This is a genomic window from Chloroflexota bacterium (assembly GCA_016219275.1).
Lineage (GTDB): Bacteria > Chloroflexota > Anaerolineae > UBA4142 > UBA4142 > JACRBM01.
Map to the genome: position 1 here is coordinate 1 of JACRBM010000051.1, position 52,164 is coordinate 52,164.

The 52,164-nt window shown below is 57.1% G+C and carries 36 protein-coding genes and 1 pseudogene; 22 read left to right on the plus strand and 15 right to left on the minus strand.

Annotated elements, in window-relative coordinates:
• Window positions 1-247: 247 nt before the first annotated feature.
• The 3 genes from HY868_12890 to HY868_12900 all read left to right on the plus strand — a co-directional run bounded on the left by HY868_12890 (window position 248) and on the right by HY868_12900 (window position 6,270).
• Window positions 248-1,006, plus strand: a complete 759-nt coding sequence (locus HY868_12890) for a hypothetical protein (protein MBI5303026.1) — start codon at window positions 248-250, stop codon at window positions 1,004-1,006.
• Window positions 1,007-1,380: 374 nt separating this feature from the next.
• The gene (locus tag HY868_12895) at window positions 1,381-4,830 is read left to right on the plus strand and encodes a hypothetical protein (protein ID MBI5303027.1); all 3,450 of its coding nucleotides are present in this window, start codon (window positions 1,381-1,383) and stop codon (window positions 4,828-4,830) included.
• 18 nt (window positions 4,831-4,848) lie between these two features.
• Complete coding sequence (locus tag HY868_12900; protein MBI5303028.1) at window positions 4,849-6,270, plus strand: hypothetical protein; 1,422 nt, start codon at window positions 4,849-4,851, stop codon at window positions 6,268-6,270.
• Between the two features lie 67 nt (window positions 6,271-6,337).
• Here HY868_12900 and HY868_12905 read toward each other — a convergent pair whose 3' ends face one another.
• From HY868_12905 to HY868_12935, 7 genes are all read right to left on the minus strand, one after another.
• On the minus strand, window positions 6,338-8,317 hold the full coding sequence (locus HY868_12905; protein MBI5303029.1) for a hypothetical protein: 1,980 nt from the start codon (window positions 8,315-8,317) through the stop codon (window positions 6,338-6,340).
• Window positions 8,318-8,501: 184 nt separating this feature from the next.
• Window positions 8,502-10,742 carry a bifunctional alpha,alpha-trehalose-phosphate synthase (UDP-forming)/trehalose-phosphatase gene (locus tag HY868_12910; GenBank protein MBI5303030.1) on the minus strand — a complete coding sequence of 747 codons (2,241 nt, stop codon included), beginning with the start codon at window positions 10,740-10,742 and terminating at the stop codon, window positions 8,502-8,504.
• Between the two features lie 230 nt (window positions 10,743-10,972).
• The gene (locus tag HY868_12915; protein ID MBI5303031.1) at window positions 10,973-12,103 is read right to left on the minus strand and encodes a HEAT repeat domain-containing protein; all 1,131 of its coding nucleotides are present in this window, start codon (window positions 12,101-12,103) and stop codon (window positions 10,973-10,975) included.
• Between the two features lie 167 nt (window positions 12,104-12,270).
• The gene (locus HY868_12920) at window positions 12,271-12,498 is read right to left on the minus strand and encodes a CsbD family protein (GenBank protein ID MBI5303032.1); all 228 of its coding nucleotides are present in this window, start codon (window positions 12,496-12,498) and stop codon (window positions 12,271-12,273) included.
• A gap of 71 nt (window positions 12,499-12,569) precedes the next feature.
• Window positions 12,570-12,836 (minus strand): GlsB/YeaQ/YmgE family stress response membrane protein, encoded by a 267-nt coding sequence (locus tag HY868_12925; GenBank protein ID MBI5303033.1) that lies wholly within the window; start codon window positions 12,834-12,836, stop codon window positions 12,570-12,572.
• 36 nt (window positions 12,837-12,872) lie between these two features.
• A complete protein-coding gene (locus HY868_12930; GenBank protein MBI5303034.1) occupies window positions 12,873-13,313 on the minus strand; it encodes a response regulator transcription factor in 441 nt (146 codons plus the stop codon).
• Window positions 13,314-13,882: 569 nt separating this feature from the next.
• Window positions 13,883-15,457, minus strand: coding sequence for a hypothetical protein (locus HY868_12935; GenBank protein ID MBI5303035.1), 1,575 nt, complete (start codon window positions 15,455-15,457; stop codon window positions 13,883-13,885).
• 329 nt (window positions 15,458-15,786) lie between these two features.
• On the opposite strand from HY868_12935, the gene secG reads away from it, so the two are divergent.
• From secG to HY868_13020, 17 genes are all read left to right on the plus strand, one after another.
• Window positions 15,787-16,005, plus strand: a complete 219-nt coding sequence (secG, locus tag HY868_12940) for a preprotein translocase subunit SecG (GenBank protein MBI5303036.1) — start codon at window positions 15,787-15,789, stop codon at window positions 16,003-16,005.
• A 115-nt stretch (window positions 16,006-16,120) separates the two neighbouring features.
• On the plus strand, window positions 16,121-18,337 hold the full coding sequence (locus tag HY868_12945; GenBank protein MBI5303037.1) for a peptide ABC transporter substrate-binding protein: 2,217 nt from the start codon (window positions 16,121-16,123) through the stop codon (window positions 18,335-18,337).
• Window positions 18,338-18,551: 214 nt separating this feature from the next.
• On the plus strand, window positions 18,552-18,992 hold the full coding sequence (locus HY868_12950) for a transcriptional repressor (GenBank protein MBI5303038.1): 441 nt from the start codon (window positions 18,552-18,554) through the stop codon (window positions 18,990-18,992).
• A gap of 29 nt (window positions 18,993-19,021) precedes the next feature.
• Complete coding sequence (locus HY868_12955; GenBank protein MBI5303039.1) at window positions 19,022-19,459, plus strand: hypothetical protein; 438 nt, start codon at window positions 19,022-19,024, stop codon at window positions 19,457-19,459.
• 91 nt (window positions 19,460-19,550) lie between these two features.
• Entirely contained in the window at window positions 19,551-20,780 is a 1,230-nt protein-coding gene (locus tag HY868_12960) for an anaerobic glycerol-3-phosphate dehydrogenase subunit C (GenBank protein MBI5303040.1), read from the plus strand.
• A gap of 149 nt (window positions 20,781-20,929) precedes the next feature.
• Window positions 20,930-22,336: a dihydrolipoyl dehydrogenase gene (lpdA, locus tag HY868_12965; GenBank protein MBI5303041.1), complete on the plus strand. Its 1,407-nt coding sequence runs from the start codon at window positions 20,930-20,932 to the stop codon at window positions 22,334-22,336.
• Between the two features lie 30 nt (window positions 22,337-22,366).
• The gene (locus HY868_12970; protein MBI5303042.1) at window positions 22,367-22,951 is read left to right on the plus strand and encodes a histidine phosphatase family protein; all 585 of its coding nucleotides are present in this window, start codon (window positions 22,367-22,369) and stop codon (window positions 22,949-22,951) included.
• Window positions 22,952-23,181: 230 nt separating this feature from the next.
• Window positions 23,182-23,730, plus strand: a complete 549-nt coding sequence (locus HY868_12975; protein ID MBI5303043.1) for a hypothetical protein — start codon at window positions 23,182-23,184, stop codon at window positions 23,728-23,730.
• The gene (locus HY868_12980; protein MBI5303044.1) at window positions 23,727-25,106 is read left to right on the plus strand and encodes an NAD(P)/FAD-dependent oxidoreductase; all 1,380 of its coding nucleotides are present in this window, start codon (window positions 23,727-23,729) and stop codon (window positions 25,104-25,106) included. The genes HY868_12975 and HY868_12980 overlap by 4 nt, the downstream gene beginning before the upstream one ends.
• Window positions 25,107-25,187: 81 nt before the next feature.
• Window positions 25,188-25,970, plus strand: a complete 783-nt coding sequence (locus HY868_12985; protein ID MBI5303045.1) for an AAA family ATPase — start codon at window positions 25,188-25,190, stop codon at window positions 25,968-25,970.
• A gap of 162 nt (window positions 25,971-26,132) precedes the next feature.
• The gene (locus HY868_12990) at window positions 26,133-26,603 is read left to right on the plus strand and encodes a hypothetical protein (GenBank protein MBI5303046.1); all 471 of its coding nucleotides are present in this window, start codon (window positions 26,133-26,135) and stop codon (window positions 26,601-26,603) included.
• A gap of 191 nt (window positions 26,604-26,794) precedes the next feature.
• Window positions 26,795-27,388, plus strand: coding sequence for a TetR/AcrR family transcriptional regulator (locus tag HY868_12995; protein MBI5303047.1), 594 nt, complete (start codon window positions 26,795-26,797; stop codon window positions 27,386-27,388).
• Between the two features lie 68 nt (window positions 27,389-27,456).
• Window positions 27,457-27,888, plus strand: coding sequence for a TlpA family protein disulfide reductase (locus HY868_13000; protein ID MBI5303048.1), 432 nt, complete (start codon window positions 27,457-27,459; stop codon window positions 27,886-27,888).
• 14 nt (window positions 27,889-27,902) lie between these two features.
• Complete coding sequence (locus tag HY868_13005) at window positions 27,903-29,069, plus strand: CoA transferase (GenBank protein MBI5303049.1); 1,167 nt, start codon at window positions 27,903-27,905, stop codon at window positions 29,067-29,069.
• Between the two features lie 47 nt (window positions 29,070-29,116).
• A complete protein-coding gene (locus tag HY868_13010; protein ID MBI5303050.1) occupies window positions 29,117-30,280 on the plus strand; it encodes an acyl-CoA dehydrogenase family protein in 1,164 nt (387 codons plus the stop codon).
• Window positions 30,281-30,502: 222 nt separating this feature from the next.
• Window positions 30,503-33,406: a PAS domain S-box protein gene (locus HY868_13015; protein MBI5303051.1), complete on the plus strand. Its 2,904-nt coding sequence runs from the start codon at window positions 30,503-30,505 to the stop codon at window positions 33,404-33,406.
• The gene (locus HY868_13020; GenBank protein ID MBI5303052.1) at window positions 33,403-34,179 is read left to right on the plus strand and encodes a response regulator transcription factor; all 777 of its coding nucleotides are present in this window, start codon (window positions 33,403-33,405) and stop codon (window positions 34,177-34,179) included. The genes HY868_13015 and HY868_13020 overlap by 4 nt, the downstream gene beginning before the upstream one ends.
• A gap of 78 nt (window positions 34,180-34,257) precedes the next feature.
• Here HY868_13020 and HY868_13025 read toward each other — a convergent pair whose 3' ends face one another.
• The 4 genes from HY868_13025 to HY868_13040 all read right to left on the minus strand — a co-directional run bounded on the left by HY868_13025 (window position 34,258) and on the right by HY868_13040 (window position 39,691).
• The gene (locus HY868_13025; GenBank protein ID MBI5303053.1) at window positions 34,258-35,721 is read right to left on the minus strand and encodes a DASS family sodium-coupled anion symporter; all 1,464 of its coding nucleotides are present in this window, start codon (window positions 35,719-35,721) and stop codon (window positions 34,258-34,260) included.
• Between the two features lie 126 nt (window positions 35,722-35,847).
• Window positions 35,848-36,921 (minus strand): tartrate dehydrogenase, encoded by a 1,074-nt coding sequence (locus HY868_13030; GenBank protein ID MBI5303054.1) that lies wholly within the window; start codon window positions 36,919-36,921, stop codon window positions 35,848-35,850.
• 200 nt (window positions 36,922-37,121) lie between these two features.
• Window positions 37,122-37,883, minus strand: coding sequence for a sulfite exporter TauE/SafE family protein (locus HY868_13035; GenBank protein MBI5303055.1), 762 nt, complete (start codon window positions 37,881-37,883; stop codon window positions 37,122-37,124).
• A 164-nt stretch (window positions 37,884-38,047) separates the two neighbouring features.
• Window positions 38,048-39,691 carry an aldehyde dehydrogenase family protein gene (locus HY868_13040; protein MBI5303056.1) on the minus strand — a complete coding sequence of 548 codons (1,644 nt, stop codon included), beginning with the start codon at window positions 39,689-39,691 and terminating at the stop codon, window positions 38,048-38,050.
• Between the two features lie 365 nt (window positions 39,692-40,056).
• Between HY868_13040 and HY868_13045 the strand changes: the two genes are divergently transcribed.
• A complete protein-coding gene (locus HY868_13045) occupies window positions 40,057-42,750 on the plus strand; it encodes a PAS domain S-box protein (protein MBI5303057.1) in 2,694 nt (897 codons plus the stop codon).
• Window positions 42,751-42,958: 208 nt separating this feature from the next.
• On the plus strand, window positions 42,959-44,482 hold the full coding sequence (locus HY868_13050) for a YifB family Mg chelatase-like AAA ATPase (protein MBI5303058.1): 1,524 nt from the start codon (window positions 42,959-42,961) through the stop codon (window positions 44,480-44,482).
• 306 nt (window positions 44,483-44,788) lie between these two features.
• On the opposite strand, the gene HY868_13055 is transcribed toward HY868_13050, so the two are convergent.
• The 4 genes and pseudogenes from HY868_13055 to moaA form a co-directional block, all read right to left on the minus strand.
• Window positions 44,789-47,905 (minus strand): PAS domain S-box protein, encoded by a 3,117-nt coding sequence (locus HY868_13055; protein ID MBI5303059.1) that lies wholly within the window; start codon window positions 47,903-47,905, stop codon window positions 44,789-44,791.
• Window positions 47,902-48,351, minus strand: a complete 450-nt coding sequence (locus HY868_13060; GenBank protein ID MBI5303060.1) for a response regulator — start codon at window positions 48,349-48,351, stop codon at window positions 47,902-47,904. Before HY868_13060 ends, HY868_13055 begins: the two co-directional genes overlap by 4 nt.
• Window positions 48,352-48,354: 3 nt before the next feature.
• Window positions 48,355-50,706, minus strand: a complete 2,352-nt coding sequence (locus HY868_13065) for a PAS domain S-box protein (GenBank protein MBI5303061.1) — start codon at window positions 50,704-50,706, stop codon at window positions 48,355-48,357.
• Between the two features lie 232 nt (window positions 50,707-50,938).
• Window positions 50,939-51,916 (minus strand): annotated as a pseudogene (gene moaA / locus HY868_13070) (GTP 3',8-cyclase MoaA).
• Window positions 51,917-52,164 lie beyond the last annotated feature (248 nt).

Consider the following 52,164-nt stretch of genomic DNA (forward strand, 5'->3'; position numbering starts at 1 on the left):
CTGGACGCGGATGGAAACGTGACTGTGCGCAAGCCATGCTCGCTGGGTTGAGTGAACTTCACAGCGGTCGTTTTGATAAGGCTTGGCAGAAAACCGTGCCCATTGTCATCTGAAGTCGCCGACACTTTTGCGGTATACTCATTGGGTGACTAGGATTTGTCTACGGATTGCCTTTATGTTACAATATCCGCCGTTATACCGCGCACCAACACATAATGGTGTAATGTTCTGAGGAGGATTCAATTCGATGAATTTTGGAATGTTGCGTAGTGCAGTATTGATTCTGTTGACCCTCGTTCTGGGCGCGTGTGGACCCGAACCGACTCCAACGCCAGTACCAACCGCCACGTCTATCCCAACCGCGACGCTGGTGCCCGGCACACCAACTCCAACATCAACCCCAACCCTCACGCCGACTGTCACGACGACACGCGTGCCCCCCACGCCCACCGCGACACCTACACCGACGTTTACTCCAACACCCAATCCACGCGATTTGTTGGTGAACGCGTTTAGCAGCGCCGTCCAAAAAACCAAGACGTACATGGTGCGGGTCGTGGAAGAAGGACGGTTGATCGCCGTCGTTTTGCCGGATCGTTTTCTCCAACTCGAGAGCGACTATTTCCTCAGAATTGGCGCGACGACTTATTTTTACGACCCTGCCGGCAAATTGGTTGCGCGCAACGCACCAGCGCCTTTTTTTGATCGCGTCGATTTGCGCATCCTGCGCGATCATGTTCTCCAAATCAAACAAGCCACTGCGTTGCCACCCACCACGATTGATGGCGTCCCCTGCATCGGTTATCAAACGACGTTCGCGGTCTCGCGTCCCGAACTACCCAAAACGCCAGGTCCCACGCCACAAATGGTCACCGTCAATCAGCCAGTCAAAATTTGGATCTCGACCAAAGACGGCTTTCCCAAACAAATCAATTTGGGTGATCCTACGCCACTCACGCTGATCTTTTCCGATTTCAATGACCAGTTCGAAATAGTCGCGCCGTAATTTAGCGCCTGCATTTGACGATCAGACGTGTCGTTCACTCTTTCGCAAAACAGTGTAGCCGAAATCAGAATCCAGGTTTCTTCCGGAAACCTGGATTCTTTCTTGTTCACCAAGGAACATTTCCGACTTTACCAGCGTCTTGAAATTAACACGGCAAGCCCTACCACGTTTTTCCACGCTTCATGCCTTCAAATCTGGATGTAACACTTTTGATTCTTGAATTGTAACACGTCTTGTCCTAAAATCGAGGCAGATTTGTTGCATGTTAGTCGTTGGAAATTGGAAGTTGGATCAGTGCCTACCGCTAAACCATCTTTCCGAGTTCCAACCTCTAACTTCCAATCTCCAACCTCCAACCAAAAGGAGATGCCAAAATGAACAGTGTCCTTGCGCTGGTTCGCTGGTTCTGGCAAAAACGCGTGGCTGTCACGGTGGCAGCCATCCTCCTGTTCCTCGCCGCGATGATCGCGGCAACGTACTTGGCGTTCAACCCACTCACGGTCGAATTCGACAACCAAAAAACGATTGTCGTCGGTCCGACCCAGTTCGCGCCCGAAAACCCATCCGCCGTCCGCGTCGTCGTGCGCGATCTCAACGATCAGCCAATTGCGAACGCGAACGTCACGGTGATGCTCGCGCCCAAGGGCTTGGGGTTCCCGCAAACACTCTACACCGGCAAGACCGATGCGCGCGGCACCGCGCCCGTGTCGTTCACAATCCCGGAAAACACCGCGCGCGAAATGAATCTCGTCGTCGAAACGAATTCCAACGTCGGACGCGACCGCATTACGAAAGAGATCACCGTTCAGCGAAGTTACAAATTACTCATTACGACGGACAAACCCCTCTACCAACCCGGTCAACTCATTCACCTGCGCGCGCTCGCGCTCGGCGCGCTCGATCGCGTGCCGGCAAAAAATCAGAGCATTGAATTTTTGATCGAAGATCCGAAAGGCAACAAAGTCTATCGCAAGACCGTTCAATCATCCGCGTACGGCATCGTCAGCGCGGATTTTCAACTCGCGGACACGGTCAATGCCGGCAACTACAAAATCACCGCAACACTCGGCGACACGAAATCGGAAAAGACGGTGAACGTGAAACCGTACCTCCTGCCGAAATTCAAAATCGTCGCTGAAACCGAACGCACCTACTATTTGCCGGGCGAACGTGTGACCGGCAAACTGCGCGTGGATTATTTCTTCGGCAAGCCGGTCGCCAAAGGCGAGGTGACGATCAAGGGCATCGTCTACGATGTTGCACGCGCCGAGACGATCAACCTCGCCGGCAAGACGGACGACACGGGCGCGTACGCGTTCTCGTTCACGCTGCCAAATTATTTCGCGTCGTCCGGGCTCACTAAAGACCGCGCCGATTTCGGTCTCGAAATTTCGGTGACCGATCAAGCGAATCACACCGAGCAAACCTCGTTGACGCTCCCGATTGCGAACGGCGCGATCATGATTGACGCCGTGCCCGAAAGCGGCACGCTCGTCGCGAACGTCGAGAACATTGTCTACGTACTGACCTCGTTGCCGGACGGCTCGCCGCTGGAAACCGAATTGACGATTAGCGGCGCTGGCGCGCCATTGCAAGCGCACGCCGGCAAGTACGGACTCGCCGAGATTCGTTTCAAGCCGCAGTACTCGAACCTCACGCTCGCGATCGCCGCGCGCGACGCCAAGGGTCGCACCGTGATGCGCAACATTGCTCTACGCGCCGAACCGACCGCGCAAATCTTGCTGCGCGCCAACCGCGCGACATATCGCGTCGGCGAGACGATGAGACTCGATGCGTTCGTCACCGGCGGCGCTGGCTCGGTGTTCTTCGATCTCATCAAGGAAAAACAAACGTTCTCGACGCGCGCGGCAGATGCGAACAACGGTCGCGCGAGTGTAGACATTGACGTGACACCGGAACTTGCCGGCACCGTCCAGGTTCACGCCTACCAAGTCGAACGCGATGGCACGATCAAGCGCGACACGCGCGTCGTCGTCGTCGAGCACGCCGGCGAGTTGAACATCGCGATCAAACCCGACCGCGATGTGTATCGTCCCGGCGAAATGTCCCAAGTCACGTTCAACGTGACGAACCACGAAGGCAAGGGCGTGCAATCCGCGCTCGGCGTGACTGGTGTGGACGAAGCCGTATTCGCGCTCGCCGAGCAAGACCCAGGATTTGCGAAACTGTATTTCCTCCTGCAAAACGAACTACTCGAACCGAAATACCAGGTCAAGGGATTTGCGCTGCCAGAAGTCGTCAGTTACGAAACAGCCAAGCCCATCGAACTCCGCACCGCGCAAGACCTGTCCGCGCGCGCGGCGTGGGCGAACGCCACGCCATTCGACCTGACGATGCGCGTCAACTCCTTGCCGGAAAAACAGGCGGCGGCAACCAAAGCCGAGCGAGAACGTTTTAACAATCTCTTCGATGCGCTCGCGGTCGTTCTCTCGATTGTGCCGTTGCTGTTCGGCGGATTCGTGATGGCGTGCCTCAACGCGAAAAACATCCTGGGCAAAGCGATGGCGTGGTGGGCAGGCGCGTTCGCGATCTATTTCATCGTGTCGCCGATTCTTGTTAGCGGCGCGCTCGTTATCGGCGCGCTTATGTTTTACTTTAAACTCGGGTTGCTCGTCCTCGCGATGCTTGGATTCGCGTGGATTGTCGCGCTTGGTTTTCTGGTCGCCCATGCGATCGCGAAGCAGGATCGCCGGCTCCAAATCGCGATTGCGCTCCTCGTTGCGTACCTCATTCTGTTCGGCATCCTGGGAACCTTTGCCGGTCAAGTTGACCTGGGCGGCACGCGCATGTTGGTCATCCTGTTGACGTTTCTTGCCGGACTCGCCGCGCTCGTGTTGCTCGGCGGCGGCTTGATTCTGCAAGGAGAAAAAACGCCCGGCTATGCGGCGATCATCACCACCCTCCTCGTCATCTTTACCGCGATTCTCCTGTGGCAAATGCCAAACGTGAGTCCGCTCTTGCGCGTGATGGGAAATCCGGCAATCTATAACCCGGTCGGACAACTCACCGGTTGCGCGTCGCAAACCGCTGCACCAACCGCCGCACCGGCGATGCAACGCGCGGCGGCAACTGCCGCGCCCGCGCCCACCTCTGCGCCGGCGGCTGAAGCGCAGAAAGCGACTGCCGCCGGACAAGAACCACCACGCTTGCGCCAATATTTTCCGGAAACGCTCTACGTCAATCCGCAAGTCATCACCGACGAGCGTGGCAACGCGACGATTGAAATTCCGCTCGCCGATTCGATCACGACCTGGCGGCTCGCGGCGATGGCATCGTCGCAACGCGGCGAACTCGGGTCGGCGAGCGCGGGACTGCGCGTGTTCCAAGATTTCTTCGTTGACCTCGATCTGCCGGTCGCGCTGACGCAGAACGACGAGATTTCAATTCCCGTCGCGGTGTACAACTATTTGCCGCAAACGCAAAAAGTGCAACTCCAAGTCGAAAAACAATCCTGGTTCCAACTGCAGGACGACGCGGAGAAATCCATCACGATTGCGTCGAACGACATTGACGTGATCTACTTTCGCATCAAGGCGATGCAATTTGGAATGCAGAGATTGAAAGTGACCGCGCTCGGCGAAAAAATGTCGGACGCGATTCAACGTGAGATTCGCGTCTATCCCGACGGCAAGCCGTTCGAATTGACGCAGAGCAACTGGCTCAAGGGCAACACGACCCAGGTCGTCGAACTGCCGGCGCAAGCAATTCCCGGCGCGTCGCGCATCGAAGTAAAAATCTTTCCGGGCGTGATGAGCCAGGTCGTGAACGGACTCGACGGTCTTTTGCGAATGCCCTTTGGCTGATTTGAGCAAACGACGTCGGTGACGTTCCCAAATGTTCTCGTGCTCAATTACTTGAAAGCCACCAAGCAAGCATCGCCCGAAGTTCAACTGAAGGCGGAGAATTTCATCGCGATCGGTTATCAACGCCTGTTGACGTTCGAAGCGACGGGCGGCGGGTTCTCGCTGTGGAGCGGCGGGACGCCCAGCGTGATGCTCAGTGCGAAAGGTCTGCTCGAATTCGGCGACATGGCGCGCGTATATCCAATTGATCCATCGCTGCTCGAACGCACGCGCCGCTGGTTGTTGTCGAAACAACAATCGGATGGAACCTGGGTCGGCACCGCTGCCTGGGATCATCCACCCGAGTCGGCATCCCAGGATCGCTTGCCGCTCACGGCAGTCGTCGCGTGGGCAATTGCCGAATCCGGCGGCAAGAACGAGTCAGGGACAAGTCGCGCCATCGCGTACATCAAGGAAAACGCGTCACGCGCGAACGATCCGTACACGCTCGCGCTCGTTGCTAACGCACTCGTCGCGTACGACCCGAATGATTCCACCGCACGCGATGCGCTGGCGCGGCTCAATCAGATGCAAGTCGCGGAAGGCGAGGGCGCGTACTTTGCGACCAAGGTCGGCTCATTCACCGGCGCGTATGGCGTTTCCGGCAACATCGAAACGACCTCGCTTGCGGCGTACGCGTTCTTGAAAGGACACGCCCACACCGATACGGCGCAACGCGCGCTGACGTACCTCATGCAAAAGAAAGACGCGCGCGGTACCTGGGGCACGACACAGGCGACGATTCTCGCGCTGCGCGCGCTCGTGCAATCGGCGATAGACGCCGGCGAGCCGGCGCAGGACGCGACCGTGCGCGTGTCGTTCAACGGCGCGCAAGCCAAGCCCATCGTCGTCAACAAGGAAAACTCGGGCGTCGTCCAGGTCGTCACGTTCGACGACGTCAACCCTGGGACGAATCGCCTGGCGTTCCAAGTCGAGGGCAAGGGCTCGCTCGCGTATCAAGTTTCGACGAATTACTACTTGCCTTGGTCGGCGGTGCCGCCCACGCCGGAAAAAGACAAACTGGTGGACATTCAGGTGCGGTACGATCGCACGGCGCTCGCGGTAAATGATGAAGTCGGCGTGACCGCGACGATTCGCTTGGTGAAGGAGGGCAAGGCGCGCATGTCCATCATTGATCTCGGCGTGCCGCCTGGCTTTACCGTCGCGACCGAAGACCTGGACGCCGCGGTCAAATTGAAAAACATCGCGCGCTACGAATTGACCGGGCGACAGATCATCGTCTATCTCGACGAGTTCGATTCGAAAAAACCGGTGACGTTGGCGTATCACTTGAAAGCGAAATTCCCGTTGCGCGCGCAAGCGCCCAGCTCGACGACGTACGATTACTACAATCCGACCGTCGGCTCCACGCAAGCGCCGCAGTTGTTGACGGTTAAATAACCGGCATCGTCTAAAAAAGAATCCAGGTTTCTCGAAAGAAACCTGGATTCTGATTTTGCGCGCGACTCTAGCGCGAGGGTTTGCGCTTGCGCGCGGCGGCGCGGCGCGGACGCGCTTGCGTCGCGACCGGTTTCTTGGGCGCTTGACCGTGCGCGTTGAGCCACTCGACCGCGCCAGGCGTGCGTCGCCAATAGTTGAGATGATCCGCTGCATACGCAATCGCTTCGCGTTCGTCGCCCATGCCGATCAGGTCGGGCAGACGATTGGGCACGCGCTTGCGCCCCGTCAAGTACGCCGGCACATGCGGATTTTCTTCGAGCGCGTCGGCGAGCGCCTTGTTCGCGCGCGCCGTTGCGCCGTGCTTGCGAAATGCCAATAGCGCGCGCGTGTATTGCCACGTCGCCGACCAATCGTCGTGATATTGTTTGAGCAGCGGCGCAATCTCCTCGTCGCGTTCGAGTTGCAACAGCAAATCCACGAGCAAATAACGAATCCCCTGATTATCATTCGGATTCAAGCGCAACATCTCGCGATAATGCGCGAGCGCGTCCTCCTGGCGATTCAAACGCCACAGCGTTTCGGCAAGTCCATGGCGCGCGCGCATGTACGGACGCGTTTCCAGCAAGCCCCAAAAGTGACCGGCATTCTCCGCAAAGAATTCTTTGCCTAACGCGCGCGCGCCCGCCGCGACGCCTTGCGCGTAATACTCCATCGCGCGTTGCAGTGTGTCTGCCTCTTCCTGCGCGAGCAACACGTACGCATCCGCGCAGTCCGCGGAAATCGTCAGCGCGTCGTGCGCCAGCGCGATGCGCTTGGCGGGATTCGTTTCCTCGAACGCATCGTACATCAAATCCTGCGCGCGATCTAAAGCAGATTCGGATGTCTCGCCACGTCCCATTTGGCGCGCGAGTTCTTGCATCGGACGCTCCATCACGCGGCGGTCGAACGCGCGCGGCTCGTCGTCTTTTTCCACATCACCCTCAAAATCCGCCCACTCGACGCGTTGCGCGGGTTGTTCGGCAAGCGGCAAATCGCCCGCGGGATATTTCACCGCGACCTGAAGGGTGCCCGCATGTGTTGGCACATAGAGCGTCATTTCGATGGGTTCGAAATCGCCGCGCCCGTTCGGCTTCAAATGATCGCGCACGAGCATTGGAATCGCGCGGAGCGCGACCTCGTACCACAAGAGTTCGGCGCGTGTGGGTCGCCGCACGGTGCGCGCTTTTTCGACGACGACGACAATCGGGTACGCGTTCGGCGCGGCAATCGCCCAGCCGAATTTTTCGATCGCGTCGAGATCGTCGAACGGCATTTTGGTTGCGTCGTCGAAAAAGCACGAGTGCAAACCCTCGGCGGGAATCGCGTCAAGCGGATTATCGTCTTCGGTGAACGTGCGCCGCACATTGTCCCAGGTCGGATACATCGCCAAACCGTACTCGACGCCGCCTTGCCCCATCACAATCGCGTACCGAAATTCATTTTCGTACGGATGCCGCAACGCGAGCGCGTGATAATTGCTCAGTTGCACCCACGGCGCGGCGCGATAAAATTCGGCGGCGGCAGCGTAAAAACTCGCGATGAGTTCGGGAGAGACGTTGGGCACGGCGACGAGCGCGGGATTCTCCGGTGTGCCCTGGCGCATGTGCGTTTCGAGTTCGCGGATAATGTCGCGCACTTCGTCGGGCATCGGCGCTTCGATGAGGTCTATTTCGAGTTTAGCGTCGGCGAAGAACGCTAGCAGTTTCTCGGCGAGCGCAGAATCACTGACGACGAGACGTTGCGGCGCGCCCGGCTTGCCGCTGTTCGGTGTGGGATGGCGCGCCGCGTTCGATAACGCGTCCCAGACTTGGCGCGGCGTGGGCGACCCAGGAACAAGTTCCGTGCCGCGCATCGCGCCATCGTCCGCGTTGAAGGTGATGATGATGTACGGGCGGTAAGGTTTTTCGTCGGGCGGCGCAACCCAGGTTCGCAATTGCGCGGTCGCGATGAGCCAGGTTTCGTCAAGACGCGGCAGTCGCGCCAGCCCGCCGGCAGTTGATCGTCGCATGAATTCTCCTTTGGAAATGTAGGACAAGTTGCCAACTTGTCCCAGTTCGCTTGTACAGCAACCCCGTGCGGCAAGTTGGAAACCTGCGCTACGATTCATCGCGCGGTTAATTATATCGCAGTTAGCGTTCCGCGCCAAACGCGGATTCGCAAGTCGCGCGCGTTTATCATTTCGCCAAATCACGCTACGCGCCGCGCGACTTGTCGAAATGACACGGGTGATGGACGGCAGCGGTTAGTTCACTCAACAGACGAATCAACTCGGTGGGACTGAACAGATTGAATTTGGCATGTGACGGTGTCATGCCAACCTTGATCGAGTACGCGGTCGGCGGCAGAATCTTGAAGATGTCTTCATCCGAACCGTCGTTGCCAGCCGCCAAAATAAAATCAAAACTCGGATCCGCGAGCCAGTGCATAATGGACGTGCCCTTGCTCACCGAAGCGCTACGTACCTCAACGATTTTGTTGCCCGACAGCACTTGCACATCCGTATTCGCGATAAAGTGAACCAGATCGTCCACCAGTTCTTTTGCGCGCGCCGCGCCGAGACCAAGGTCTGCTTTGCGATAATGCCACGCGATCGAAAACTCCTTCTCCTCGACGAATGAACCGGGCACCCGATCCGCGTACAGGTCGAGGATCGGTAGAACCTGGGTCTTCCAATCGTTCTTCAAGGGTCTGAACAAACGCCACGCGCCATCCTTTTCGCTCAACCATGCGCCGTGCTCGGCGATTAAGTTAACGCCGAGCGCGCCAAACCAAGCGGAGAGCGTTTCCTTGTCGCGTCCGCTGATGAGCACTACCACATTGCTTTGGTCCGCGGCGAATGCCGCGAGAATACGGATCAGGTCTTTGCTGGGTTTTGCCGTCTGCGGTTGCTCGGTGAACGGCGCGAGCGTGCCGTCGTAATCCAGAAGAAACAATCGGCGTTGGGCTTGATGGAAATCCTCCGTCAGTTTTTGTACCGCAAAGTAGCCCAGGTATTTGGCGTCGAATTTTTCTTGCTCGCCGTGGATCGCAATCAGGGTTTGGACGAACTCACTCGCCCAGCTCACGACGTCGTACCGCTTCAAGCGCGTTTGCATGATCGTGTTGCGCCGGATCTGCTCGTCCCGGGGCATCTCCAGGGCTTCTTTGAGCGCGCGCGCAATGTCCTCCGCGTGATTGGGATTGATGATGATGGCTTCGCCCAATTCTTTTACCGCTCCCGCCATCTCGCTCAGAATCAAGACCCCCGTTTGATCCGTGCGCGTGGCGATGTACTCTTTTGCCACCAGGTTCATGCCATCGCGCAACGGCGTGACCAGCACCACGTCCGTCGCCGCGTACAAGGGCACGAGCGTAGTAATCGGCAGAAATTTGTATTGATACAGAATCGGAGTCCATGTGAGCGTCCCAAATTCACCGTTGATTTCTCCGACCAGTCCATCAATCTGGCTCTTGGTTTCTTGATAATGCTCGACCCCGATGCGGGAGGGGACAACAATCATGGACAGCATGACTTTTTCGCGCCATTCCGGATTCTTCTCGAGAAAGCGCGCATAGCCGTGCAGGCGATTGATCACCCCCTTGGAATAATCCAAGCGATCCACCGACAAAATGATCTTGGCGTCTGGGAAGGTTTTCCTCAGTTTGTTTTTGGACTCGCGCGCCTCGGGGCTATGGGCGATCTTCTGGAATCGTTCGAAATCAATCCCCATCGGAAACGTTTCGGCTTTTTTGATGTGCCCATCTACGATCATTTTGCCCATGGTGTGTTCGTGTCCCAGCAAACGCAGCACGCAGCGCAAAAAGTATTCGGTGTAATCGTGCGTGTGGAACCCAAGCAGGTCTGCGCCCAAAAGACCCAGCAGGATTTCTTTGCGCCAAGTTTCCGGCATCAGCCGAAAGATCTCAAACGATGGAAACGGTATATGGAGAAAAAACCCGATCGGCACATCGGGCGCGCGCGCGCGTAGCATCCTGGGCAGCAGCATCAGGTGGTAGTCGTGAACCCATACGACATCGCCCGGTTTTAGAATTTCCAACACCGTGTCGCAAAAAGTTCGATTGACTTGTTCATATTGGTTCCAATAATCCCAATCGTACACCGCGTAGGTTGGGAAATAGTGAAAGAGGGGCCAAATAGTCTTGTTGCAAAAACCGAGGTAGAACTTGTCCATCGCTTCTTCGGTGAGGAAGACTGGGTAGGCGTTGAATTCGCGCGCGCGCGTTTTCAACGCTTCTCTTTTTTCGCCCTCCGCGGAGGCGCCGGGCCAACCGATCCACACATAGTTGAACTGGGTGAACCCCGATCCTTTCAACGAATCCAGGTAGGCGCTCAATCCCGAGACGAGACCGCCCACACTGTCTTTGAATTTCAACTGCCCTTCCTCATCCACGGCAGTAATGGGCAATCGGTTCGATACGATTAACAGTCGCATTTTTTCCTTTCACAGGAACGGGAAACTGCCCAATTCGGGTCGCCCAATTTTCCTAATGGACAAGCCGAAACTGAACAAGGCATTTAGGACGCGGACACATCGCGCGCGAATGAACGCGGATATTTTTCGTATCCGCGAAAATCCGTACGCGAAGCGTCCGCGTCCTAAAATTCTTTGCTTTCTGTACAACGATTCGTGTATCCGATTTGGTGTCGGTGCGGGTGTACGCTCTATGGCGGCAGCGCATAACGCCAGGGCTTGCCATTGGCTAAACCGAACAGATAACCTGGCGAGTCTGCGTCTACGATGAGGTTCGTCGTGAGCGCATGGATCGGCGAACCGGGCAACCAGACCCAGGTGTTACCATTATCGCTGCTAGAGAAAACGCCGAGTGGATCGAGCATCCCAGGGTACATGCTCGACCCGACGAGCGCGGCATATAACTGATGTGCGTTTTGCGCGTCAACCGTGATCGCCGTCATCGTCAGTTGCGTCGGCGTATGCAGCCCGAATTGGAGATGTTGCCACATTATACCGCCATCAGAACTGTGATACAAACCGGAATTGGCGGTTGCCAAGTAGATGATCTTTCCATCCGGACCAGTGACCAGATCGAGCGGAGCGTCGGGTAGCCGGCTGATAAAATCCCAGGTTGTGCCGCGCCGCACGTACAGATCACTTCCGGTAACTGCGTAGAGCATTGGATGCGTGGATCTAGTTACCGAGATATCCCGCACACGATAATCTGGGACGCCAAGTTCTTTGGCAATCTCTGCCTTGATCATGCTCACGGCAGATTGCGCCGCTTCACGAACCTCCAAACTATCCTCGTTCACTTGAAGCACTTCGAGGCGCGACAGATTTTGCCATGCGTAAATTTCGCCCAGGGATAGCGCCGCCTCCGCCCGCACACGCGCATGCGGATCGTGCGTTGCCGCTGCCAGCGCGGCAATTGCACGATATTCCCGGCGCATTCCAAGCACTTGAGCCGCGCCCGCGCGCACCCCGGCGTCGGAATCGTTCAGCGCGTCCAACAGCACTGGTACAACTTTGGACGAAGCGCCCTTGAGTAAAGTAAGCGACAACTCGCGATGAGATGGCGTTTCGTTTTGCTTCAGCCCTGGTAAGAGACTGTGATATGCATCCAGCGTATCTACCGTCGCCAATTGACGCGCGTTTTGTTCGATGGTTGGAGCATTCTCCGCACGCCCAGTGTGATTCGTCGAATGGTCAGTCAAGCCGCGCGGCGCTGTTTGCGCCGCACTCGGATTTGCCTCGCGTGGCACGGTTAACGGAGTGGCAGATGGCGCGGATGAACGGATGCCGTATGCCACGAACAATGTAACGGCTATCGAAAACAATGCCAGCTCCAGCAATCGCGTCCTGGATGGAATCCTCAGAGATGTCTGGAATGGATGCGGTGCGTGATGCCAATGGATGCGGTGCATCATTCCCTCCTTTCTGGGAATTGGCGCAGATATCTCACCCGACGATGACGAGTCGCCAAGCGGATGCTCGCTCGGATAGGTTAGTGACCGACGAGCGCCCGGTGAGCCTTTTCGAATTCGCCCAGTCGTTGTTGGATCTGCTTTTCGGCGCGTTGCGCGCTATACGCGTATCGCGCCATGAGTACGCTCACGAGAATATCGTAGTGACCGTTGATCGCTTCCAGGTCGTCGTCAGTGAGTCGGTCCCACCACATTTTCATTTGTGGTTGCAATTGATTCCAGTTGCCCATCAGCACATCTTGCATCATTCTATTCTCCTGTCTCGGATTGTCAGTTCGAAAGCGTTTGAGGTTGCCCAAATGACCTGACAATTCCATGATTACAGACCACGCATCGGGCGCGCGATCAATCGCAAGACCGAGATCGTGACGAGCGCACCCAGGAACGCTACGATGATCGTGGGCAGGTTAATGCCGGTAACCGCATCGTGGATGTTGAACAACGCTGTAGCGAGAAATCCTCCGACGAGAGCGCCGACAAAACCGATGATGACGTCTCCCAGCAATCCGTACCCGCCGCCGCGCATGACTGCGCCTGCCAGCCAGCCGGCGATCAAACCAACGACAAGCCATGACAATATGCCCATGCGTGTACTCCTTTCATTTTGCTGCGAAAAGGTCGGTTACCGTTTACGCAATCGTGTCCGACTCGTCATCAATCGCCCATGCGGATGGTTGAAACCTGGATGCCGGCGTCGCCGTATTTTCTTGGCGCGCTTTTCGATTACCGGCACGATCTCGGCAAACTGTGTGGACTTGTCGAAAAAGAAATCCGCACCCGCGTCCAGACATTTTTTCTGATAGTACGGATAGTTCGTCAGGACGATCACAGTCGGCGCAGGATTGATTTGCTTGATGGCGCGGAGCACATCCAGTCCCGTACCTTCTCCCAGCAAGCGAAGATCCAAAAGCACCATGTCCGGTTTGAGACGCAAGATCATTTGCGTCGCCTCACTCGCGCCAGCCGCTTCGCCGACGATTTCAATATCGCTGACCTGGGCAAGTAGCCGGGTCAGTCGCTGGCGGATAAAGACCGAATCATCAACCAGAAATATCTTGAGCATGGTCGCACGTGATGAGCGGAAAAACTCTACCGCGCCGAATACACTAGTCCAAAGTTCGCCCGGCAGCAACCCTCAAAACAACCACATCCGCGTCGTCCTAATTTCTATTCGCGTGTCGAATTTCTTTTGACAAGAAAACAAAAACCTAACAAACATTTAATCTCTCTTCAAGGTCCTAACATTAGAAAAACCATAATCCTATTCGATCAACCGATTCTCGATCGCATCGCGCGCGAGTTCAGCATTGCCACGCATGTTCATTTTTTGGAGAATGCGTAAGTGATAGGTAGAACAGAGTGAGGGCACGATCATTGATGACGGAGGAACCGGACCGGAGAACTGCACGGTGTCTAGGCAATCCGTATGCTATCACACCCTTTGTTTGGTTACAAGAGGGCATGTAAAAATATCGAAAGCGCTGCGACGGCGGTTCAGCCCATCCTCGCAAAGGTTACTGATCACTTTGAGCCATCAAACCTTCACAAGGTTCATTTGTCATGGAAAACAAAACCTGGAAACGCGAGAATAAATTCGCGTTCCCAGGTTTCATTTTTCTATTCATCAACGTATCAGCGCGGCATCTTTTGCATCGCCAGCATCATCGCGCTCAACGCGCCGTCTTCCATACGTTGCTCGCTGACAAGCGCGGCGATGACGAAAAGTGTTTCGCCTCTTTGCGCGACGAGCGCGGCATAGCGACCGCCGCTGAATTCACGCCAGACCCAGATCGCGCTGTCGCCCAACCCATCCATGCGCTTGACGCGCACAGCGGTTGCGTCGCGCGCCGCGTCAGGAAAATCGCTCAGCATCTCGCGGAACCACGCGCCGGCAGTGTACATCGTCAACAGTTTGGCGGACAGAATGCTCGACGCGCGCGGGTTCGCCGCTTCGATTACGCTGGCGATGCCGAGTAATTGCTCCAAGCGTTTGTTGTCTGTGAGTTTCCCGGCGATGACCGCGCGATCGGATTGCGCCGACGCGGGCAACACGGCTGGCACATTTGCCGGCGCGAGTTTGTTCGGCGTATACGCGACGCTGCCAAAGCCGCACAGTCCGCGCACGGTCACGCGACTGCTTGGCACGAGGAACAAGGTCATTTCGGTTGGCGATTCCTTGACCGCTTCACCCAGGATTTCCGCCGCGTCGCCGCGCGTCAAGTCAGGACAACCGGAAAGTGATATTGGAGTCGTCATCCGCGGCGCGAACGACACGACGACTAGCGTCGCTTCGTACTCGTTCGCGGCGATCTCTTTGCTCGCAAATTCTTGTTGTGGATAGGGTGTCAGCGCGTTCAGGAAAACGGTGTACGATTCGAATACAGTACTGCGTTTGAAGGCGCTGTCAGGATTCGCGTCCAGGGTCAGGCGCTCGGTCTTGCCGTCGCGTTGCAGAGCCACGACGACATTCGCCGTACCGCTCGTCGCGCATAGCGCTCGCATTGGACAACGCGAATCTTGCTGCATGGCTTCAAAGGTCGCTTGCATTTTGTCGTCCAGCGTGACGGTCTGTCCAACCTTGAGCGTAAACGGTTCGGCAAGTCGCGGCGCGGACGAAACCAGTGATCCCGCGCGCACGCGTAGCGTAGCGCGATAATCGTCCATCGGCATCGGCGTTCCGACCGCTTGCAGACGCGGCGCGACATCCATCAACTCGACGACATAGCCGCCGAATGCGCCGCGTTGTCGGTAATCGGCTGGGCTGTTGCTCAGATCGAATCGCGCGGACTTGCCATTGCTCTCGACCGTAATCAGCACGCGAACTTTTCCCGCCTGGACACAGGCAACGTTGACCGGACAGCGTGAGTCTTCACGGACGGTCGTGAAGAAAACGCGCGTGTTGTTCGCGTCGGCGAGCGTTGCCCATTGACTCACCTTGAGCGTGAAGGGTTCGTTCAGGCGCGCGGTGATTCCATTCGTTGCGGCAAGTGTAGGTGTTGTCATTTGTGGCGTCGCCGTTGCTGTCGCACTGCTGAGTGGCATCGCGGTCGGCGTGACACGCGCGGGAATCGCGGTCAAGGTCAGCGGATAAGTAGTCGGCGCCGGTTCCCAGGGCGATTCGCGCGGCGGCAGGAGTGGCGTATTACACGCGACGAGTAACGCGGCGATAATATATACAACGCGCGCGAATGAAATCGAATGACGCATCATGGTTCTCCTTTGATGCCAGATCAATATTGTCGTACCGTTCATCCTTGCGAAGGTCTGAAAGCGCGCTTCCTCGACGAAATGATTCGCAACCTTCGCAAGGATGGGCTGTAGATCAAAATCGTCGGCAGTCATTAGACGTCACGATGCCGCATTCGGTTCCGCGCGAACAACGAGAGCAATTTTCCAAATTGCCCCACAATTTCGCACTCCATTTTTTGATTGGCAAACCAATTGTGGCAAATGCGTCGTCCCTACCGCCATCGCGAATTTGCCCCTTGCCGCGTCTTTTGCTATAATGCGCCCACTCTCGCTTGGAAGGAAAGACCGTGTATCTCAACCTCATTCAGATTATCATTTCGGTGACGTTGATCGTCGTCATCCTGCTCCAGATCAAAGGCGACACGACCGGGGGCGTGTTTGGCGGCGCGGGCGTCGCGCGCACGCGGCGCGGTTTAGAATTGCGCCTGTTCCAAATCACCATTGCGTTGTCCGTGATCTTTCTCCTCATCTCTTTCTTCAGCGCGTTCCTCGCGGTGCGCTCCTAACGCGCGCCTCGTTACCATACTGTTTAGCCAAATTGGACGCAACCCGTTTTCCATCAAACCGGAAAACGGGTTTGCCCTCTTGTGAACTAAACAGGATTGCTTTTTCTAATTCGGTATGAAGCACATTCGCTGGCAGTTGTTGATCGCGCTCGTGGGCGTCGTGTTCCTCAGCGTCGTTTTGGCGTTGCTGGCATTCGGCGCGAACACGATCGAACGTCCGGACGTCGGCGGCACGTATGTCGAAGGCATTGCCGGTCGTCCCAACGCGATCAATCCCATCTTCGCGCAGTACAACGAAGTAGACCGCGATCTCGCGTCGCTCATTTTCACCGGCTTGACGCGCGCGGACGAGAACGGCAACCTCAAGCCCGACCTCGCGACCAAATGGAGCGTTGCGCCGAACGGCTTGGTCTACACGTTCACATTGCGCTCCGACGCGTACTGGCACGACGGCGAACGCTTCACCGCAGACGACGTGCTCTACACGTTTCGCACACTCCAAGACCCAGGGTGCCGATGTCCGCCGGACCTGATGGCGTTTTGGCGCACGGTCGCCATCAGCGCGACCGACGCCGCGACGATTCGCTTTCAATTGACGCAACCGTACGCGCCCTTCCTCGATTACACGCGGATGGGCATTCTCCCCGCGCATCTCTTGAAAGACGTGTCACCGTCCGAGTTGGCGACGCAACCATTCAATCGCCGACCCATCGGCACGGGACCCTTCCAGGTTGCGGAACTCACCGCGAACCACATCCTGCTCGACGCGAACCCGCGCTACTATGATGACCCACGCCCGTACCTTGGACGCATTCAATTCAAATTCTATCCGGATTACGAAACGATTTTCACCGGCTATACGCGCGAGGACGTCGAAGGCATCGCGCGCGTGATGCCGTCGTATCTCGGCAAAGCGCGCAATCAACCAAATCTGACATTATACAACGCGCGCATCGGCGGCTATTCGTTCGTACTCTTCAATTTATCCAAAGCGCCCTTTCAAGACAAGAACGTGCGCCAAGCTTTGCTGTACGCCACCGACCGCCAGCACATCGTCAACGATGTGTTGCAAGGACAAGGCATCGTCGCGGCGTCGCCCATCGAACCTGGGTCATGGGCGAATAATTCGATCATCAATCCGTACCCCTTCGATCTCGAAAAAGCGAAAGCAATTCTCGACGCCGCCGGCTGGCGCGACCCCGGCGATGGCACGCGCGCGAAAGATCGCGTGCCACTGGCGTTTACGCTGACGACGAGCGACGATCCAACACGCGTCGCGATCGCGAACGACCTCGCCAAGACGTGGCAAACGATTGGCGTCAAAGTCGCGGTGCAATCCGTGCCCGCCGCGCTCCTCGCGCCGAACGTCCTGCGCCCGCGCGTGTTCGACGCGGTGTTGTACGAATGGCGCACCTTGGCGAACGATCCCGACCAGTACGAAAATTGGCACGAGACTCAAATTCCCGACGCGTCACACGGCGGACAAAATTATAGCGGATTGAAAGATCGCGACATTAGCGAAACACTCGAAGCCGCGCGACGCACGAGCGATCAAGCCAAGCGCGCTGAGTTGTATCGCAAATTCCAAGAATTGTTTGCCGACCGCGTGCCGGCATTGTTGCTCTACTATCCGGTCTACACTTACGGCGTGGATGCGCGCGTGCACGGTGTGCAACTCGCGCCGATGCTTACGCCGAGCGACCGCTTTCGCAGCGTAACGCAGTGGTATCTCAAAACAAAACGCGTGCTGGCGAACGCGCCCGATGAACCGACGCGCACGCGTCCCGCGCCGCCGCCCACCGCAACCGCGACGCCGACACTTCCACCCACGCCCGCGCCGCCGACACTTCCACCGCCGACGATTCCGCCAGCAACTATCGCGCCACCCACTGTCGCGCCGACGATTGCGGCAACGTTGACGCCAATCACGCCGGGAACGACGCTCACACCGACCACGCCGGTCACCGCGACCCAGGTCATCATCGTCGTCGTCGCGACGCCCGCGCCCAGCACAACGCCCGCTGGGCAATGCGGCGGATTGAACGGCGTGATCAAAGCGCCCATCGCCGGCGCAACCGTTGCCGGTTTGGTCGAGATTCGCGGCACGGCGAACGCGCCAAGTTTCGGTTATTGGAAACTGGAATACCGCGCGGACGCGAATCCAAATTACACGCAACTCTTTCGTTCGGACCGGCCGGCGAACGACCAAGTGTTGAGTCTCTGGTCTACGCGGACGGTCGCCAACGGCGCGTACTGGCTCCAGTTGAGTGTCGTTGATAGCACCGGCAACTTTAGTTCACCGTGCCAAATCCGCGTAAACGTCGCAAATTGATTTTTCAACCAACCCGCTTTCGTCACGAAGGCGGGTTGCTGTTTTGTAATCGTTCAGTCCGCTCTGTTATTGCGAGGAACGCAACGACGAAGCAATCACCCCTCCCAACCCTCCCCTTAACAAGGGGAGGGCTAGGCAGGGTGCACCGTTTTTTGACATTTCAGCGGGACCGCGCTATAATCAATAATGATTCCAAGTTAGGAATTGCTCCAAAATGACTAACGACCGCGCGAACGAATTTGCACAAGCCCTGCGCCAAGCCGGCTTGCGCCTGACGCATCCGCGTTTGGCGATTTGCCAACTATTAGCGGACGATACATCGCATCCGACCGCGACGCAACTCCACGCGCGCTTGCGCGGCGATTTTCCTTCGCTCAGTCTCGCCACCGTGTACAGCACGCTCAACACGCTCGTAGCACTGGGGTTGGCATACGAACTCGGCAACGCGGGCGACGGGCAAAAGCATTACGACCCAGACACCGCGCCGCACGCGAACCTCATTTGCACGCGTTGTCACCAGATCCGCGACCTCGACGATCACGCGCTCCAAGCCGTCAGTCAGCGTGTCGCGCACAAATCGGGCTATCAAATCCAGGGCGCGCGCATCGTGTACTATGGCGTGTGTCCGGCGTGCGCGAAACGCCGTAACCGATAGATCAAACCCACATTCCTAAGGAGGAAAAAATGGTCCCCGAATCAGTCAAGCAAGAACTCGCCGGCGGTTTCGCCGGTGAATCGCAAGCCAACCGCAAGTATCTTTTCTTTGCCAAGAAAGCGGAAGAAGAAATTAGCTTTGCGCCGTCCGCCGAAGTCGCCGACCTGTTGAAAGAGGTCGCGGAATTGTTCCGCGAAACTGCCGAGGAAGAAACCGCGCACGCATACGCGCACCTCGTCGCGATGGAAGGCATCCACGACACGCTGGACAACTTGAAGGTCGCGTTCGACGGCGAGACGTACGAGTACACCACAATGTATCCCGCCTCCGTCAAAGCCGCGCAAGCCGCCGGTCGCGCCGACATCGCGCGTCAGTTCGAATCCACGTCGTCGGCGGAGAAACGCCACGCTGCGCGCTACGAACGCATGATGCAACGCTTGAAAGAAGCGTACGACCGAGCCAAGTAATTTCGCCGATGAGTGGCGAGTACCGCGCGATGCAGTACTCGCCACATTCTTTTGGGGTAAGGCAATTTTCCAAATTGCCCGCAAGGTGAGTATGAGCACTCCAACTCCAGTCCTTCAATGGGACGCGATGCACAAGCGTCTGAAAACCGACACGAAAAAGTGTTACTATTGCGGCATCTGCGAACCGCTCTGTCCGGTTTTCACGCCCTTGTTCAAACTGCTCGCGCGTGAGTACGAAGAGAACGGCGCCCCGATCCGGCGCGAAGAGTTTGAACCGATGATGGATCTCTGCTACTATTGCAAACTGTGTTTGCCGGCGTGCGGCATCGGCGTGGATTTCCCGCGCCTCGCGCTGGATTACAAAATTATGCGCGTCAAGGAACGCGGGCAAACGTTGCAAAACACGATACTGATGAGCCAGGAAACCATCGGCAAGTTGAGCAGTCCAGTCGCGCCGATCTCGAACTGGGCGCTCTCGAACGGATTGAATCGCCGCTTGATGGAAGCAGTCGTCGGCATTGACCGTCGCCGCACGATGCCGAAAATCGCGAGCGAAACATTTCCACGCTGGATGAAGCATCACAAAAAGAAACCTGGGACGAGCGGGCGCAAGATTGCGCTCTTTTCCGGTTGCTTTACCGATTACTACGATCCCGCGGTCGGCATCGCGGCAATCCAGGTGCTCGAACGCAACGGCGTAGACATCGTTTATCCGCCACAAAGATGTTGCGGCATTCCGATGCTCACCGAAGGCAGTCTCGACAAAGCGCTGCAAAATTTCGAGTACAACACCAGCGTCCTCGCACCACTCGTCAAAGAAGGTTACACGATTGTCGTCCTCGATGGTCCGTGCGCGATGACGTTTCGCCAAGAAGTACCGCAATTCCTCAAGACGGTGGACGCGCGCAACGTCGGCTTTCGCGTACGCGATATCAATCAGTACTTGATGGAGCTGGTCAAGCGCAACGAACTCGATACGAACTTCAATCCGGTTGAAGGTGCCATCGCGTATCACGCGTCATGCGCGGCAAAGTTGCAACGCATCGAGACAGCCGGTTTCGAATTGCTCAAATTGATTCCTGGGTTGACCATTGAACGCGTGGACAAGGGCTGTTGCGGATTCGACGGCTCGTTCGGTTTCAAAAAACAATCGTATGAGATCGCGAACCAGGTGGGCGCGGAATTGTTCGCGTGGGTGAAATCTACCGGCGCGAGTGAAGCGATCACCGATTGCCCGCTGTGCGAAGTGCAAATCGCCGATGGCGCACGCGTGCGCACCGCGCACCCGATTGAAGTGCTTGCACGCGCGTATGGATTCTAGTTTCCCAACTTCATCCGAACGGCGAGGAAATTTCCTCGCCGTTCTTGTTTTTCAAAAATGATTTGACGATAGCGCGGCAAGGTGATAAACTGTGCCACGATTTCGGGCGAGGCAACCTCGCCCCTACATAACAACACGGTAGGTGATGAATGGCAGACTCGCAATTTGATTTGATCGTTCTCGGCGGCGGACCGGGCGGATACGTTGCCGCGATTCGCGCCGCGCAACTCGGCATGCAAGTCGCGCTCGTCGAACGCGACAATCTCGGCGGCGTTTGCTTGAACTGGGGCTGCATTCCAACAAAGGCGCTGCTCAAAAACGCGAACGTCGTCGAGACGTTCAGCCACGCGAACGATTTCGGCATCCAGGTCGAAAAATTCTCCGCCGATTTTGGCAAAGCGATTGATCGCAGTCGCGTCGTTTCGAACCGGCTCGTCAAGGGCGTCGAGTTCTTGATGAAGAAAAATAAAATCCAGGTTTTCAAAGGCGAAGGGGTCCTCACCGCCGCGAATCGCATCGAACTTAACCGTGCGATTAATCGCACGGAGGACGGGCGCGGATTAACCGCCAAGAACATTCTCATCGCGACCGGCGCGCGCGCGATCACGATTCCCGGTCTGCCGCTCGACGGCAAAGACGTCATCACCTCACGCGAGGCGCTCGAACTGCGCGAACTACCGTCGCCCATCGTCGTCGTCGGCGCGGGACCAATCGGAATGGAATTCGCGTACATTTATCGCGCGTACGGCGCGGAGGTGACGGTCGTCGAAATGTTGCCGCACCTCTTGCCGCGTGAAGACGCCGAAGTGAGCGCGGTCGTCGAAAAAGAAATGGGCAAACTTGGCATCAACTTCCGGCTCAATACCAAGGTCGAGAGCGCGGAAAAAGTGAACGGCAAGGTGCAGCTCAAGGTGTCAAGCGCGGGCAAGACGGAAACCATCGAAGCGCAAAAAGTGCTCGTCGCGATTTCGGTCAAGCCGAACAGCGAAAACCTGGGTCTCGAAGCGCTCGGCGTCGAGATGACGCGCGGCGCGATTGGCGTGAACGACCAGATGCAAACGAACGTGCCGGGCATTTACGCAATCGGCGATGTGACGATGAAGTTACCGCTCGCGCACGTCGCGTCGCATCAAGGTGTAATCGTGGCGGAAGCGATTGCCGGCAAAAATCCGCGCCCGCTCGATTTGAACAACGTGCCGCGGTGCACGTACTGCACGCCCCAGGTCGCCTCGCTTGGTTTGACCGAACAACAAGCGAAAGAAGCCGGGCACGATGTGCGCGTCGGCAAATTCAATTTCCGCGCGAACGGCAAGGCGCTCGGCATCAACGAGTACGAAGGTTTCGTCAAACTCGTCGTGGATAAAAAGTACGGCGAGATTCTTGGCGCGCATTTGGTCGGTCCCGAAGTGACCGATCTAACCGGCGAACTAAGTCTCGCGAAATCCATGGAACTGACACCCGCTGAACTCGCGCACGCGGTTCACGCGCACCCGACGCTGACCGAAGTCATCGCCGAAGCCGCGCTCGATTCGATGGGTGAGTCAATTCATCAGTGAAATTGAGTCGACACGATCCGAATTACGTTTATGCGGCACGGTCGTTCACGTGCCGACGACGAAGGTGTGCACGAGGGGCGGTACGATTCGCCGTTGACCGATGTCGGACGCGAGCAAGTGCGAATGCGCGCGATGACCTGGTTGTCCGAGCGCGTTCATTTCGATTGCATCATCGCGAGCACCTTGCAACGCGCACTCGAGTCGGCGAACATTATCGGCAACACACTGGGTGCGCCGGTCGAAACCGATCCCGATTGGATGGAACTGGATAACGGTCCGCTCGCCGGCATGTCGCGTTCGGACGCACAGGAGCGTTATCCGCGCCCCGCGTTTCGGAATCCGTACGAACCGTTTTGCGGATCAGGCGAAAGTGATTGGGCAATCCACAGTCGCGCCGCGCGCGCAGTCGAAAAAGTGATTCGGCGTGGCGCGGGCAAATACTTGGTCGTCGCGCACGGCGGCATTCTCAACGCGGCGATGCGAACCCTTGTCGGCGCGCCGCCAAGCGTGAATGGGCAAGGCATCTGGTTCAGTTTCGGCGACACCGGTTTTGTGCGAACGCATTACGTACCCACAAAACATCAGTGGGTGATCGAGGAATTTAAACCGGGTTAGCGCGTGGTGATAAGTTATGATCATTGCTGGACAAGATTACGCAAACCGCTTGGCATATCAAAAACAAGTCGAGGTGTTTCGCCGAATGACTGGCGAAGAACGTCTTGCGCTTGCCTTTGCCATGTGGCAGACCGCTTGCGACATTGCGCGTGCCGGAATCCGCGCGCAACATTCAGAATTTTCTCCAGCTCAGGTAGACCGCGAACTTGCGCGAAGGATAATGATCGCGAATGGAGCAACAAGAATTATTTCTGCGCGTCATTGAGATTCTTGACACACTAAATATCCCCTACATGGTCACCGGCTCATTCGCTGTGAATTTCTACGGAATTCCGCGTACGACGCATGACATTGATCTGGTCGTTCAGATCCAATTGACGGACGCGGATCGTCTGGCGCGCGAGTTCCCTCCCGATTTCTACGCTGATCCCGAATCCATGCGCCAAGCGATTCAACAGCAGTTCATGTTCAATGTAATTGATCCGGGGTCGGGCGTGAAAATAGATTTCTGGATGCTCAGACACGACGCGTATGATATAGAACGCTTCCAACGTCGTCGCGCGCAATCTGTGTTTGGGAAAATAATCTGGATGCCCAGCCCTGAGGATGTCATTCTGTCGAAACTGCTTTGGTACAAAGAGGCGCAAACAGACAAGCATCTGAACGACGCGCGTGGAGTATGGGACGTGCAAAAAGAATCTTTGGATCTGGGCTATCTGCGCGAATGGGCATCTAAATTGACCGTCCGGAATTCGTTTGAGGAATTAGAACATTCATGACACAACGCATCGCGATTATCGGCGGCGGCTTTGCCGGCATGACCGCCGCGTACGAATTGCAAAAACTCGGCTATCAAACTTTTTTGTTCGAGCGCATGTCGGAACTGGGCGGACTCGCCAGCACGTTTCCAATTGAAGGCACGCGGCTCGAACGCGGCTATCACCACTGGTTCACGAGCGACACGCACATCATCGCGCAGATGAATGAACTGGGTCTCGGCGACCGCGTACAGTGGATTCCCTCGAAAACCGGTTGGTTCGAGAACGGCAAAATCTGGAATATGGTCACGCCGGTGGATGTGCTGCGCCTCGGCACGATTCCGTTCGTAGACCGATTGCGGCTCGGCATGGCAGTCGCGTATCTTACGTACCTGCAAGCGAACAAGAACAATCTCGCCAAGTACGAACAAATCACCGCGATGGAATGGTGGAAAAAGTACGGCGGACGCGCGGTCTGGGACAAGGTGTGGAGTCCAATGTTTCGCGGCAAGTTTGGCGCGGAAGCCGAACACATTTCGATGGTGTATATCTGGTACAAGATCGTTCTCCGCATCGGCTCGCGGCGCGGCGTGAGCAAAGAAGAGTTGGGGTACCCGCGCGGCTCATTCCAGGTGTTGATTAACGCGCTCGAAAACGCGATCAAGAAGCTCGGCGGAAAAATTTATCTCGGCACGACGGTGAAACGCGTCGTCGTCGAGAACGGTGTGGCGTGCGGACTGCAATTCGCGGAAGATGAAACGTCACAGAAGGCGCAGAGGGAACTTGGTGTAGAGGGAACTGAGGGAACTGCGCGGTTTGATCGTGTGATTTGCACCGCACCATCGTTTGCCGCGCTGAAAATCGTCAACGAGTTTCCGCGCGAGTACGTCGCCAAGATGAACGCGGCAAAATATATGGCGGCGGTATTGCTCGTTCTGAAACTCAAGCAACCGATGACGCGAATTTATTGGATGAATATCGCCGACCGTTCGATTCCGTTCGTCGCGACCATCGAGCAAACCAATTTTCTTTCGCCGGAAGTGTACAACAATAAACGCATTGTCTACGTGTCCAACTATCTCGACGCGTCCAGCCCGTACTTTCAAATGTCGCGCGACGAATTGTTCAACGCGTATCTGCCGCATTTGAAAAAACTCAATCCGCAGTTTTCGCCGGACTGGGTTGAAGAGGTGTGGCATTTCAAAGAAGCCGCCGCGCAACCGATTGTGCCGTTGAACTATTCCAAGCAAATCCCGGAACATCGCACGCCGATCCGTAATTTGTACCTCGCGAACACGACCCAGATTTATCCGGAAGATCGCGGCACGAATTATTCGGTGCGGCTGGGAGAAGAAATTGCCAAGATGGTAGATGCGGATGTGAAACAAGTGCAATAGTTCGGTAGTTGGATAGTGTGATAGTTTCCCGTCACTCTCGAGTCCCGAAACCTGAAACCTGGAACCTGAAACGGAGAAGATATGAAACTCGCCATCACCGGCAAAGGCGGCGTCGGCAAGACGACGCTAACCGGTTTGCTCGCTTACGCGTACGCCGCGCAAGGGCGCAAGGTGCTTGCGATTGATGCCGACCCGTCACCGTGCCTGGGCGACGCGCTCGGTTTTTCCAAAGAGACGCTCAAAGGTATCCAGCCCATCGCCGAAATGGAAGACTTGATTCTCGAACGCACGGGCGCGCAGAAAGGACAGTACGGCGGCTATTTCAAAATCAATCCGCGCGTGGACGATATTCCCGATCGCTTCTCCGCGATGAATCGCGACATCAAGTTACTGCAACTCGGCTCGGTGGATACCGGCGGTTCCGGGTGCATTTGCCCCGAAAGCGTTTTGCTTAAATCGCTCGTCACGAACATCTTGCTCTCGCGCAACGAAGTCGTGCTGATGGATATGTACGCCGGCGTCGAACACTTGGGTCGCGCGACGGCAGATTCGGTGGACGCGCTGCTCATCGTCGCCGAACCGACCGCGCGTTCGCTCGGCACCGCCGCGCAAATTCGCGATCTCGCCAGCGACATCAAAATCACACGCCTCTTTCTCGTCGGCAGTAAAGTACGCAATGACGAAGATCGCGAGTTCATCCGCAAGAATTCGCCGGGACTAGAAGTTCTCGGTTTCATTTCCGCCGATCCGGCCGTGCTCGAAGCGGATCGCAACGGCTTGGTGTTGTACGATCTCGCGCCGGCGCTCGCCGCTGAAGCGCGCGCGCTTGCCGCGTCGCTCGATCAGATCATTCCGCCGGCATAAGAGGTTGCTTGGGAATTCAGCCAACCTTGCGAAGGTTTAGCCAACAAAACAAGGTGAGTTCACAAGCAAGAAACGCATCATTGAGAAATGCGTTTCCAATCAACCCTCGCAAGGTTTCTTGATGGCTTGGCGTCAAACAAATTTGCTTTGGAGATTACTTCGATGACACGCACGCGCCTGCTCGTCTGCATTTCATTTTTCGTCGCGACGTTGCTGGGTTGTACTGCGCCCGCCGTCAACACGCCGACCCCGCTGCCAGTTCCAACACGTCCCACCGTCACGGTCGAGCCGATGCCTGGCGCGCTCGTCGAATACAAACGCGTCGGCGGCATAGTTGGCTTTAACGATCACCTCGTCATTCAACCGGACGGCAAGGCGACCTTAACGCGGCGCGCCGGCAAATTCGATTTCACACTTGGCGGCGAGCAGATCAAGCAAATCCAAGCCGCGTTTCAGATTGCGGGATTTGCGAATTTGCGCGAAGGTCCGTCCAAGCTCCTTGTGCCGGATGAATTATCGTACGTCATCGTCTATCAAGGCAAAGCGTTTCGTACCTCCGACACGCAAATGCCCGCCGAGTTACAACCGGTGATGGCGATTTTGAACGGAATCGTTGACGCCAAAGGCAAGTGACTTGTCCGCAAAACATTCAGCGCGACTGGAAAACCCAGTCGCGCTTTTTTGTTGCTCTGACGTGGCGAGCCGCCGAAGGTGCGGATGGCTCGCCCGCCCGCAAACTTTTGTTTGACAAGTCGGCGACGCGCGTGGTATAATGAATCTACCAAACGGTCGGTAGATTTATCCTCACAGACGAGGAGGACGTTGTGCGGAAGAAAAGCGCGCCAGACCCAGCCAGCCAAAACGAACACATCTTTGCCGAAGCCGTCCGCATCTTTCGCGAAAAAGGCTACCACGCCACCTCGATGCAAAACATCGCCGACGCGGTGGGCTTGCAAAAAGGCAGTCTCTACCACTACATCTCCAGCAAAGAAGATTTGCTCTATCGGATTTTTGAGCACAGTTCCGGCGCGATGACGCGCGACCTCGAAACAATCGTCACGTCCAAAGACTCCCCGACCGACAAACTGCGGCAAGCGATTCAAGTCCACTTGACCTCGTTGTGCGAGCAACTCGACATCTATGCGGTTTATCTTTCCGAGCGCCGCGCGTTGACGAATCGTCGTTATGCCCAGGTGCGCGCCGAAGCGGAAGAGCACGCGCGCCTGCTCGAAAAAATCATTCAGCAAGGCGTGACGACCGGCGACTTTCGCGCGACCGACGTCAAAATGACCACGCTCGCAATCCTGGGTATGTGCAACTGGTTGTATCAATGGTACTCGCCCGATGGTCGCCTCTCGCCCGAACAAATCGCCGCGACGTTTTCCGATACGATCATCAATGGTCTCAAACGCAAATAGATTTTCGGTGCGCTCGCGCGCAAAGCGAAAACCCAAAATCCCAAATCGAAATTTCAACAGGAGGATGTATGGCACTGCTAACCGTAGGCGCACCTGCCCCGGCGTTCAAGGGCATGAACCTGACCGGACCTGAGATCAACTCGGAAAATTACAAAGGCAAGAAACCAGTCGTCCTGATTTTCTCGAGCACGCGGGTTGATCCCGCGCAAATCAGCGCGGTCAAAGCAATGTGGATAAAGTACCGGGAAAAAGCCGAGATCATCACCATCTCGTACAAACTGCCCAGCGTCTCAATGGCGAAATCGTTCATGCAACAGATGGGCGCGAAATTCCCGGCGATGTACGATCCAGCGCAGGCGGTTTACAAATTGTTCGGCGTCGAAAACCCGGTCGGCATCGTCATCATTGATGCGAACGGCAACATCGTTCACGCCGCCGAAGCGCTCGAAACCAAAGACACCAAAGCGCTCGAAGACGCGATCGTATCCCAGGTCGCCTAGAAATTGTTCGTGTGATGAAACCACTCGACGGTATTCGCATTCTCGATCTCTCGCGTCTGTTGCCCGGTCCGTACTGCACGATGCTCCTTGCCGACCTGGGTGCGGAGGTCATCAAAATCGAAACGCCGGGACTGGGCGATTACATGCGCCTGATTCCGCCGTTCATCTCCGACCCGCGCACCGGCGAAGCGATCAGCGCGGCGTACTGGATGGTCAATCGCAACAAGCAAAGTCTCGCGCTCAACTTTCGCAACGCGCGCGGCAAGGACGTGTTCTTTCGCCTCGCGCAAGACGCGGACGTGGTGATCGAATCGTTTCGCCCGGGCGCGGCGGCGCGCTGGGGCATCGGCTACGACGCGGTACGCGCGGTCAACCCGCGCATCGTTTATTGCTCGTTGAGTGGCTATGGACAGACGGGACCGTACCGCGATCGCGCGGGACACGATTTGAATTATCTCGCGCTTGCCGGGTTGCTGGCGGCGAATGGCGCGGCGGAGGGCGCGCCGATTCCGCCGCCGATTCAAATCGCGGATTTGAGCGGCGCGATGCTCGCGACGATTTCGATTCTCGCGGCAATCGTCGGACGCGGCAAGACCAGCGAAGGACAGTACCTCGACGTGGGTTTGTTCGACGGCGCGTTGTCGTGGGCGGGCACGATGATCGGCGGAACGTTCGCGGCGGGCGAACCGATCACGCGCGGCAAGATGCAGTTGAACGGCGGGATGGCGTGCTACAACGTTTACACGACGCGCGATGACAAACACCTCGCGCTCGGCATCATCGAACCGCACTTTTGGCAAACGTTCTGCAATGCGATCGCGCGCCCCGATCTCAAGGATCGCGCGTACGCGGCGGACGCGATTCCTGAAGTCGCCGCGATCATGCGCGCGCGTTCGTTCGACGAGTGGATGCAACTCCTCGGCGCGCTCGACGTGTGCATCGAACCGGTGCGCGATTTTCGCGAGGTCCTGAACGACCCGCATGTTCGGCAGCGCGGGTTAGTGGCGCAACTCGGCAACGTGCCGGCAATCGGCTCGGTGTTCGTGTTTGCAAAAACAGACGCGACACTGCCGCCGCGTTTGGGCGAACACACCCGCGCCGTGTTGCAGCGCGCGAACATGCGCGATGAAGAGATCGCGCAATTGGCGGACGCGCAAGTTATCAAAATCGGTGAACCGTAAACAGTCCACTTGGCACCATCCACTATTCTCACCAAAGGAGGGAGAGTATGCTTGGGTTTGATCTGACGGAAGAACAACTGCGGATGAAAGAAATGGCGCACGAGTTTGCGGAAAAGGAAATCCGCCCGGTCGCGCCAGAGTACGACGAGAAAGAGGAATTCCCCTGGTCTGTGATGTGTAAAGCCGCCGACGTGGGTTTGCTGGGGTATCAAATTCCGGATGAGTACGGCGGCGCGGGCGTGACGAGCCACCTCACCGATTGCATCGTGTCCGAAGAATTGTTCTGGGGCTGCGCCGGCACCGCCACTTCGATGGGCGCGATCATGCTCGGCGCGTTGCCGATCCTCATCGCGGGCAACGAAGCGCAAAAGAAAAAATATCTCACAATGCTGACCGGTCGGCGCAAGAATGGCAACCCGATGCTCGGCGCGTACGCGCTCACCGAGCCGGAAGCCGGCAGCGATGCCGCATCCATCAAGACGAGTTCGCGGAAGGTGGATGGCGGATACATCATCAACGGAACCAAACATTTCATTACCAACGGCGGCATCGCGGATGTGTACGTCGTGTTTGCGACCCAGGATCCGGGCAAGGGCGCGGACGGCATTGACGCGTACATCGTCGAAGGCGGATACGACGGCGTCAAGCCCGGCAAGAAAGAAAAAAAGATGGGCATTCGCGCGTCGCACACCGCGCAGGTGCATTTCGAGGACGTGTTCGTGCCGGCGGAAAATCGGTTGGGCGAGGAAGGCGAAGGATTTTTCATCGCGATGCAAACGTTCGACCATTCGCGCCCGGTGATCGCGACCGGCGCGGTCGGCGTGGCGCGCGCGGCTTTCGATTTCGCGCTCGCGTACGCGCAAGAGCGCAAACAATTCGGTCGCCCCATCGCGAAACAACAAGTGATTCAGTTCATGCTCGCGGACATGGCGACCGAGATTGACGCGGCGCGTCTGTTGTGTTGGCGCGCGGCGTGGTTGCTCGACCAGGGCGAGCCGAACAACAAAGAAGCTTCGATGGCGAAGCAGTACGCCGCGGACATGTGCATGAAGGTGACGACGGACGCCGTGCAGATCGTCGGCGGGATGGGGTACATGCGCGACTATCCGGTCGAAAAATTTATGCGCGACGCCAAGATCATGCAGATTTACGAAGGCACGAGCCAGATTCAGAAACTGATCGTCTCGCGTTTCCTGATCGGATTTGGATAGACCGCGTGCTCACGCACGGCTGCCGGCAGATCAGCAACGGCGCTGGTCTGCCGGTTTCTTTTTGCAAAGCAATCTCCGATTCGCACGCGGACATTGCTTCGTCGCCAACTGCGCTTCTCGCAATGACATCTGAACGATTACCTTTTTGCTTTGCGCGTCGAAACACGCTATAATCGTGAGCACAAGATTCGTATTCGATCCGCATCTTTGGAGACCACCGCGATGTCTGCAGTACCGTTTGTCGGCAACATTGACGATGCGTCCTTCACCCCAGCCGAAGCGTGCGCGCTTGTGCGTCTACTCGACGCGCTCCAACTCCACGCGTCCGACCGCGATGCGTTGTTGCGCGCCGCGTTCGAGCGCGTCTGCCAAGCGTTCAACGGCGCCGGCGGTTGCGCGCTGATCCACCCATCCCCCTTGCGTCTGGCATATCATTCGAATCTCCCCCCCGCGCTTGTCGCACATCTGCAAAATGCGCTCCCCGCCGAAGAAGTAGACTCGGTCGCGTTCGCGCAGAACGCGTTCGCCGCGCACAACGTCGCGTGCGACATCCTGCCGTTGACCGCGCGCGACCGAATCGTCGGCGTTCTCTGCATCACCACTGCCTCACATTCGCCGGCGTGCGGCGACGTGTGGCGCGCGCGTGCCGGCGCGTGGATTGGCGACGCGCTCGCACGCGCGCACGAGCAGACGCTCCCCCGCCAATCCATCGAGTGGTATCGCGAGTTTGTCGAACACAGCCCGGACGCCATTTGGGAAAGCGACGCGCAAGGACAACTCGTCTTTGTGAATGATGCGACGTGCGAGTTGCTCGGATATACGCGCGCCGAGATGCTCGCCAAATGCGTCAAAGAATTCGAACAGGACCCGCTGACCTATCGTGACGCCGTGCGGCGGGAATTGCGCGACAAGGGCATGTTGGTCAACAAACTGGCGCACCTGCGAACGAAGAATGGGCTGATCAAAACGTTTCGTTTCACCACGCGCCAGGTAAGCGACCAACAAGGCAACCCCATTCGATTTCAAACCATCATGCGCGATGTGTCGGATCAGGAAGAGTTGGCGCACTCGTTGCAACTCAGCAATCAGGCGCTCGCCGCGTTGAATGGCATCGCCAATATTTTCAGCCGACCGTCCGAATTGTCGCACGCATTGACCTTGGTCTGCGAACAGATCGCTTCGATCACTGGCATGGAAACCGTTGCTATCCACCTGATAGACCCAACCCGGTCGTTTCTCGACATGGCGGCGCAGCATGGTCTCAGCGACACATTACTGCCCCAAGTTCAACGGCTAGGTCTGGACGATCCGATCACGCGCAGCATCGCCCTTGAAGGGCGCGTGATCGCCGAGCGCGATGTAATGACATTCGTGGGGACCGGCTTCGCCGGTCCCCGCAGCGAAGGGTATCACGCGGGAATCTGCGCGCCGATTCGCCGGCGCGGCGAATCCGCCGGCGTGTTGTTCGTCGGCAGCCGGCTCGTCACCGGGTATCGGCAATCGGACGTGGACCTATTGACGAACGTGGCGAATCAAATCGGCGTGGCGCTAGAAAACGCCGACCTGTATCTGCAAATGCAAAACCGCGTCCGCGAGTTGGAGGGCTTGGCGCAACTCAGCACGGCTTGCGTCTCGACGCTCGACCCCGACTCGTTGTATCGCCTCGTCGTAGATTCGACGCTCGAATTGCTCGCGGCGGATGTCGCGGAAATTCGCCTGGTGGAAAACACGCACCTTGCGCGCGTAGCGATTCGCTTGCGCGACGGCGAACCGCGTTCCCACGCGCCGATCAGTCTCGCTGGGCTGGAGGCGCTGGTCAACTCGCACAAGCCGCTCATCATCAACGACCGGGACAACGACCCACATACGACGCCGGAAATCCGTGATGCGTTGGCGCTGAGCGACTGGCGCGCGATGCTGGCGGTGCCGCTGTACACACACGATCGCTTGATCGGCACGTTGGCGGTTTTACGCGCGCTGCCGCATCCCTGGTCGCGCAAAGAGACTGATCTGTTGCGCACCGTCGCGAATCAAGTCGTCAACGCCATTTACAACGCGCAGTTGTTTCAAAAGGTGCTGGCAGAACAACGGCAAACCAAAGCGATTTTCGACAGCGGACTGAACGGGCTGTACGTGACCAATGCGCGCGGATACCTCACGATGTTCAACGACGCGGCGGAACACTTAACCGGGTGGCGGCGCGACGAAGCGATCGGGCAACCCTGGGAGAAAATTTTTGCCAACGCCGACGACTCGCCGGACAAATCGCTGGTGCATCAAGTCATCGCTGCGCGCAAAAATGTTTATCCGCGCGCCGGGCGCACGATTCAGCGGCGCGACGGCACACGCATGCCGGTGCTCGAAGCCGCCGCGCCGTTGTTCGACGACAAAGGCAGCGTCCTCGGGATCGTCGGCGCGTTGTGGGATCTTTCGCGCGAGAAACAAGCGGAATTGGAACGCGCCAACTTGATGGAAGTTTTCGCGCATCAATTGAGCACGCCGCTCACCACGCTCGTCAACGCCGCGGAAATGCTCGAACGACCCAGTTTGAAACCAGCGCAACGTGCGGTATTGCTCGGCATTCTCAAGAACGAAGGCGCGCGGTTACAGACTTTTGCGCGCCAATTCCTCGGCAAAAAAGGCGCGTTCGCTTCATCCGCGCCGGTCAACCTGCAAGCCCTGTCGCTTCTACCATTGGTCGAATCCGCCGTGCAACGATACCGCACCGACAATCGGCAGCATCGTCTTCGCATCAAGACGACCCGCCCCTTGCCGCTTGTGCTAGCAGACCCGGAACGCGTCGAGCATGTGCTCGCGAATCTGCTCGACAACGCAGTCAACTATTCGCCGGAAGGCACGCCCATTACCATCGCGCTCCGCGCAAGCGACGCGCACGTCGAAGTTGCGGTTACGGATCAAGGCATCGGGATTCCGCTCGACGAGCAGGAGTTGATCTTTCAACGTTTTTATCGCGTGAGACAACCCACCGGCGAACGCGTTCACGGACACGGGTTGGGATTGGCAATCGTGCGCGAAATGGTCACCGAAATGCAAGGGACGGTGTGGGTGGAAAGCCGCGTCGGCAACGGCGCGACATTTCGTTTTACATTGCGGAGGCAGAAATGAAAAACCCAGCGCCCGTCGGACTAGAATACAAAACGGGCAAAGCGCGCCGCGACGCGGCGCTGCACGCCACCGAGACGAACGCCAAACACAAAGACCTGATTTTGCTGGTAGACGACGATCCCGTGGTTTGCCAAGTGCTCCAGGTCTTGTTGGAGGACGAAGGGTATCGCGTGATGCACGCGACGAACGGCGCGGACTGTTTGCAAATGGCGCGCAACCATCGTCCCGATCTGATCTTGCTCGATATCCTGATGCCGGGCAAGGATGGGCGCGTCGTGTGTCGCGAATTGCGCCCCATCTCCAACGCGCCGATCATTATGATGTCCGCCATCTCGGGCGATCAGGAAAAGGTCGGGCGGTTGAACGACGGCGCGGATGATTACATCACCAAACCGTTTAGCAATGCGGAACTGCTCGCGCGCGTGCGCGCGGTGTTGCGCCGGATGCATCCCGCGCAACGCACACGCATGTATCGCGATGACTCGTTGGCGATAGATTTCGACGCGCACGTCTTGATGGTGAACGGTGAAACGATCGCGCTCTCGCCGCGTGAATGGCGCTTGCTCGAGTACCTGCATCGTCATCAAGGGCGCACCGTCCCCCGCGAAGCGCTTTTGCGACACGCGTGGGGCAAAGGATACGAGCGCGCGTACAGCTATCTCAAGGTGTTCATCTCCACGCTGCGGCATAAATTGCAAGACCCCGCGCGTCACCCGCGCTATATTTTTACCGCCTACGAAATGGGCTACCGTTTCGACCCGCCCAAAGGATGAGGGCGCATCGCCGCGCGAAAAAAAGAACGCGCCACCGGATACGCGGTGGCGCGTTTTATTTCGAATCGGCGAAACAGTTTATTTGGGTGGCATTGCCATCAAGTACGGTGTGCCGATGCCGATCAAGACGACCACAAAAATGACGCCAAAGATCAGACCCAGTTTCCAGAAATCGCCGCGCGAGATGTAGCCACTACCGTAGTAGATCGGCGAAGGACCGGTCGCGTACGGCGAAATGATGCCCATCAAGCCAAGCGCGTACACGCACATCAAGGCAAACGGGAGCATCGGGATGCCTTTGATCTGCATACCAACCGCGAGAATCACCGGCAACACCGCGGCGGTGTGCGCGCTGAGCGACGCAAAGAAATAGTGGATGAAGAAGAAGAGCGCAACCAGCAGACCCATCGCCATAATCGGATCTATGCCCGCCAATGGCGCTGCCGCCAACTTGGCGAACCAAGCAACGAACCCGACCATGTTCAGACCGTTCGCGAGCGTGACCAGGGTGGCAAACCACACGAGCACATTCCACGCGCCCTTGTTGGTGATGATTTCTTCCCAAGTTACTACGCTCGTGGCGAGCATCAACGCGATGCCGACCAGCACGACGGTCGTCGCGTTGATAAAGTTCTTGCCCAGGATTGGCAGATCGAACAAGTCATTCGAACCGGTGATCCAGAGGAAAATCGCGAGCACGACCAAGCCGATCATGACGAGTTCCTTGCTCGTGATGGGTCCCATCTTGTCCAGTTCTTTGCCCGCCCATACCGGAATTTCCTTGCTCGACTTGATTTCCGGCGGATAGATGAAATAGACCAGGACGGGTACGAGCGCGAGCAAAATCACGCCTATCGGCAAGAACCCTTGAAACCACTGCACCCAATTGATGTCGAGTTTCGTCGTGGTCTTGACGATGGCTAACGCGGCGGCATTCGGTGCGAGCGCGGTGATAAACATCGAACTCGTCACACACGTTGCCGCGAGCGCCGTCCACATAATGTACGAACCGATCTTGCGCGCGGTCGAATTCGGCTCGGAACCGTACAGCGCCGGAATGTTGCGAATGACCGGAAAGACCGTGCCCCCACTACGCGCCGTGTTCGACGGTGTGCCCGGCGCGAGCACCAGATCCGCCAGCGAGATGGCATAACCCAAACCCAGCGTGCTTCCGCCGAGCCACTTGACGAGCATCAACGCGACGCGGCGACCCAAGCCGGTCTTGTTATACCCCATCGAAAAAACGAACGCGCCGAAAATCAACCACACGGTTGTGTCGGCAAAACCGCTCAGCCCCCAATTGATGGATTGACCGATATTCGCGTTGACGTACCGCATCGCGGTGGCAAACGTGACACCGATCAAACCGATCGCGGCGGCGGGAATCGGCTCCAAAATCAAGCCGATAATCACGGCGGCAAAGAGCGCAAAGTACAACCACGCGCTCAACGTTAGTCCGGTGGGTGCGCCGACCAGGTAGCCATAGAGCGCAAGGATTGCCCATACCGCTAACGGCACGAGCACTTTGACGTTGACTTTCATTATTCCTCCTTGGGAAAAAATAAAACGCCTCCCAACCGATTTGAGAGGCGCTCAACACCTAAATGCAGAGGTGCGCGTCTCTGCACACCACACAAAACTGATTATACTACATTCATTTAAAAATCGCTATTTTACCATCGCGCGCATTTTGGCGATGATCGCGTCTGTCACCTCTTTGGTTTTCGCCGCGCCACCCAAATCCGGCGTTAGCACGCGCCCGTCCGCCGTCACCGCTTTGATCGCGGCATCAATCATTTTCGCCGCGCGCTTTTCGCCGATGAAATCGAGCATCATCGCGCCGCACCAAATCATCGCGATCGGATTGGCGATGCCCTTGCCGACAATGTCCGGCGCGGAACCATGCACTGGCTCGAACATCGAAGGATAGTCGCGTTCGGGGTTGATGTTGCCGCTCGCGGCGACGCCCATGCTCCCGCAAATCGCCGCGCCGAGATCAGTAAGAATATCGCCGAACAAGTTCGACGCGACGACCACGTCGAGCGATTCGGGTCGCAAGACAAAGCGCGCGGAGAGCGCGTCAATCAACACGCGCTCGACCGTGACCTCCGGAAATTCCTTGCCGACCTCGTCCACGATTTCATCCCAGAATGTCAGCGAGTGTTGTTGTGCGTTCGATTTCGTCGCGCTCACCAATTTCTTGCGCCGGCTCTGCGCGAGTTGGTACGAGTACCGCACCACGCGCTCCACGCCGACGCGGGAGAACACGGACGTTTCGATGGCAACTTCAATCGGCAAGCCGCGATGCGCACGACCGCCCGCACCGGTGTACTCGCCTTCGGTGTTTTCGCGGATGACGATGAAATCAATGTCGCCCACTTTTTTCCCGGCGAGCGGCGTCTTGACGCCGGGCAACAGTTCGCTCGGACGATAGCAGACGTACTGCTCGAATCCTTGGCAGATCGGCAACCGCAAACCGCGCAGTGAAATGTGATCGGGCACCGTCGGAAAACCGACCGCGCCGAAATAAATCGCGTCGAATGGTTTCAAAATTTTGAGACCATCGTCCGCCATCATCTTGCCGGTTTTCAAATAGTAATTGCATCCGTACGGAAAATACTCGTAACGAAATTGGTACCCGCCAGTCAGTTCGCCGGCAACATCCAACACGCGCACCCCTTCTGGAGCGACCTCTTCGCCAATCCCATCCCCGGGAATGACCGCAATGTTATAGTCTCTCATCGTACCTCCTAACTTTGCAAATTGCGAATGGCAAATTGCGAACTGTAATTCTACCGACCTGGGCGGATGCAGCAATTCGTAAACCACAGATTGCACGGATTGCACTGATTTATATTTTTATCAGTGCAATCCGTGCAATCTATGGTTGCTTTCCCGTTCAACTCGGAAGAGCCCAAATTGTGAATAGAGACCTTTTGCTTTTAACGCAGTAGCAGCCAACCGGATACGAGCACGCCGACGACGACGATAAAATTACGCAAGTCGCGTTGATTGATCCGTTTCGCCAGGCGCGCGCCGAGATAACCGCCCAAGATCGCGCCAATCGCCATCCACACGGCGAGCTGCCAGACCACCAAACCGCGCCACGCAAAAAAACAGAACGCGAGAAAGTTGATCATCGCGGCGAGAATCGTCTTCATCGCGTTCATCTTGTGCACATCGCGCAAACCCATGATGCTAAACGAACCCAGCATCAACACGCCGATGCCCGCGCCGAAATAACCGCCATACGCCGCGATGAAAAACTGAAAGAGAAAACCCCACACGCGACCCAGCCATGAGACGTGTTCGATATCCACGTCGCGCCGCGTGAGTTTGGCGTACACATCTTTGAACGCGAACAACAACGTCGCAAACAAAACCAGGAATGGCACAACGCGTCGAAACGTTTCTTCCGGCGTAACGACGAGCGCGAACGCGCCGGCGAGACTGCCGAGCGCGCTCGGAATGAGCAACGTCCACACGAGCGCGCCGTCGCGTTCCGTGTCGCGCGCGTACGCGAACGCGCCGCTCACCGAGCCGGGCCACAACGCCGACGTGTTCGTCGCGTTCGCGTTGATCGTTGGAATGCCAAACGCGACGAGCGCCGGAAACGACACGAGCGTACCGCCGCCGGCAACCGAGTTGATGCCGCCCGCCAGCACCGCGGCAATGAACAAGCCAATAAAACCGATGAGTTCCAAAGTAATGCTCCAGCGAATAGAATTTTGTCGTGATAAAGATACGCAAATTCCATTATACGACGCGCGCGCTGATTCTCCAAAAAACAAAACGCGGACGCGCGAAGCAAAACACTCCGTGCGTCCGCATTCCAACTAACGCACTATCAAACTACCGAACCATCGCACTACCCAACGATCCACCGCGACTGTTCGCGCATGAATTGTTGAATATAGTACGGACCCAGCCCGCTCTTGCCGGTACTGCCGCTCCCTTTCCATCCGCCGAACGAGTTGACGCCGGGCCACGCGCCGGTCGTCGCGCCGGCGCGACGATTCGAGTACGTCACACCGGCTTGGATGTGGTCGAAGAAGTAATCAATCTCGCTCTGTTCGTGACTGTAAATCCCGGCGCACAATCCGTAATCCGAGTCGTTCGCACAGCGCATCGCGATCTCGAACGAGTCCACGCCCGCGACGACGAGGATCGGCAGGAACAATTCTTCCTGGAACAATTTGTGCGTCGCCGGCAATGCGACAATCGCCGGTTCGACGAAATAACCGTTTGCAAATTCGCCGCCGAGCGCGTTGCCGCCGAGCAGGAACGTGCCACCTGCCGCGCGCGCCTCGTTCGCCGCGCGCAAGTACACATCCACCGCGGCTTTGTTGATGACAGGTCCCATAAATGTCGGCTTGAGCGTTGGATCGCCGACCTTGACGCGGTCGCGCGTGTATTGGACGAGGAGTTCGAGGAATTTTTCCTTGACGCGATTGTCCACGTAGACACGCGAGCACGCGCTGCACTTTTGCCCGTCGAACCCGAACGCGGCTTTCATCACGCCTTCCGCCGCTTCGTCGAGATCCGCGCTCGCGGTCACAATCGCCGGATTCTTGCCGCCCATTTCCGCGATGACCGGCTTGGGATGATTTTTCGCGAACGTGTGATACAACTGCATACCGATTTCAAGCGAGCCGGTAAACACCATCGCGTCCACGCCGGGGTTCTCTTGCAATTCGACGCCGACCGCCGACCCAGGTCCGACCATCAAGTTGAACGCGCCGTTCGGCACGCCCGCGTCCGCGAACGCGCGATAAATTTCGTACCCGGCGACCGGCGATTCGGACGAGGGCTTGAACACGACTGCGTTGCCGGCGACGAGCGCGCCCGCACTCATCCCGGTCGCGAGCGCCATCGGAAAATTCCACGGCGCGATGACGCCCCACACGCCGTACGGTCGCAGAACGCTCATCGTCTTTTGCCCCGCTCCCGGCGATTCGAGCGGCAGCACGAAACCTTTGTGAAATTCCATCCGCTCGCAATAATAGCGAATCAACTCAGCCGATTCGTTCACTTCGGCGAGCGCCTCAGCGCGATTCTTGCCAACCTCGAACGCCATCCACGCGGAAATTTCGAAACGCCGTTCGACGATCAAATCGGCAGCGCGGCGCAAAATCTTGAGACGCGCGCGATAATCCAGCGCGCTCCATGCGGGAAACGCCGCGCGCGCGGCGCGAATCGCGGCGCGCGTATCCTCGCGCGTGCCTTTCGGAAAATAACTGACGACCCAGTTCGTGTTCACCGGACTCGCGTGCGCCATCTCGCCGGCGGACGACGCGCGCGCTTCGCCGTTCACGAAATTCGTAAAGTGCTTGCCGAGTTCGGCGCGTACCTTGGCGACGGCGGCGTCGTATGCTTCATCGTCTTTGGGTGTGACGGCGAGCGTCGCGTACGTAATCTTGGGCAGTTTGCCTTTTGGCGCGGCGGCTTTTTTCGCCGGACGCTTGACGATTGATTTCTTCACGGGTTTGGTCGGTTTCTTTTTGACTGGCATTTCGATTCCTCCTTCAAGATGATAGTAAACAAGTAGATTGGTAAACAAGGATACAAGTCTCACCGGTCTACTTGTCTACCTGTTTCCTCCTTACCATATTTCCCGAAAATTGTAACCGCAATCGCAACGCGTGTCAAAAGTGTCTGGTTTGCTTCAATTCATCGGCGGTAGAATGCAGGTCACGTTTAGTCTCAAGTCTCGGAGTACGGCAAGTCTCGGCGGATTGCTGGTTTTCCGATCAATTTCCAATTTTCTTTACCCAGTTTTTTGACAGCGCAATTCATTCGCGATACAGTAGATTGTATACCATTGACGCGTCGCAAACGCTACTCGCGTGCGCCGCGTAAAGGAGAATTCATTTGCAATTGGTCCGCCACCAAATCCAACACCTTCTTGTCGTCGCTATCCTTTTACTCGGGCTGGCGTTGACCAGTTTGTATAGTTACTTGTTGTTCCACACCCTGGCAGAAGTGTTTAGCGTCGGCGTCGGCATCGGTGTGTTCATCGTCGCATGGAACGCGCGACAGTGGATCGCCAATACCTATCTTTTGTTTATCGGAATCGGCTTTGTATTTATCAGCATCATAGACGTGGTGCATACGCTCGCGTTCAAGGGCATCGGTATCTTTCGCGAGTACGACGCTAACTTGCCCACCCAGTTGTGGGTCGCCGCGCGCTATCTCCAAAGTGTTTCGCTCCTCATTGCGCCGCTCTTCCTGCGCCGGCGGTTGCCTGGATCGTTCATCCTCGCCGGCTATAGCATAGTCACAATTGTTTTGCTCGGAGTGATTTTTGGAAACCTCTTTCCGGTCTGTTACATCGAAGGGGCGGGTCTCACGCCGTTCAAAATCGTCAGCGAATATATCATTTGCGCGATCTTCACCGCATCCATCTTTGTGTTGATTCGCCAGCGCCGCCACTTTGACCACGGCATTTTGAATCTCCTGATCTTCGCGACGATCGCCTCGATTGGTTCGGAAATCGCCTTTACGTCGTACTTGGGCGTGTACGATCTTGCCAATCTGGTCGGTCACCTTTTCAAGGTCATTGCATTTTACTTGATCTATCTTTCGCTGATCGAAAGTGGTCTGCAAAGACCCTATGACTCGTTGTTTCGGAGTCTCAAACAAAGCGAGGAAAGCTTTGCGCGCAGTAACGCTTACTTTCGCGCGCTCACCGAAAATGCGCACGATTTAATTACCGTGGTGAACGCGGATGGCACCGTGCGATATTGCAGTCCATCCATGCAACGGCTCCTCGGCGATACCGTTGCCGAGATCACCAATCAGAATATGCTGGATTGGATGCATCCCGACGATAGAGTCACTTTGACGCGCACATTTACCGCGAGTCTCGAAAACCCCAACCAGGTCACCCACTTTCAAGTGCGGATCTGCCGGAAAGACAGCGATTGGGCGGTGATTGAAGGAACGATCTGCAACTTGCTCGCTAACCCGGCGGTGGAAGGGCTGGTTATCAACTCACGCGACATTACTGCGCGCAAAAAAGCGGACCAAGTAATCTCCAATCTCGCCAAGTTTCCCACGGAAAACCCCAATCCGGTATTACGCTTGAACTTGGAGGGCGTCATTCTGTATGCCAACCTAGCAAGCCAGGGTTTGCTCGCAGAATGGCAAAGCGTAGTGGGAAAATACGCGCCCCCGCTTGTATGCGACTTGGTCAGCCAAGCATTCAAGAACTCGTCGCGGACCACCACGGAGATTGTTTGCGGCGAGCGAATCTTTTTATTCTACATTACGCCGGTCGTCGAGGGGGGCTATGCCAATTTCTATGGGCACGATATTACCGAACGCAAACGCGCGGCAGAAGCATTGCGCGAGAGCGAGGAACGATTCCGGCTTGCGTTCGAAAACTCGAACATTGGCATGGCGATGATAGACCTGAGCTGGCGTTTTCTGCGCGTCAACCATCGCTTGGGCGAGATTCTGGGCTACTCGGAAAACGAATTGATGGCTCTAAAAGTGAATGACGTGACGCACCCCGACGACATGGACACGAGTCCCCTGTTCGGTCGGCGCGCCCTCGCCGGAGAGATCGAGCATGACGAATTTGAGAAACGGTACATTCACCGGCAAGGGCAGATTGTATGGGTGCGCGTGGCAAGTTCACTCGTGCGCGACGCGCGTGGCGCGCCGCTCTATTTTTTCTCACACGTCCAAGACATTACTGCGTACAAACAAGTGGGATTGCGTCTGCGCCAACTCTCGCGCGCCGTCGAGCAAAGCCCGGCGTCTATCGTCATCACCGATACGGACGGCACGATTGAGTACGTCAATCCAAAATTCACTCAAATAACCGGCTATACGTTTGAAGAGGCATTGGGCAAGAATCCGCGCATTTTGAAATCGGGCGAGATGGCGCAGGAAACCTACACCGAGTTGTGGAACACGATCCTAGCGGGAAAAGAATGGCACGGCGAGTTTCACAACAAAAAGAAGAACGGCGAACGTTATTGGGAATCCGCCTCCATCTCGCCCATCGCCGATGTGTCCGGCAAAATTACGCATTTCGTCGCGGTCAGAGAAGACATCACTGCGCGCAAGCAGGCGGAGAGGCAATTGTACTATTTGAGCACGCACGATGCGTTGACAGGGTTGTATAACCGAATGCACTTTGAGGCGGAGCTCGCGCGCCTGGAATATAGCCGCGCCTTTCCAGTGAGTGTGATCGTCGCCGACGCCGATAATATGAAAGGAATCAATGATTCGCGGGGGCACGCGGCGGGCGATGAACTATTGCGGCGCGCGACCGCCGTGTTCCACCAGGTCTTTCGTGCGTCCGACATCATCGCGCGCGTCGGCGGGGATGAGTTCGCCATTCTCTTGCCGGCGACGGACGCGTTCACCGCGGAGCAAATTTTGATGCGAATCCACGAAAAACTCGTCGAATACCGGGCGACGACTACCGACTTGCCACTCGATCTTTCGCTCGGTGTGGCGACGACCGTAGACGACCACCTCGAAGAAACATTGAAACTCGCCGATCAACGAATGTATGCTGACAAGCGCGCCCATAAGCAAAGTGTCAACACCCGCTAGATGATCCGATCCAAAATGTGCGCGCCAAATAAAGACGCGGTTCTTATTTCTGGCAGGCGCGTGCGCTTTTGTGAAAACAAAAACCTGGGGAACCTGAATACTCCAAACCCGTACGGTTGGTTCTGGTTTTGACATCCCGCGCGCACGCGAGTACAATCTTTCGGCAATTGCACGCGGGTACTCATTCTCGCACGATGGAGACACGCCAATGCTCGCCAAAGTCACCAGTTGCGCGGTCGTCGGTCTCGACGGCGCGCTCGTGGATGTCGAAGTCTACATCTCCAACGGTCAACCTGGGTTGACCATCGTCGGTCTCCCCGATGCCGCGGTGCAGGAATCACGCGAACGCGTGCGCGCCGCGATCAAGAACTCTAGTTTCGCCTATCCCTTCGACAAGCGCATCACGGTCAACCTCGCGCCCGCCGATCTTCGCAAAGAAGGACCAGCGTACGATTTGCCCATCGCGGTTGGTCTGCTGATCGCGTCCGAACAAATCCACGCGGATCTGACACGCACGCTCATCATCGGCGAGTTATCGCTCGACGGAATCGTGCGTCACACGAACGGCGTCCTGCCGATGGCGGCGGTTGCGCGCGAACGCGGTTTCGATGCGCTCTTCGTTCCTGCCAGCGATGCGCCCGAAGCCGCCCTCGTCCCCGATGTAAAGGCGTATCCCATCGAAACATTGTTCGCGCTCGCCGCGCATTTGAACGCGCTGCAACCACTCGCGCCGTACTGCGCGTCGCGCGATTTTTCGCCGGACACGGCGCCCAGTTACGCAACCGATTGTGCCGAAGTGCGCGGACAGGAACATGTCAAGCGCGCGCTTGAAGTGGCGGCGGCGGGGCAACATAACTTGTTGATGATGGGTCCCCCAGGCGCGGGCAAGACCTTGCTCGCGCGTTCGTTCCCTTCGATTCTGCCCAACCTCACGCTCGAAGAATCCCTCGAGATCACGCGCATCTATTCGGTGAACGATATGTTGCCGAGCGATTCACCACTCGTGCGGCATCGCCCGTTCCGCGCGCCGCATCACACGATTTCGCACGCGGGTCTCGTCGGCGGCGGACGGTGGCCCCGCCCCGGCGAAATTTCGCTGGCGCATCGCGGCGTGTTGTTCCTCGACGAATTGCCGGAATTTGATTCGCGCAGTCTTGAGGTGATGCGCCAACCACTCGAAGACAAGGTCGTAACGATTTCGCGCGCGCAAGGCTCGCTCACGTTCCCAGCGAATTTTATGCTGATCGCTGCGATGAATCCCTGTCCCTGCGGCTACTATGGCGACCCTGTCAAAGAGTGTACCTGCTCGCTTTCGAATGTGTTACGCTATCAAAAACGCATCAGCGGTCCGTTGCTCGATCGGATTGATATTCACATCGAAGTGCCGCGTGTGGATTACGAGAAACTCTCCGGCGACCGGCTCGGCGAAACATCGGAGACGATTCGTGCGCGCGTGGAGAACGCGCGGACGCGCCAACGCGCGCGGTTTGCCGGCACAAATCTGCAATGCAACGGCGACATGGGACCGGCGGAAGTGCGGCGGTTTTGCGAGATAGACAGCGCGGGGAAAAATCTTTTGCGCGCGGCGATGCAACAAATGCAGATGAGTGCGCGCGCGTATCATCGCATCTTGAAACTGGCGCGCACGATTGCCGATCTGGCGGACTGCGATAAAATCGAAACGCCGCATTTGGCGGAGGCGATCCAATACAGACCCAGGAAGCAGGCGTAGAAAATGGTTGCGCTATTCAGATTTCTAAAGTTTTTGGACACTTTGGAGATCTGAACGTCCTCAATCCGAAAGGAATCTGCTCTAAGCAACGCTCGCATCCCCGATGGTGACCCGACACTGAATCGTGGAGTCAAAATGGGGCGATTGAAATCGCCTTTAGTGGGCGTTCCGCCGGGCGTCCATCCCTCATTGCATTCGGGACAATTGCCTACGTGGACGCCGCATTTCGCCTGCGTAGGCGGGCGACCAGCCAACGGCTCATGCGGGGCAATTTCAATTGCCCATGTTCAGATCACGCTCCACGATTTAATGGAGTGCTACCTCCCCGATCAGTTGCAAGAAAATCTCAACGACTTGAAGATCAAAGTGCCGGCCGGCTTGAGCGCGGATATGTTCGCGCACCTCTTGTTTCGAAAGCGCCGTGCGGTACGGTCGGTCCGACGACATCGCGTCCCACACATCTACCACCGCGAAGATTCTTGCGGACAGCGGAATTTGTTCACCGCTCAACCCGCGCGGATAACCGGTCCCATCCCACTTTTCGTGATGACAGTGCGGAATGTCCAGCGCGTGGCGCAAGTATTCAATCGGCGCGAGCATATTATACGCGTACTCCGGATGCTTGCGCATGACCTTCCACTCTTCGTCGCTCAACGCGCCCGGTTTGAGGAGGATGCTGTCCGGGATGCCCATTTTGCCGATGTCGTGGAGCAGCGCGCCCCGGCGAACTTGAACCAATTCCGCCTCGTTCAGACCCATCGCGCGCGCGAGACGCAGCGTCATCTCGGTGACGCGCTGAGTGTGCCCTTCCGTCTCTTTGTCGCGCAGATCGAGCGCGCGCGACCAACCCTCGATGGTCGCATCATACGAAAGCACCAGTTCGCTGTTCGCACTCTGCAAACCGTTGAACAGTTCGGCGTTGTCTATCGCGATGGCGGCTTGCCCGGCGAGCGTTTCAAAAAAATCCATCCACTCGGGGTCGGGACTGAGCAGGGCGCGATGGAAAACTTCTAAAACGCCTTTGACCTTTCCTTTGGCAATGAGGGGAACACTCAAGTAGGCGATGAAATCCTCGCCCGCTGTGAGATGGGCTTTAGTGAATGGACGCGCTGCCTCTTTCAGATTGGGGATGCTGATCAGCCGGCGTTCCAGCGCGGCTTGACCAGCATGGTCCTCCCCCAGGCGCAGAGTCAAGCGCGTGATGCCGCTTCCCCGAAAACCGCGTTCCGCGATGAACTCTAGCGTATTCAAATGTGGGTTGAGCAACAACACAGTGGCGGCATCCACGCGCAGTTGTGTCGTCACATGAGCAAGGAGAAGATCAAGTGTGATATGAAGGTCAATGTTGCTACCGATCGCTCTATCAATCGCGTGTAGGGCGGCGAGTCGCTCCACCTGCCGCTCAGTCTGTTCGTGCAAAGTCGCGCGGTGAATCGCATTCGCGGCGATATCGGCGATGGCGGTGAATAGACGCATCTCCCCGTCGCCCATCGCGGTCTTGCGCGCAATCCACAACAAGCCAATGATTTGTTCCTGGGCGATCAGCGGCACACCCGCGATGGCAGTACACCCGCCAATCAGATCCGGTCGGAACAGTTTCCGGTCGTTTGGCGCATCGTTGTTCAGGTAGGACTGGCGCGTGGCGAGAACTTGCGCCGTCAATCCTTTGCCCGGTGGAATGCGCTCGCCGGTGACAGGCGCCCAAATCCCCCGACCCAATTCGGTTATCGTTTCACCACTGACTGGGTCAAGCATCTCAAATGCCGCGCCATCGGCGTTCAACAAAATCAACAATTGATCGAGAAGGATCGGCAACATTGCCGCGCGAGTTTGCGCGACCCGCAAGGCAGTGCTTACATTCGCGATCGCTTCCAGTTCGCGCTCACGGTGCTTGCGCTCGGTGATGTCGCTCACCATCCCGCGCACAATCGGCGCGGCGACGCCTTCGGTGCGCAGCGTATTGGTGTATTCCCAGATTCGCTTTTCCCCGGTGCTGGTCTGTACCAGCATCAAGCCGCTGGCTGTTCCATCTCTCTGGATGGCGACCAGATATTCGGCAAACTGGTCGCGCACCTCGGGCGCGAGAATGTCGCGCAGGTTCATTTTCAAGAGAGTGTCTGCGTCAATCCCCAGTTGTTTTGCCGCCGCCGGGTTCACGGAGAGAATCCGTCCCTGCAAATCGTGGGTGCAGATCAGATCATGGCTGTGCTCCACCAGGTCGCGATAGCGATCCTCGCTCTCCCTTAGCGCCGCCTCCGCGCGTTTACGTTCGGTGATCAAGGTCAATGTCACGATGATCTGGGTTGGCGCATCGCCCGCGCTGGAACTCAGAATCGTCTCTCTGCTTTGCACCCATTCCCAATCGCCATCTTTCCGCTTGAGCCGGTACTCGATGGCGCTCGCGCCACCCGCCGATCCTCTTTGCATGACTTGATGCCAGTGCGCTCTCACCGCAGATAGGTCATCCGGATGAATGGCAAAGAAAATAGAACCTGGCGCAAGCAATTCACTTCGGGAATACCCGCAAAATTCTTCACGATTAAAAAAGACCGTCTGGTTCTTGGTTAGATCCAACACATAGATAACGTCCGGCGAGTTAGTGGCAAGGCGATGAAAGCGCTCTTCACTTTCCTGCCGCGACTTTTCTGCTCGCTTGCGCTCGGTGACGTCGTGCGCGACGACGAGCGCGGCTGGGCGTCCGGCGAATTCTAATTTGTGAGAGACGATCTCGACATCAATGAGTGAACCGTTTTTGAGCCGGTGTCGCCACTCACCGGAAAATTGAATGTCGGGTCGCGTTTGTCGAACATTCTCAAGCAGACGCGCGACGTCTTCTGCCGGACGAATGTCCGTGATACGCATCTGCAAAAATTCGTCGCGCGAGAAACCATATTTGAGTACCGCGGTATCGTTGACCTCCAAGAAAGCCAGCGTTTCCAAATCGTAAACCCACATCGGATGCGGATTGTTGGTAAACAAATAGCGGAAAGATGTTTCACTTTCCTGGAGCGCCTCTGCCGCGCGCGTGTGTTCAACCCCCAGACGCCTTTTTTCGAGCGCAGCACGAATCACCAGTGGCAATCGCCGAATGTGTTTCGGCGTCTTGATCACGTAATCCGCCGCGCCGCGCTTGAGCGCCTCGACGGCAATTTCTTCTGAGCCGGTCCCAGTGACAATCACTACCGGCACTTGCGGATTTCTTGCATGAACGGCGTCGAGAACTTGGAGCCCTTCAAAGCCCAGGATATTGAAATCACTCAGCACGAGGTCATAATCGCCTTCGGCGAGCCGCGCTTCGAAATCCGCGCGCGATCTTGCTTCCGTGACTTGAAAACCACCCTGCTCTTTTTCCAACGCATCGCGCACCAACTCACGGTCGAGTGGGTAATCGTCAACGTAGAGAATGCGAATGAGTTCGCTCATGGCTCACCCTCCGGCGGCGCGACGTTAAGCGAGAACCAGTATCCTTCGATTTGCCGAACGACGCTCAAGAATCCTTCGAACGAAACCGGCTTGACGATGTAACTGTTTGCACCGCCGTCGTATGAGAGCGCGCGGTCGCCCTCTTCCTTCGACGAGGTGAGAATGACGACCGGCAGGCGCTTGAGGAGTGGCGTGTTCTTGACTTGGCGTAGCACTTCAAAGCCGTCAATGCCCGGGAGTTTCAGGTCGAGCAAAATGAGGTTCGGCAAGAGATACGCGTGGCGGTCGGCGTACTTGCCGCGCCCGAACAAATAATCGAGCGCGTCTTCTCCATTCGGCGCGACGTGAATCGTATTGAGCAAGCGCGCTTCACGAAACGCGTCGAGCGTCAACTCGACATCCATGCGATTGTCCTCGACGAGTAAAATGTGCGCCGATCTGTTCATAGATCACTCCTTCAACAACCTAACACAAAACGTACTCCCCTCGCCTACGCGTGACTCTACCCACACCCTTCCGCCCAACAACGCGACCGATTTTTTCACCGTCGCGAGTCCGATGCCGGTGCCGGGATAGTCCTCTTCACTATGCAAACGCTGAAAGACGTTAAAGATTTTTTCGTGGTGCTCCGGTGCAATGCCGATGCCATTGTCGCGCACGCGGATGATAACATCTTTCCCCGCGGTTTGCCAATTGACCGCGATCTGCGCGGGCGCGTCCGGCTTGCGATACGTGAGAGCGTTTTCGAGCAGGTTCGTGAAAACCTGGGTTAACAACGTCTTGTCGCCGATCACGGTCGGCAGATCGTCCGCGACCTCCAACGTTCCGCCCATTTCCGTTAGCCGCGCGGACAGGTCGCTTGCGAGCGGCGCGAAAATCGCGCGCAGCGGCACCGGCTCGCGGCGCACACTCTGGCGTCCAAGACGCGAGTACTGCAAGAGATCGTCAATCAAATGTCCCATTCGCTCGCTTGCCTGGACGATGTTGTCAACGTAATGCCTGCCTTCGTCGTTCAAGTTCGCGCGATGCCGGCGCGCAACGATTTCCGCAAAGCCGCTGACGGCGCGCAGCGGCGCGCGCAGATCGTGCGACACCGAGTACGAAAACGATTCGAGTTCCTTGTTCGCGGTTTGCAGTTGCGCGGTGCGCTCGACGACGCGCTGTTCCAGTTCGGCATTCAGTTTGCGGATTTCTTCTTCCGCGCGCTTGCGCTCGGTGATGACTTCGGAGAAGAGGATGATTCCGCCGATCTCGCCTGTGTGCACGTACCAGGGACGGATTTCCCAACGCACCCAATCCAGTTCCCCATTGGCACGCGGGAATGGGTCTTCCCCTGCCTGTTCTATCGCTCCAGCCAAACATCGTCGGTGAATCTCTTTCCATCGTTCAGGAATTTCTGGAAAGACCTCGTAGTGCGAGCGACCAATCAAATTCTGCTCCCCCAAGTCATAATCTATGAGATAGCGCCGGCTTGCCACAATGTACTTCATTTCCTGATCGAGCATCGCGATGGCGGCGGGAGAATGTTCGACGAACAGGCGCAAGATTCGTTCCTCTTGTTGGATTTTCTCTTCCGCGCGTTTGCGCTCGGTGATGTCGAGCGTCGTCCCGATGAAATATTTTTCGCCAGCCAATTCGATCACATCGCGCGAGAGCAACGCCGTGCCCATCTCGCCTGATTTCGTGCGGAACCTGGCTTCAAAGTTGCACAGCGATCCTTGCTCGCGCATGATCCGCATCATTTCCACGCGCTCGGCGGGATCCACCCACAACCCCGCTTCCAGCGCGGTCCGCCCGATCAATTCTTCGCGTGCGTAACCTAGCCGCTTTAGGAAACTGGCGTTCACGTCCACGTAGTGTCCGTCTGATCTACGGGTGATGCTGATTGCCACCGGACTGGCGTAAAAGATTTTGGAGAATTTCTCTTCGCTCTCGCGCAGCGCCTCTGCCGCGCGTTTGCGCTCGGTGATGTCGCCCATCGCCGCGACCATCCCGATCAATTCGCCACGCGCGTCACGCAACGGCGCGGCGTTGATGGACAAGATGACGCGCGCGCCGTCGGCGCGTTCAATAGCGTGCTCCACATCATACACCGGCTTGCCGCTCTGCATCACACGGACAAAAGGAAGATTCTCTTCTGGGAAATGCCCTCCGTCCACCGCGGTGATCTTCCAACCCGGATCGTTGTAAACTCGTTCCGTAATACCGCTGCGCGTCAATCCGAGGGTTTTTTCGGCGGCGGAATTGGCAAACGTAATGTGTCCTTGACGATCTAGAATTACAATGCTCTCCGGAACGGTTTCGACGATGCGTGCCAGACGGTCTTCGCTTTCGCGCCGCGCCAGCTCCGCGCGCTTTTTGTCCGTGACGTCGTGAAAGAAAATCGCGAGTCCCTCTTTGGACGGATAGATGCGATTCTCAAACCAGCGGTCGTACGGCGGATAATATTCTTCGAGAAAAATCGGCTGTTGCGTCTCGACCGCCTTGTAGTACGCGTGATAAAACGGCTGCCCGATGCCTTCCGGAAATTCGGTCCAGATATGCTTGCCGATCAACTGCTCGCGCGTGCGCCCAAACGTCTGCGCGGCTTTGGCGTTGACGTAGGTGTAGCGCCAATCATTGTCCAGCGCGACGAAGGAATCCGAAACGCTTTCCAGGATTTTTTCGATTTGCGCCTCCGCGCCAGGGCGCGCGCGTTCTTGCTCTGCGCGTTTGCGCGTTGTAGCGTCGCGAGCAACGCTCTTGCTGGCAGTCCGTCTGCTTGCATGGCGCGGCGCATTGATTTTGCGATTCGCTTTCATTCTTTCACCTTCTCCACCGTCTACGCGATGAAGGCAAAACGTTAACGCCTCTGCTCCAAAACGATTTCATGCGTGCGGCTGTGTTTGCGGTCGAGGGTGCTCGACCTGGCATCATCCCATTCGTCGCGAAAACAAAAAGGCACCTACTGCGAATGCCCATGTATATGACAATCGCTTTGGTGCCCTCCCTCGCTAGTTGGCGATTCATGATCCCGTATTCCTGGGTCGTCGTCTACCCACCGATCTGAGACATGGCGCCGGCTTCGATCTTGAAATCATCGCCGAAGGGATGATGCTCGGGTTTGGAATCTATCGCGCGCGCGAGCAACTCTTGCAAACCGGCTTCGCTGACGCCTTCGCACAAGGCGTGGCGCATATCCACGCCGCGGTCTCCGAACAGACACGCACACAACGAACCGGACGCGGTTACCCGAATTCGATTGCACGCGTTGCAAAAATGTTCGCTCGCCGGCGTGATAAAACCGACCGTGCCGCGCGCATTCGGGAGACGGTATGTCCGCGCCGGACCGTTGCCGCGTGGCGCGTCGCCTGCCATCAACGCGGGCAACCGCGCGATCAATTCATTCGCCGCGATGAAATGCTGGGCGAAAAATTCGCGCGCCGCATCGCCCGCGCCGACCGGCATCAGTTCGATGAACCGCACGTGCCAATCGCGTTCGACAGTGAGCCGCGCCAAATCCTCGAATTCGTCGTCGTTGATGCCGCGCATCGCGACGACATTGATTTTGAGCGGCGCGAGTCCCGCCGCTTCCGCGGCGACGATCCCAGACCAGACCGCGTCGAACGCATCCACGCCGACGATCTGTGCGAACCGCTCGCGGCGCACACTATCGAGACTGATGTTGACGCGGCGCAACCCAGCATCGGCAAGCGGCTGGGCTAGTCGGTCGAGCAAAAATCCGTTCGTCGTCAGCGCGAGATCGCGCACGCCGTCAATCGCGGCAATCGCGCGCGTAATGTCCACGATGTCGCGGCGCAAGAGCGGCTCGCCGCCGGTCAATCGAATTTTGGTGACGCCGAGCGCGACCGCGCTGCGAACCACGCTTTCGATTTCGTTGAGCGTGAGCGGCGACGTGGATGGGGTGACGTATCCATCCGGCGCGCAATAGGCGCAACGAAAGTTGCACGCCTCCGTCACCGAGAGACGCATGTATTCAATGTTCCGACCAAACGTGTCTTGCATGTTGGAATCCTGTAGTCAAAAATCAGCGGTCCGAAGCCAGGATTCAGAAGCCAGAAGAATAATTCTGAATTCTGAATTCTGATTCCTGGATTCGCGTTTGTGAATAGTACGCGCCCTAGCAGTTTGTCGGAGAGGAATCGCGAAATGCCTCCTCCCCGACCCAAGATCGCCAAATTTCTTTCGCAACCTGGGTCTCAGCGGGCTTTCTGTCGTCGTGCAGGCGCGCGAAAACTGCGCCGACAATTAGTCGGCCA

Bases quoted from the DNA above. Each gene is read 5' to 3' on its own strand.
- HY868_12890 (MBI5303026.1), top strand. From the start codon at position 248: ATGAATTTTGGAATGTTGCGTAGTGCAGTATTGATTCTGTTGACCCTC.
- HY868_12895 (MBI5303027.1), top strand. From the start codon at position 1,381: ATGAACAGTGTCCTTGCGCTGGTTCGCTGGTTCTGGCAAAAACGCGTG.
- HY868_12905 (MBI5303029.1), bottom strand. From the start codon at position 8,317: ATGCGACGATCAACTGCCGGCGGGCTGGCGCGACTGCCGCGTCTTGAC.
- HY868_12910 (MBI5303030.1), bottom strand. From the start codon at position 10,742: ATGCGACTGTTAATCGTATCGAACCGATTGCCCATTACTGCCGTGGAT.
- HY868_12920 (MBI5303032.1), bottom strand. From the start codon at position 12,498: ATGATGCAAGATGTGCTGATGGGCAACTGGAATCAATTGCAACCACAA.
- HY868_12925 (MBI5303033.1), bottom strand. From the start codon at position 12,836: ATGGGCATATTGTCATGGCTTGTCGTTGGTTTGATCGCCGGCTGGCTG.
- HY868_12930 (MBI5303034.1), bottom strand. From the start codon at position 13,313: ATGCTCAAGATATTTCTGGTTGATGATTCGGTCTTTATCCGCCAGCGA.
- HY868_12935 (MBI5303035.1), bottom strand. From the start codon at position 15,457: ATGCGTCATTCGATTTCATTCGCGCGCGTTGTATATATTATCGCCGCG.
- HY868_12945 (MBI5303037.1), top strand. From the start codon at position 16,121: ATGAAGCACATTCGCTGGCAGTTGTTGATCGCGCTCGTGGGCGTCGTG.
- HY868_12950 (MBI5303038.1), top strand. From the start codon at position 18,552: ATGACTAACGACCGCGCGAACGAATTTGCACAAGCCCTGCGCCAAGCC.
- HY868_12955 (MBI5303039.1), top strand. From the start codon at position 19,022: ATGGTCCCCGAATCAGTCAAGCAAGAACTCGCCGGCGGTTTCGCCGGT.
- HY868_12960 (MBI5303040.1), top strand. From the start codon at position 19,551: ATGAGCACTCCAACTCCAGTCCTTCAATGGGACGCGATGCACAAGCGT.
- lpdA (MBI5303041.1), top strand. From the start codon at position 20,930: ATGGCAGACTCGCAATTTGATTTGATCGTTCTCGGCGGCGGACCGGGC.
- HY868_12970 (MBI5303042.1), top strand. From the start codon at position 22,367: ATGCGGCACGGTCGTTCACGTGCCGACGACGAAGGTGTGCACGAGGGG.
- HY868_12975 (MBI5303043.1), top strand. From the start codon at position 23,182: ATGGAGCAACAAGAATTATTTCTGCGCGTCATTGAGATTCTTGACACA.
- HY868_12980 (MBI5303044.1), top strand. From the start codon at position 23,727: ATGACACAACGCATCGCGATTATCGGCGGCGGCTTTGCCGGCATGACC.
- HY868_12985 (MBI5303045.1), top strand. From the start codon at position 25,188: ATGAAACTCGCCATCACCGGCAAAGGCGGCGTCGGCAAGACGACGCTA.
- HY868_12990 (MBI5303046.1), top strand. From the start codon at position 26,133: ATGACACGCACGCGCCTGCTCGTCTGCATTTCATTTTTCGTCGCGACG.
- HY868_13000 (MBI5303048.1), top strand. From the start codon at position 27,457: ATGGCACTGCTAACCGTAGGCGCACCTGCCCCGGCGTTCAAGGGCATG.
- HY868_13005 (MBI5303049.1), top strand. From the start codon at position 27,903: ATGAAACCACTCGACGGTATTCGCATTCTCGATCTCTCGCGTCTGTTG.
- HY868_13010 (MBI5303050.1), top strand. From the start codon at position 29,117: ATGCTTGGGTTTGATCTGACGGAAGAACAACTGCGGATGAAAGAAATG.
- HY868_13015 (MBI5303051.1), top strand. From the start codon at position 30,503: ATGTCTGCAGTACCGTTTGTCGGCAACATTGACGATGCGTCCTTCACC.
- HY868_13020 (MBI5303052.1), top strand. From the start codon at position 33,403: ATGAAAAACCCAGCGCCCGTCGGACTAGAATACAAAACGGGCAAAGCG.
- HY868_13025 (MBI5303053.1), bottom strand. From the start codon at position 35,721: ATGAAAGTCAACGTCAAAGTGCTCGTGCCGTTAGCGGTATGGGCAATC.
- HY868_13030 (MBI5303054.1), bottom strand. From the start codon at position 36,921: ATGAGAGACTATAACATTGCGGTCATTCCCGGGGATGGGATTGGCGAA.
- HY868_13040 (MBI5303056.1), bottom strand. From the start codon at position 39,691: ATGCCAGTCAAAAAGAAACCGACCAAACCCGTGAAGAAATCAATCGTC.
- HY868_13050 (MBI5303058.1), top strand. From the start codon at position 42,959: ATGCTCGCCAAAGTCACCAGTTGCGCGGTCGTCGGTCTCGACGGCGCG.
- HY868_13055 (MBI5303059.1), bottom strand. From the start codon at position 47,905: ATGAGCGAACTCATTCGCATTCTCTACGTTGACGATTACCCACTCGAC.
- HY868_13060 (MBI5303060.1), bottom strand. From the start codon at position 48,351: ATGAACAGATCGGCGCACATTTTACTCGTCGAGGACAATCGCATGGAT.
- HY868_13065 (MBI5303061.1), bottom strand. From the start codon at position 50,706: ATGAAAGCGAATCGCAAAATCAATGCGCCGCGCCATGCAAGCAGACGG.